The organism is Aurantimonas sp. 22II-16-19i (genome assembly GCF_002088275.1).
In the GTDB taxonomy this organism is placed as follows: Bacteria; Pseudomonadota; Alphaproteobacteria; order Rhizobiales; family Rhizobiaceae; genus Jiella.
Window position 1 is genome coordinate 1 of the sequence record NZ_AQQS01000032.1, and the last position, 55258, is coordinate 55258.

Annotated in this window: 52 protein-coding genes, 1 tRNA gene, 12 pseudogenes and 1 other annotated feature (1 of these 66 cut by a window edge); of the genes and pseudogenes, 31 read left to right on the forward strand and 34 right to left on the reverse strand. The window is 65.2% G+C overall.

Annotated elements, in window-relative coordinates; all coding sequences use genetic code 11:
* A pseudogene (locus ATO4_RS20620) lies at positions 1-579 on the reverse strand (heavy metal translocating P-type ATPase); the annotation flags it as partial.
* A 281-nt stretch (positions 580-860) separates the two neighbouring features.
* Here ATO4_RS20620 and ATO4_RS20625 point away from each other — a divergent pair.
* The 5 genes from ATO4_RS20625 to ATO4_RS27360 all read left to right on the forward strand — a co-directional run bounded on the left by ATO4_RS20625 (position 861) and on the right by ATO4_RS27360 (position 7035).
* Positions 861-1454 (forward strand): NAD(P)H-dependent oxidoreductase, encoded by a 594-nt coding sequence (locus ATO4_RS20625; protein ID WP_083593665.1) that lies wholly within the window; start codon positions 861-863, stop codon positions 1452-1454.
* A 261-nt stretch (positions 1455-1715) separates the two neighbouring features.
* A complete protein-coding gene (locus ATO4_RS20630) occupies positions 1716-2762 on the forward strand; it encodes an HlyD family efflux transporter periplasmic adaptor subunit (protein WP_245308861.1) in 1047 nt (348 codons plus the stop codon).
* On the forward strand, positions 2759-5485 hold the full coding sequence (gene rbbA, locus ATO4_RS20635; RefSeq protein WP_083593667.1) for a ribosome-associated ATPase/putative transporter RbbA: 2727 nt from the start codon (positions 2759-2761) through the stop codon (positions 5483-5485). The genes ATO4_RS20630 and rbbA overlap by 4 nt, the downstream gene beginning before the upstream one ends.
* A gap of 2 nt (positions 5486-5487) precedes the next feature.
* Positions 5488-6615 carry an ABC transporter permease gene (locus ATO4_RS20640; protein WP_083593668.1) on the forward strand — a complete coding sequence of 376 codons (1128 nt, stop codon included), beginning with the start codon at positions 5488-5490 and terminating at the stop codon, positions 6613-6615.
* A 54-nt stretch (positions 6616-6669) separates the two neighbouring features.
* Positions 6670-7035 carry a hypothetical protein gene (locus tag ATO4_RS27360; protein WP_139802587.1) on the forward strand — a complete coding sequence of 122 codons (366 nt, stop codon included), beginning with the start codon at positions 6670-6672 and terminating at the stop codon, positions 7033-7035.
* A gap of 31 nt (positions 7036-7066) precedes the next feature.
* Here the strand turns inward: ATO4_RS27360 and ATO4_RS20645 are convergent, their stop codons facing one another.
* The 3 genes from ATO4_RS20645 to ATO4_RS20655 all read right to left on the reverse strand — a co-directional run bounded on the left by ATO4_RS20645 (position 7067) and on the right by ATO4_RS20655 (position 9386).
* Positions 7067-7606: a hypothetical protein gene (locus tag ATO4_RS20645; protein WP_083593670.1), complete on the reverse strand. Its 540-nt coding sequence runs from the start codon at positions 7604-7606 to the stop codon at positions 7067-7069.
* 87 nt (positions 7607-7693) lie between these two features.
* A complete protein-coding gene (locus tag ATO4_RS20650; RefSeq protein ID WP_083593672.1) occupies positions 7694-8143 on the reverse strand; it encodes a DUF2267 domain-containing protein in 450 nt (149 codons plus the stop codon).
* Positions 8144-8330: 187 nt separating this feature from the next.
* The gene (locus tag ATO4_RS20655) at positions 8331-9386 is read right to left on the reverse strand and encodes an HWE histidine kinase domain-containing protein (RefSeq protein ID WP_083593673.1); all 1056 of its coding nucleotides are present in this window, start codon (positions 9384-9386) and stop codon (positions 8331-8333) included.
* Between the two features lie 206 nt (positions 9387-9592).
* On the opposite strand from ATO4_RS20655, the gene ATO4_RS20660 reads away from it, so the two are divergent.
* Positions 9593-10645: an ABC transporter transmembrane domain-containing protein gene (locus tag ATO4_RS20660; RefSeq protein ID WP_083593675.1), complete on the forward strand. Its 1053-nt coding sequence runs from the start codon at positions 9593-9595 to the stop codon at positions 10643-10645.
* Between the two features lie 204 nt (positions 10646-10849).
* On the opposite strand, the gene ATO4_RS20665 is transcribed toward ATO4_RS20660, so the two are convergent.
* Positions 10850-11428 (reverse strand): thioredoxin family protein, encoded by a 579-nt coding sequence (locus ATO4_RS20665; protein WP_083593677.1) that lies wholly within the window; start codon positions 11426-11428, stop codon positions 10850-10852.
* Between the two features lie 26 nt (positions 11429-11454).
* Entirely contained in the window at positions 11455-12189 is a 735-nt protein-coding gene (locus tag ATO4_RS20670) for a cytochrome c biogenesis protein CcdA (RefSeq protein ID WP_083593679.1), read from the reverse strand.
* Positions 12190-12275: 86 nt separating this feature from the next.
* Between ATO4_RS20670 and ATO4_RS20675 the strand changes: the two genes are divergently transcribed.
* The 7 genes from ATO4_RS20675 to ATO4_RS20700 all read left to right on the forward strand — a co-directional run bounded on the left by ATO4_RS20675 (position 12276) and on the right by ATO4_RS20700 (position 15815).
* Positions 12276-12725: a transcriptional regulator gene (locus ATO4_RS20675; protein ID WP_083593680.1), complete on the forward strand. Its 450-nt coding sequence runs from the start codon at positions 12276-12278 to the stop codon at positions 12723-12725.
* Positions 12722-13099 (forward strand): metalloregulator ArsR/SmtB family transcription factor, encoded by a 378-nt coding sequence (locus tag ATO4_RS20680; protein WP_139802588.1) that lies wholly within the window; start codon positions 12722-12724, stop codon positions 13097-13099. Before ATO4_RS20675 ends, ATO4_RS20680 begins: the two co-directional genes overlap by 4 nt.
* A gap of 110 nt (positions 13100-13209) precedes the next feature.
* The gene (locus ATO4_RS20685; protein ID WP_083593682.1) at positions 13210-14307 is read left to right on the forward strand and encodes a YeeE/YedE family protein; all 1098 of its coding nucleotides are present in this window, start codon (positions 13210-13212) and stop codon (positions 14305-14307) included.
* A 30-nt stretch (positions 14308-14337) separates the two neighbouring features.
* Positions 14338-14622 carry a pyocin activator PrtN family protein gene (locus ATO4_RS20690; RefSeq protein ID WP_245308862.1) on the forward strand — a complete coding sequence of 95 codons (285 nt, stop codon included), beginning with the start codon at positions 14338-14340 and terminating at the stop codon, positions 14620-14622.
* Between the two features lie 245 nt (positions 14623-14867).
* Positions 14868-15230, forward strand: a complete 363-nt coding sequence (locus ATO4_RS20695) for a hypothetical protein (protein ID WP_083593683.1) — start codon at positions 14868-14870, stop codon at positions 15228-15230.
* Positions 15231-15336: 106 nt separating this feature from the next.
* Complete coding sequence (locus ATO4_RS27365) at positions 15337-15747, forward strand: hypothetical protein (RefSeq protein ID WP_139802589.1); 411 nt, start codon at positions 15337-15339, stop codon at positions 15745-15747.
* Positions 15737-15815 (forward strand) — tRNA-Val (locus ATO4_RS20700). Before ATO4_RS27365 ends, ATO4_RS20700 begins: the two co-directional genes overlap by 11 nt.
* Before the next feature lie 75 nt (positions 15816-15890).
* Here ATO4_RS20700 and ATO4_RS27850 read toward each other — a convergent pair.
* On the reverse strand, positions 15891-16046 hold the full coding sequence (locus tag ATO4_RS27850; protein ID WP_176223087.1) for a hypothetical protein: 156 nt from the start codon (positions 16044-16046) through the stop codon (positions 15891-15893).
* A 307-nt stretch (positions 16047-16353) separates the two neighbouring features.
* Between ATO4_RS27850 and ATO4_RS28815 the strand changes: the two are divergent.
* Positions 16354-17163: pseudogene (locus tag ATO4_RS28815) on the forward strand (PfkB family carbohydrate kinase).
* A gap of 60 nt (positions 17164-17223) precedes the next feature.
* On the opposite strand, the gene ATO4_RS20720 reads toward ATO4_RS28815, so the two are convergent.
* From ATO4_RS20720 to ATO4_RS27855, 3 genes are all read right to left on the reverse strand, one after another.
* Positions 17224-17574, reverse strand: a complete 351-nt coding sequence (locus ATO4_RS20720; protein WP_083593687.1) for a cytochrome c — start codon at positions 17572-17574, stop codon at positions 17224-17226.
* Positions 17575-17663: 89 nt separating this feature from the next.
* On the reverse strand, positions 17664-17912 hold the full coding sequence (locus tag ATO4_RS20725) for a hypothetical protein (RefSeq protein ID WP_176223088.1): 249 nt from the start codon (positions 17910-17912) through the stop codon (positions 17664-17666).
* 9 nt (positions 17913-17921) lie between these two features.
* Entirely contained in the window at positions 17922-18089 is a 168-nt protein-coding gene (locus tag ATO4_RS27855) for a Spy/CpxP family protein refolding chaperone (RefSeq protein WP_176223089.1), read from the reverse strand.
* A 487-nt stretch (positions 18090-18576) separates the two neighbouring features.
* Between ATO4_RS27855 and ATO4_RS20735 the strand changes: the two genes are divergently transcribed.
* The 4 genes from ATO4_RS20735 to ATO4_RS27865 all read left to right on the forward strand — a co-directional run bounded on the left by ATO4_RS20735 (position 18577) and on the right by ATO4_RS27865 (position 21302).
* Complete coding sequence (locus ATO4_RS20735; RefSeq protein ID WP_083593690.1) at positions 18577-19830, forward strand: MgtC/SapB family protein; 1254 nt, start codon at positions 18577-18579, stop codon at positions 19828-19830.
* Between the two features lie 460 nt (positions 19831-20290).
* On the forward strand, positions 20291-20458 hold the full coding sequence (locus ATO4_RS27860; protein ID WP_176223090.1) for a hypothetical protein: 168 nt from the start codon (positions 20291-20293) through the stop codon (positions 20456-20458).
* 141 nt (positions 20459-20599) lie between these two features.
* Positions 20600-21058, forward strand: coding sequence for a universal stress protein (locus ATO4_RS20745; protein WP_083593692.1), 459 nt, complete (start codon positions 20600-20602; stop codon positions 21056-21058).
* 73 nt (positions 21059-21131) lie between these two features.
* Positions 21132-21302: a hypothetical protein gene (locus ATO4_RS27865; RefSeq protein WP_176223091.1), complete on the forward strand. Its 171-nt coding sequence runs from the start codon at positions 21132-21134 to the stop codon at positions 21300-21302.
* A 49-nt stretch (positions 21303-21351) separates the two neighbouring features.
* Here the strand turns inward: ATO4_RS27865 and ATO4_RS28500 are convergent.
* Together ATO4_RS28500 and ATO4_RS28505 are read right to left on the reverse strand one after the other, a co-directional pair.
* Positions 21352-21583, reverse strand: a pseudogene (locus tag ATO4_RS28500) (molybdopterin-binding protein); the annotation flags it as partial.
* A 166-nt stretch (positions 21584-21749) separates the two neighbouring features.
* A pseudogene (locus tag ATO4_RS28505) lies at positions 21750-22046 on the reverse strand (GTP 3',8-cyclase MoaA); the annotation flags it as partial.
* On the opposite strand from ATO4_RS28505, the gene ATO4_RS20755 reads away from it, so the two are divergent.
* Positions 21987-22661 (forward strand): helix-turn-helix domain-containing protein, encoded by a 675-nt coding sequence (locus tag ATO4_RS20755; RefSeq protein WP_245308867.1) that lies wholly within the window; start codon positions 21987-21989, stop codon positions 22659-22661. The pseudogene ATO4_RS28505 and the gene ATO4_RS20755 sit on opposite strands and share 60 nt — an antisense overlap.
* Positions 22662-22742: 81 nt before the next feature.
* On the opposite strand, the gene hmpA is transcribed toward ATO4_RS20755, so the two are convergent.
* A complete protein-coding gene (gene hmpA, locus ATO4_RS20760) occupies positions 22743-23954 on the reverse strand; it encodes an NO-inducible flavohemoprotein (RefSeq protein WP_083593695.1) in 1212 nt (403 codons plus the stop codon).
* 40 nt (positions 23955-23994) lie between these two features.
* Entirely contained in the window at positions 23995-24420 is a 426-nt protein-coding gene (locus ATO4_RS20765) for a group III truncated hemoglobin (protein ID WP_083593696.1), read from the reverse strand.
* Between the two features lie 114 nt (positions 24421-24534).
* On the opposite strand from ATO4_RS20765, the gene ATO4_RS20770 reads away from it, so the two are divergent.
* Positions 24535-25008, forward strand: a complete 474-nt coding sequence (locus ATO4_RS20770; RefSeq protein WP_083593697.1) for an Rrf2 family transcriptional regulator — start codon at positions 24535-24537, stop codon at positions 25006-25008.
* A 134-nt stretch (positions 25009-25142) separates the two neighbouring features.
* Here the strand turns inward: ATO4_RS20770 and ATO4_RS20775 are convergent, their stop codons facing one another.
* The gene (locus tag ATO4_RS20775; protein ID WP_176223092.1) at positions 25143-25421 is read right to left on the reverse strand and encodes a hypothetical protein; all 279 of its coding nucleotides are present in this window, start codon (positions 25419-25421) and stop codon (positions 25143-25145) included.
* A 271-nt stretch (positions 25422-25692) separates the two neighbouring features.
* Here ATO4_RS20775 and ATO4_RS28510 point away from each other — a divergent pair.
* Both ATO4_RS28510 and ATO4_RS27375 read left to right on the forward strand, forming a co-directional pair.
* Positions 25693-25887, forward strand: a pseudogene (locus ATO4_RS28510) (DUF2958 domain-containing protein); the annotation flags it as partial.
* Positions 25888-26178: 291 nt separating this feature from the next.
* A complete protein-coding gene (locus ATO4_RS27375; protein ID WP_139802592.1) occupies positions 26179-26382 on the forward strand; it encodes a hypothetical protein in 204 nt (67 codons plus the stop codon).
* Between the two features lie 122 nt (positions 26383-26504).
* Here the strand turns inward: ATO4_RS27375 and ATO4_RS20785 are convergent, their stop codons facing one another.
* The 6 genes and pseudogenes from ATO4_RS20785 to ATO4_RS20810 all read right to left on the reverse strand — a co-directional run bounded on the left by ATO4_RS20785 (position 26505) and on the right by ATO4_RS20810 (position 31523).
* On the reverse strand, positions 26505-27299 hold the full coding sequence (locus ATO4_RS20785) for an HWE histidine kinase domain-containing protein (RefSeq protein ID WP_245308864.1): 795 nt from the start codon (positions 27297-27299) through the stop codon (positions 26505-26507).
* Positions 27300-27563: 264 nt separating this feature from the next.
* Entirely contained in the window at positions 27564-27977 is a 414-nt protein-coding gene (locus ATO4_RS20795) for a PAS domain-containing protein (protein ID WP_245308868.1), read from the reverse strand.
* A gap of 21 nt (positions 27978-27998) precedes the next feature.
* Positions 27999-28678, reverse strand: a pseudogene (locus tag ATO4_RS28515) (IS3 family transposase); the annotation flags it as partial.
* Positions 28262-28385, reverse strand: a sequence feature (AL1L pseudoknot). It overlaps the preceding pseudogene by 124 nt.
* 200 nt (positions 28679-28878) lie before the next feature.
* Positions 28879-29105, reverse strand: a pseudogene (locus ATO4_RS28520) (hypothetical protein); the annotation flags it as partial.
* 221 nt (positions 29106-29326) lie between these two features.
* Positions 29327-30478 (reverse strand): AAA family ATPase, encoded by a 1152-nt coding sequence (locus tag ATO4_RS20805; protein WP_083593700.1) that lies wholly within the window; start codon positions 30476-30478, stop codon positions 29327-29329.
* Between the two features lie 181 nt (positions 30479-30659).
* Positions 30660-31523, reverse strand: coding sequence for an alpha/beta hydrolase (locus ATO4_RS20810; protein WP_083593701.1), 864 nt, complete (start codon positions 31521-31523; stop codon positions 30660-30662).
* A 106-nt stretch (positions 31524-31629) separates the two neighbouring features.
* On the opposite strand from ATO4_RS20810, the gene ATO4_RS20815 reads away from it, so the two are divergent.
* The 3 genes from ATO4_RS20815 to ATO4_RS20825 all read left to right on the forward strand — a co-directional run bounded on the left by ATO4_RS20815 (position 31630) and on the right by ATO4_RS20825 (position 36488).
* Entirely contained in the window at positions 31630-32505 is an 876-nt protein-coding gene (locus ATO4_RS20815) for a LysR family transcriptional regulator (RefSeq protein ID WP_083593702.1), read from the forward strand.
* A 279-nt stretch (positions 32506-32784) separates the two neighbouring features.
* A complete protein-coding gene (locus ATO4_RS20820) occupies positions 32785-34614 on the forward strand; it encodes a CHASE4 domain-containing protein (RefSeq protein WP_083593703.1) in 1830 nt (609 codons plus the stop codon).
* Positions 34611-36488, forward strand: a complete 1878-nt coding sequence (locus ATO4_RS20825; RefSeq protein WP_083593704.1) for an EAL domain-containing protein — start codon at positions 34611-34613, stop codon at positions 36486-36488. The genes ATO4_RS20820 and ATO4_RS20825 overlap by 4 nt, the downstream gene beginning before the upstream one ends.
* Positions 36489-37199: 711 nt before the next feature.
* On the opposite strand, the pseudogene ATO4_RS20830 reads toward ATO4_RS20825, so the two are convergent.
* A pseudogene (locus ATO4_RS20830) lies at positions 37200-39008 on the reverse strand (heavy metal translocating P-type ATPase); the annotation flags it as partial.
* 104 nt (positions 39009-39112) lie between these two features.
* Between ATO4_RS20830 and ATO4_RS20835 the strand changes: the two are divergent.
* Positions 39113-40376, forward strand: a pseudogene (locus tag ATO4_RS20835) (IS256 family transposase).
* Here the strand turns inward: ATO4_RS20835 and ATO4_RS20840 are convergent.
* Entirely contained in the window at positions 40357-40734 is a 378-nt protein-coding gene (locus ATO4_RS20840) for a heavy metal-associated domain-containing protein (RefSeq protein ID WP_083593706.1), read from the reverse strand. The pseudogene ATO4_RS20835 and the gene ATO4_RS20840 overlap by 20 nt on opposite strands.
* A 68-nt stretch (positions 40735-40802) precedes the next feature.
* On the opposite strand from ATO4_RS20840, the gene ATO4_RS20845 reads away from it, so the two are divergent.
* Complete coding sequence (locus ATO4_RS20845) at positions 40803-41225, forward strand: helix-turn-helix domain-containing protein (RefSeq protein WP_083593707.1); 423 nt, start codon at positions 40803-40805, stop codon at positions 41223-41225.
* Positions 41226-41516: 291 nt separating this feature from the next.
* Positions 41517-42731: an acyltransferase gene (locus ATO4_RS20850; protein ID WP_083593708.1), complete on the forward strand. Its 1215-nt coding sequence runs from the start codon at positions 41517-41519 to the stop codon at positions 42729-42731.
* A 251-nt stretch (positions 42732-42982) separates the two neighbouring features.
* On the opposite strand, the gene ATO4_RS20855 is transcribed toward ATO4_RS20850, so the two are convergent.
* The 3 genes from ATO4_RS20855 to ATO4_RS20865 all read right to left on the reverse strand — a co-directional run bounded on the left by ATO4_RS20855 (position 42983) and on the right by ATO4_RS20865 (position 45965).
* Positions 42983-44365 carry an MFS transporter gene (locus ATO4_RS20855; RefSeq protein ID WP_083593709.1) on the reverse strand — a complete coding sequence of 461 codons (1383 nt, stop codon included), beginning with the start codon at positions 44363-44365 and terminating at the stop codon, positions 42983-42985.
* Positions 44366-44464: 99 nt separating this feature from the next.
* Positions 44465-45187, reverse strand: coding sequence for a hypothetical protein (locus tag ATO4_RS20860; protein WP_348626477.1), 723 nt, complete (start codon positions 45185-45187; stop codon positions 44465-44467).
* 43 nt (positions 45188-45230) lie between these two features.
* Positions 45231-45965 carry a HupE/UreJ family protein gene (locus tag ATO4_RS20865; protein ID WP_083593711.1) on the reverse strand — a complete coding sequence of 245 codons (735 nt, stop codon included), beginning with the start codon at positions 45963-45965 and terminating at the stop codon, positions 45231-45233.
* A gap of 134 nt (positions 45966-46099) precedes the next feature.
* On the opposite strand from ATO4_RS20865, the gene ATO4_RS20870 reads away from it, so the two are divergent.
* Positions 46100-46531: a hypothetical protein gene (locus ATO4_RS20870; protein WP_139802593.1), complete on the forward strand. Its 432-nt coding sequence runs from the start codon at positions 46100-46102 to the stop codon at positions 46529-46531.
* A 48-nt stretch (positions 46532-46579) separates the two neighbouring features.
* Here the strand turns inward: ATO4_RS20870 and ATO4_RS20875 are convergent, their stop codons facing one another.
* Entirely contained in the window at positions 46580-46855 is a 276-nt protein-coding gene (locus ATO4_RS20875; protein ID WP_083593713.1) for a hypothetical protein, read from the reverse strand.
* Positions 46852-47527 (reverse strand): annotated as a pseudogene (locus ATO4_RS20880) (HAD-IC family P-type ATPase); the annotation flags it as partial. The gene ATO4_RS20875 and the pseudogene ATO4_RS20880, both read right to left, overlap by 4 nt.
* A gap of 62 nt (positions 47528-47589) precedes the next feature.
* Here ATO4_RS20880 and ATO4_RS20885 point away from each other — a divergent pair.
* Positions 47590-48842, forward strand: a pseudogene (locus ATO4_RS20885) (IS256 family transposase).
* A gap of 2 nt (positions 48843-48844) precedes the next feature.
* The gene (locus ATO4_RS20890; RefSeq protein ID WP_083593714.1) at positions 48845-49216 is read left to right on the forward strand and encodes a MerR family DNA-binding protein; all 372 of its coding nucleotides are present in this window, start codon (positions 48845-48847) and stop codon (positions 49214-49216) included.
* Positions 49217-49397: 181 nt separating this feature from the next.
* Here the strand turns inward: ATO4_RS20890 and ATO4_RS20895 are convergent, their stop codons facing one another.
* The 6 genes and pseudogenes from ATO4_RS20895 to ATO4_RS20920 form a co-directional block, all read right to left on the reverse strand.
* Positions 49398-50009: a class I SAM-dependent methyltransferase gene (locus ATO4_RS20895; RefSeq protein WP_083593715.1), complete on the reverse strand. Its 612-nt coding sequence runs from the start codon at positions 50007-50009 to the stop codon at positions 49398-49400.
* Between the two features lie 10 nt (positions 50010-50019).
* Positions 50020-52353: a heavy metal translocating P-type ATPase gene (locus ATO4_RS20900; protein WP_083593716.1), complete on the reverse strand. Its 2334-nt coding sequence runs from the start codon at positions 52351-52353 to the stop codon at positions 50020-50022.
* A gap of 67 nt (positions 52354-52420) precedes the next feature.
* A complete protein-coding gene (locus ATO4_RS20905) occupies positions 52421-53728 on the reverse strand; it encodes an APC family permease (RefSeq protein ID WP_083593717.1) in 1308 nt (435 codons plus the stop codon).
* A 194-nt stretch (positions 53729-53922) separates the two neighbouring features.
* Positions 53923-54447 carry a hypothetical protein gene (locus tag ATO4_RS20910; RefSeq protein WP_245308865.1) on the reverse strand — a complete coding sequence of 175 codons (525 nt, stop codon included), beginning with the start codon at positions 54445-54447 and terminating at the stop codon, positions 53923-53925.
* Positions 54447-54833, reverse strand: coding sequence for a DUF302 domain-containing protein (locus ATO4_RS20915; RefSeq protein ID WP_083593719.1), 387 nt, complete (start codon positions 54831-54833; stop codon positions 54447-54449). Before ATO4_RS20915 ends, ATO4_RS20910 begins: the two co-directional genes overlap by 1 nt.
* Positions 54834-54988: 155 nt before the next feature.
* Positions 54989-55258 (reverse strand): annotated as a pseudogene (locus ATO4_RS20920) (L,D-transpeptidase); its annotated part runs 213 nt beyond the window's last position; the annotation flags it as partial.

Genomic DNA, 55258 nt, shown 5'->3' on the forward strand with positions numbered 1-55258 from the left:
GCCGCCATGCCGGGTCACCGGCAGCGACTCGCCGGTCAGCGGCGCCTCGTCGAGGATCGCGGTGTCGCAGGCGGTCCCGTCCACCGGAACGACGTCGCCCAGTCGGACGAGGAGCCGGTCGCCGACGGCGATCTCGGTGATCGCCACGGTTTCCAGGGCGTTGCCCCGATACCGCAGGGCGCTGTGCGGCTGTCGGTCGAGCAGGGCCCTGGTGTCGCGGCTGGCGCGGCCGGAGGCGAAGGCCTCCAGCGCCTGCCCGCCCGCATACATCAGCGCGACCACGGCCGCCGCCAGCGTCTCGCCGACCGCCAGTGCCGAGGCCATGGCGAGCGCCGCGACGAGATCCAGTCCCCAATCGCCGCGCCGCAGGCCGCTGGCGATTTCCGCCGCGAGCACCACGAGAACCGGCACCACGCCGGCCCACCAGGCGATCGATGCGAGGTCGGGGCGCCCGGCCAGCCAGAGGATGCCGCCGGACGCAAAGCCGAGACTCGCCGCGGCGATCGGCAGAGCGTCGGCGAGGCCGAAGAGAGGTTGCCCTTTCCGTCGGCGGGAATCGGCGTGCCGAAGCGCTACCATGCAGGGTCCACCTTGCCGTTTGGAACGATCCGTCCGAAAGCGGCCGATCCGTCGCCCACCGATCGCCGGTCACGCCTGAATGCCGCCGATCGAAGCTGCGGGGAGCCTCGCGCCCCGTGCAAGGACTGCAAGCTCGTTGCTTCTGCTTGGCGCGCAGCGAGTCGAACTTTCCAGCTTCGACACGAGCGTACCGGGATTTGCGGTGTCTCGCCTTGATCCCCGTCAAGGCGAGACCATCCCGTTCGGCCGATGCTGGTGGAGAAACAGGAGGGTTCCGGACGATGAAACGCCGCATCCTGATCATCATCGGCCATCCCGATCCCGCCCCCGAACGGCTCTGCCGCGCGCTGGCGCAGGCCTATCGTGAAGGCGCGGAACTGGCGGGACATTCCGTCCGGGTGATCGACATCGCCGGGTTGGATGTGCCGGTGCTGCGAACGCAGGAGGATTTCCTCCACCAGGACGTTCCCGGCGCTCTGAAGTCCGCCGTGGACGCGATCGTCGAAGCCGATCATCTGGTCATCCTCTTCCCGCTCTGGCTGGGCACGATGCCCGCCCTCCTCAAGGCATTTTTCGAACAGATCATGCGGCCCGGCGTCGCCTTCTTCCATGCCGGAGGAAAGGCCGCCGGATTTCCGAAGGGAGCGCTCGGCGGCCGTTCGGCGCGGCTCGTCGTCACGATGGGCATGCCGGCGATGATCTACCGGTTGTGGTTCCGCGATCACGGCGTCGCATGTCTGCGCCGGAACATTCTCAACTTCGTCGGAATCCGCCCGGTGCGAGAGACCCTGTTCGGCATGGTCGACGCAGCGGACGCAGGGCAGCGGGAGACGTGGCTGAAGGACATGCGGCGGCTCGGGCAGCGTGCCGCCTGATCCTGCCCGCGCCACGTCGCCGCCCCGGGCCGGCCTTGACGCATCTGCCCGTCCTCCCGCTCGCCCGGCAGCATTTCTCGGCGCCGTCTGCGGCGGAGCCTTGCACGTCTTCCGTCCCGCCGTCGCCTTGACCCGCATCAAGGCGCCGCTGGCGCGAGCCCTGCATGTTGTGCCGATCCCGACGAGGAGGGGCCTGCGCGATCGGCGAGGTCATCCCTTCTCAGCTGGGTCTTCGAACTTGAGAGAAAGGCCGGAACGTCCATGAAATGGCAACATCGCATGATGCTCTGGGCGTTTGTCGGCCTCATGACGATCGACCCGCTGATGCGCGCGATCGACGCGGCGCCCTGGCTGGTCAGGCCGGCGACTGCCGAGTCGAGGCTGGAGACCCTGCTCGACCGGCTGCGCGGCAAGAAGCTGCCCGTCACGATCGCCAGTTCGAACGGCCGTATCGAGGCGCAGGAGGTCGACGTCGCCGCCAAATATTCCGGGCGCATTGCGGAGATGCCGGTCGAAGAGGGCGACACGGTCGAGGCCGGCCAGGTGATCGCCCGGCTCGACGACCGGGAATACCGCGCCCAGCTCCTGGGTGCGCAGGCCGAGGTGTTGCGGGCCGAAAGCGCCCTGGCCGAGGCCGAGGCACTGATCGCCCAGCGCGACAGCGAGACGGCGGTCGCCGAGGCGAGCTACAACCGCATCGTCGAACTCTTTCATTCCGGCCACACCAGCGCCCAGACCCTCGACGAGCGGCGCGGCGCGCTCAAGACGGCCCAGGCGGCGCAGCGCGCCGCGATCGCTGCCAAGGCGCAGGCCCGCTCGAGCATCGCCGCGGCCGAGGCCGAAGTCTCGCGGCTCAACGCCGTGGTCGGCGACATGGTGATCACCGCGCCGCGCCGCGGCCGTGTCCAGTACAAGCTCGCCCGCGCCGGCGAGGTGGTTGCGGCCGGCGCCCGGATCGCGACGCTGCTCGATCTCACCGACGTTTCGATGTCGCTCTATCTGCCCGCCACCGCGGCCGGCCGGGTCGCGGTCGGCGACGAGGCGCGGATCATCCTCGATCCCGCGCCCGACTACGTCATTCCCGCCCGTGTCACCTTCGTCTCGGCCGACGCCCAGTTCACGCCGAAAGCGGTCGAGACCGAGGAGGAGCGCGAGAAGCTGGTCTTCCGGGTGAAGATCCAGATCCCGCGCGAGCTGCTCGCGCGCTTCGAGCGGCAGGTGAAGGGCGGCGTGCGGGGTGTCGGCTACGTGCGCACCGATCCCGCCGCCGCCTGGCCGGAGCAGCTCCAGGTGAAGCTGCCGCAATGACGGGCGGCGTGGTCATCGAACTCTCCGGCGTGACGCATCGCTACGGGCAAAGCCTTGCGCTCGACCGTCTCGATCTCGCCATCCCGTCCGGCGTGATGGCCGGGCTGATCGGGCCGGACGGCGTCGGCAAGTCGACGCTGCTGGCGCTGGCGGGCGGCGTGCGCAGCATCCAGACCGGCCGGGTGACGACGCTCGGCGGCGACATGGCCGATGCCGGGCAGCGCCGTCTTTCGGCGCCGCGCATCGCCTACATGCCGCAAGGGCTCGGCCGCAATCTCTATCCGACCCTCAGCGTGAGGGAGAATCTCGACTTCTTCGGCCGGCTGTTCGGCCATTCCGCCGCCGAGCGGCAGCGGCGGATCACCGAGCTTCTCGCCGCCACCGGCCTGTCGCCCTTCGTCGACCGGCCGGCCGGCAAGCTCTCCGGCGGCATGAAGCAGAAGCTGGCGCTTTGCTGCGCGCTGATCCACGACCCGGACCTTCTGATCCTCGACGAGCCGACGACCGGCGTCGACCCCTTGTCGCGGCGGCAGTTCTGGGATCTGATCGACACGATCCGCGCCCGCCGTCCCGGCATGAGCGTCGTCGTCGCCACCGCCTATATGGACGAGGCCGGGCGTTTCGACTGGCTGGCGGCGATGCATGCCGGCCGGGTCATCGCCACCGGAACGCCGGCCGAGATCCGCGCCAAGGCCGGAAGAGCCTGCCTCGAAGCCGCCTTCATCTCGCTTTTGCCGGAAGACCTTCGCGCCGGCCACGTGCCGGTCGTCGTCCCGCCGCGCCCGACCGCCGGCGATGGCATCCCGGCGATCGAGGCGGACGGGCTGACCTGCCGGTTCGGCGACTTCACCGCCGTCGACCATGTCAGCTTCCGCATCGAGCGCGGCGAGATCTTCGGCTTCATCGGCTCCAACGGCTGCGGCAAGACGACGACGATGAAGATGCTGACCGGTCTGTTGCAGCCGACCGAGGGCTCGTCGCGGCTGTTCGGCCGGCCGATGGACGCCCGCGACATGGAGACCCGCCGCCATGTCGGCTACATGTCGCAGAGCTTCTCGCTCTATGAGGAGCTGACCGTTCGGCAGAATCTCGATCTCCACGCGCGGCTGTTCCATGTGCCCTCGGCCGAGGTCGGCGACCGCATCGAGGTGATGCTGGAGCGTTACGGCCTCGTCGACGATGCCGACCGCAAGCCCGACGGCCTGCCGCTCGGCATCCGCCAGCGGCTGCAGCTTGCCGTCGCGTCCATCCACCGTCCGGCCGTGCTGATCCTCGACGAGCCGACCTCCGGCGTCGATCCGATCGCCCGCGACAGCTTCTGGCGCAGCCTCGTCCAGCTGTCGCGCGAAGACGGTGTGACGATCTTCATCTCGACCCACTTCATGAACGAGGCCGAGCGCTGCGACCGCATCTCGCTGATGCATGCGGGCCGGGTGCTGGCGGTCGGCGAGCCGCAGGAGCTGGTGGCAGAGCGTCGCGCGGCGTCGCTGGAAGACGCCTTCATCGGCTATATCGCCGAGGCGACCGGCCCTGCAGCGGCGGCCGATGCCGCAGCCACGCCGGCGGCTGCCGAACCGCCCCGGCCAACGACACCGCCGCGACGCTTCTCGCCCCAGCGCCTGTGGGCCTACACGCTGCGCGAATCGCTGGAGCTGACGCGCGATCGCATCCGCCTGTTCTTCGCCCTCGCCGGGCCGATCATTCTGTTGATCACCTTCGGCTACGGCATCTCCTTCGACGTCGAGGACCTGCGCTTTGCCGCCTTCGATCAGGACCAGACCCCCGAAAGCCGCGAGGTCGTCGAGCAGTTCTCGAGTTCGCGCTACTTCGAGGAACGACCGGCGATCAGCTCCGCCGCGGAGATGGCGGCGCGGCTGAAGGCCGGCGAGCTCGGCTTCGTCGTGGAGATCCCCGATGGCTACGGACGCGATCTGGTTTCCGGGCATCGGCCGCAACTCTCCGTCACGCTCGACGGCGCCATGCCGTTTCGCGCCGAGAGCGCGCGCGGCTACGTCCTCGGCGTGGCCAACGCCTATGCCGCAACCGTTGCGGCGAGAAGCGGCGAACCGCTTGCGGAGGCCTACTCGCTGCTGCCGCGGCTGCGCTACAATCAGGCGTTTCGCAGCGTCAATGCCACAGTGCCGAGCGTCATCATGCTGATGCTGGTCCTGATCCCGGCGATCATGGCGGCCGTCGGTGTCGTGCGCGAGAAGGAGACCGGATCGATCGCCAATCTGCGGGCGACGCCGATCACCAAGGTGGAGTTTCTCCTCGGCAAGCAGCTTCCCTATGTCGCGATCAGCCTCGTCAGCGCGGCGACCCTGGTGCTGATCGCGCTTTTCCTGTTTCAGGTGCCGTTCCGGGGGTCGTTGACGCTGCTTTCGGCGGCGACCGTCCTCTACGTCGCGGCGACCACCGGCTTCGGCCAGTTCCTGTCCTGCTTCACCCGCACCCAGGTCGCCGCCATCTTCGCCACCGCCATCCTGTCGGTCATCCCGGCGGTGAACTTTTCCGGCCTGATCGTCCCGGTCTCCTCGCTCGAGGGATTCGGGCGATATGTCGGCCTCGCCTTCCCTTCGGCCTGGTATCAACCGATCACCAGCGGCGCCTTCACCAAGGGCCTCGGCTGGGCCGATCTGTGGCCCAACCTCCTGGCGCTCGCGGGCTTTGCCCTCGCCTTTCTCCTGCTGTCGCAAATTGCGCTGAAGAAGCAGGAGCGCTGACGATGCGGCACGCTATCGCCAACGTCCTCCGGCTGATCGGCAAGGAACTCCACAGCATCCGCGCCGATCCGGTGATGCTGATCCTCCTCGTCTATTCCTTCACCGTGGCGATCTACCTCGTCTCCAACGACGCATCGACCGAGGTGCGCCACGTCGCCGTCGCCATCGTCGACGAGGACCGCTCGCAGCTCTCGCGCCGTCTCGCCGACGCCATCCGACCGCCGGAATTCCAGCCGCCCGAGGCCATCACCGCGGATGCGGTCGAGGCCGCGTTGAACGCCGACCGGTTCATCTTCGTCCTGCATGTTCCGCCGCGTTTCGAAGCCGATCTCCTGGCCGGACGCAGGCCCGAACTCCTCCTCGAAATCGATGCGACGGCCATGGCCCAGGCCGGCAACGGCGCCACTGACCTGCAGAGCGTCGTCTCGGGCGAGATCGCCGACTTCTTGAGCGGCGAGGCGGCAAAGGCGCAGGGCCCGGTCGATCTCGTGGTTCGCGCCTGGTTCAACCCCAATCTGGAGACGGTCTGGTTCGGCGCAGTGATGCAGGTGATGAACAACATCACCATGCTGACGCTCATCCTCGCCGGCGCCGCGCTGATCCGCGAGCGCGAGCACGGGACGGTGGAGCATCTCCTGGTCATGCCGGTGACGCCCAGCCAGATCGTCCTGTCGAAGATCCTGGCCAACGGGCTGGTGATCGTCGTCGCTGCGGCGCTGTCCCTCGTCTTCCTGGTCCACATTGCGCTCGGCGTGCCCATCGCCGGCTCGATGTCGCTGTTTCTCGCCGGCACCGCGCTTTATACGGTGACGGTGGCCTCGCTCGGCATCCTGCTCGCCACCTTCTCCACATCCATGGGGCAGTTCGGCCTGCTGGTGATCCCGGTCATGGTGGTGCTGAACCTCCTGTCGGGCGGCATGACGCCGCTCGAGAGCATGCCGGGCTGGCTGCGCCTGACGATGCAGGTGATCGGACCCTCGCCGCATTTCGTCGCCTTCACCCAGGGCGTGCTCTATCGCGGCGCCGGCCTCGGCACCGTCTGGCCGGACCTCCTCGCCTTCATGGCACAGGGCGCGGTGTTCTACGTCCTGTCGCTGCTGCGCTTCCGGAGCGTCCTGGCGCGGATCTGATGAGGGGGATCCCGACAGGCTGCCCCTCGCCGACGTCGCGGCGATCCTGCGCCGATGGAAGCGGAACATGACCCGGGCGCCGGCCTTCATCCTGCCACCCCACTCCCGCAGGCCGGCGGCAACGCGGATCTCGCCGGCGTTGATCAGGATCAAGGATGCCGGGGCGAGGATCCGACAGTCTGGCCGCATCTGCCAACCGAGCGAGATCAAGCCATGCTGAAATTCAAGCGACCGCGCATCATGATGCGTCGCCTTGCAGGCCCGCAAGCGAGCTCGACGCCTCACCGTTGGAGTCACGGGTCCGAAAGCGAACCGCAGCTTTCAGAAGTGCTCGACGATCCGATCATCCAGGTTCTGATGAGCCGCGACCAGGTTCTGCGCGAGGACATCGAGGCGATCGCGCGGCTCCAGTCCGGCTGACGGGCATGCGGCCGACAGGCCAGCGGGCGGGTCAGCGCAGGCTGGCGATATAGGCGACGAGATCGCCGATCTCGCGCCGCGTCAGGCCGGGATCGGCCATCAGCGGATGCGGATCGGCGAGAATGGCTTCAAGCGGCTGGAGGTCGCTACCCGCCTCTTCGGCGATGGCCCTGAAGGTCAAGACGTCGGCGCTTGCCGACGTCTGTTGCGGCGAGACGACATGGCAGGCGGCGCTAAGCGATCCGCCGGTCGCTCGCCGGGTCCCCGTTCGTTTCGGCATCGGCTGCCCCGGGTACAACGAGGCCGCAAAGCAGCGTGAGAGCGACCCCTCCAGCGCCAGATGGTTCAGATGCTCGGCGAGCGCGGCCGCAAAGCCGTCTTCGGCGCTCCGGCCGGAATCCGGCTCGGCGGAACCCTGCCGGTGCCTCGCCCCCGAGCCGGGGTTCTTGGCGACGATGTCGGGGTCATCGCAGGCGACGAGGTCGACATGCGGCTCGGCGCCCCTGTTGCGGAAGAGTGTCAACGTCGCGCCACCGGCCACAGCGACGATGGTGCCATTGGGCAGAATCATGGGTAACCGGTCTTCGTTCGGCACGCTGTCATGCCGTGCGCCCGATGACGCCACACCGGCCACCACTGCGTATTGCGCAAGATGAAATCAGCAGCTCGCAGCGGCCGGATGGGCCGGCCACACGCCCTGGAGCGCCTTCCTCAAGGCGCCGCGCATCTCGCGCGTCTCGCCGGAAGCGATGTGCTCGTCGATCAGCTTGAGAACCGCCGCGACCTCCTCGTCCGGAAAATCGGGAAGATCCTCGGGGCATTCTGCCTGCACCCTGGCGAAGAAATCCTCCCGGGCCCGGTCGACCACCGGGAGCGCTGCAGGATCCCACCCTTCGAACAGGATGCCCCGGACGACGAGCGGCAACTGAGCGGAAAAGTCCGCGAGTTCGTCGGGCGACAGCCAGTCGCGAAGAGTGTGCAGCACTGCCCGCAGCAGATGGTAGCCGCGCTTGTCGTTCTCCCAGTCGAGGTCATCGCACAGCGTGTTCACCCAATGCTGCGCTTCTTCGGCATGGTGCGTGAAGGTGTGAAGGGTCCTGTGGCTCATGGCACAGCCTCGTCCGTGTGAATGCCCGCCAAGTTGCACCGCGTTTCGATGCCCCGCCTTGAGCAGGATCAATCCGCACGGCGAATGCGGGCGCGATTTCTCGGAAAGGTGACGAAATTCCGGTCGGTGTTCCGCCGAGCGAGGCATGTCGGCATCGCATCAGCCACAGCCGGAGGAGGCCGGCGTCTCATCCATCTGCGACCGGCATGTCGATCCGGCAGCGCAGCCCGGCCGGATCGAAGTCCATCGCCACGTCCGCACCCCGCAGTCTCAGCATCCGCTCGATCAGGGTGGACCCGAAGCCGCGGTGAACCGGCGGCGACACGGGCGGGCCGCCATGTTCCGACCAGTCGAGGATCACCCGCTCCTTCGCCGCCGACGAGACAGGACGCCATTTGAGCTCGATCCGGCCCTCGGGCCGGCGAAGCGCACCGTATTTCACCGCATTCGTTCCAAGCTCGTGGATCACCAGACCAAGCGCGATGCCGGCGCCGGGATCGAGCCTGATCGCCGGCCCCGAGGCCATGACTGCCGCGCAACTGGGATAACCGTAAGCGAGGAGTTCGGCGTGGACGAGTTCGGCGACGGTCGTGCCGGTCCATTTGCTGTCGACCAGCAGCCGATGCGCCTCGCAGAGCGCACCGATCCGCTCGAGGAGCGAGCGCTTGTATTCCTTGACGGAATGCTCCCGTTCGCCGCTCATCGAAACGATCGCGTTCACCAGTGCCAGGAGATTCTTCATCCGGTGGTTCAGCTCCGCCGTGATCAGTCGCGCCTGCTCCTCGGCATTTCGCCGTTCGGTCACGTCGCGAAGGACGACGGTCAAGATCGCAACGCCATCGACCAGCGAGCGCGACAACGTGGCCTCCAGCGGAAATTCCTCGCCGTTTGCGCGCCGGCCGAAGACCGGGCGCCGGTTTCCCATCAGACGCGCCTGCGTCGAGGGATTCTCAGCGAACCGCCGCACCGCTTCGGCATGCCGCGCTTCCACGCGATGCGGGACGAGCATTTCGATCGGCCGACCGAACACGTCCTGCGCCGCGACGCCGAAGATCTCTTCCGCGGCGCGATTGAATGACAGGATGCGGCCGCTCGCATCCGTCGTGATGACCCCGTCCCCGACGATCTTCAGGATGTCGTCGGCGGTGGGAACGAAGGTCGTCGCGGGACCGGCTGGCCCGCGCCCGGCGATTGGCGTGGCAGAGCCGGGATCGTCGGCTTCGTCGCGATCGGGTTTCACCATGGCGCGCCGATCTCCCCTCGAGCCATCTGCGTTTCCGCGAGGTTAGAGACACCTGCCAATGATCGCCCCGCCTTGATCCGCGTCAAAGCAGGACCGTGCGGAGCGTGTGCGATGTCCAGGATCGCGTCCGCCGCTCCGTGCCGCGGCCGTTTCAAGCGACGACGCGAGGCGACTTTGCGGGAACGCGGGGTGATGGGACGGCGTGAATGACCGCGATGGGCATCGAAGACGACGGACAACCGGCAGCCGGCGACGGGAACCGGCGGACAGGCTGCGGCGGGACGATCCCTCCCACCCTCTGGGGCCTCGTCCGGCGATGCGGCTTCGCCGAACAGCTCTGGCTGGTCGTGCTGTCGATCGTCGTCTTCGTGCTCAGCCTCGCACCGCTGGAACTGCAGCGCCGGATCGTCAACGGTGCGACAGATGGCGACAGCCTGGTGCAGATCCTTCAGCTCGCCGGCCTCTACGCCGCCACTGCCATCACGCTGGGTCTCCTGAAGCTCGCCATGAACGTCTATCGCGGACGGGTCAGCGAGAATGCCGTGCGCTGGCTGCGCGCGGCGATCCTGCGGGCCGTCGGGCATTCCGGTTCGCATCACGCCCGGCCCATCGCCGCCGGCGTCGAGGTTTCTCTCGTCCTCAACGAGGTCGAACCGATCGGCAGCTTCGTCGGCGTCAGCCTGTCCGAGCCGCTGCTCAAGGGCGGCATCCTCGTCTCCACCTTCGCCTATCTCGCCTATCTCGAGCCGATGATGGCACTTGTGGCGCTGGCGATCCTCTCGCCACAATTCGTCTTCGTCCCGATCATGCAGAAGGCGATCAACGAGCGGGTCGGCAGGCGCATTGCGACGCTTCGCATGCTCAGCGCCGAGATCGTCGATGAACCGCGGGATGTCGATGCGGCCGAAGCGATCTACGACCGGCAGATCAACGGCGTGTTCGCGCTGAACATGGGCGTCTTCAAGCTGAAATACTCGATGAATTTCCTGATGAACCTCATGCATCACCTGGGCGTCGCCTCGGTCCTGGCACTCGGCGGCTATTACGTCGTCATTGGTACCACCGAAGTCGGTACCATCCTGGCCTTCATCTCCGGTCTTTCGCAGATCAATGCCCCCTGGGGGGACGTCGTCGACTGGTACCGCGAACTCAAGGTCACCCAGACGAAATACGCGATGATCACGCTCGTCCTGTCGGTCGTGAACGATCCGTTGCCGCCAGAGCCCCCGCCCCCCTCCGCCATCGTGGCGAGCGGCTGAGGCTTGCGAGTTGCCGCCGTCTCGATACGGACCCTGGGTCCGGGATCGGGCCTGCCCGATGGGCGCGTCGTCATTCCGAGTTCGGCCTGCCATCGCCGCCATATTTCCATCCTCGGCGGGATACCGGCACGCATCCCGATGGACGGCCGGCGCCTACCAAAACCGTCACCGAACTCGATCGGGAGGACTCCGCTTCCGCCCGCCTCACTCGACGCCCGGATCGCCCGCTTCGGCCAGCTTGCGGGCGTGGTATTTCTGGAAGTGCTCGTCGCTCTCGTAGCCCTTCTCGAACACCCATTCGAACATGTGGAGAAAGGTCATCTTGCCGAAGGCTCCCGGCATGGTCGAAACGGCGGCCTGCGACGCCGTTTCGCCCTCGGGCGCGACGTCCGGCATGAACAGGATGGTCGGGGTGAAGACGACGCCCCAGCGCCGCGCGGCGGTCTTTTCCGTCAGCGTCTCGCCGTCGAGATCGACCACCTCCTCGTCGCCGAAGAGATTGTACTGGACGACCTTGAAGTGGTCGCGGACATAGTCGCGGACCGCCGGATCGGCGAGGAGTTCCTCGTGCATCTTCTTGCAGTAGATGCAGCCGCGCTGCTCGAAGACGATGGCGAGGCGCTTGCCCTCGTCCCTCGCCGTTTCGATGTCGTCGCCGACATCCTTGAAGGTGACCGCGAACCAGTCCTCCTTGTGCAGCCCGTCGTCGCCGATCTCGGCCGCGAGCGCGCCCGGCGCCGCCAGCAGCGCCAGGCCTGCGAGAAATGCCAGTCGCTTGAACATCGTCCCATTCCTCCGTTCGTCAGGGTTCAGCCGATCGTCGCAAAGATCGGAAAGGTTTCGAGCAGCCAGTAGGAGATCGTCGCCATCTGGCCGGTGACGAAGAGCAGGCCGGTGACGACCAGCGCCCCGCCCATGATCTTCTCCACCAGCGCCATGTGGCGGCGGAACTTCGCGGCGAAGTCGAGAAAGCGGGTCGCAAAGAGCGCCGCCAGGACGAAGGGCACGCCCATGCCGAGGGAATAGGTGGCGAGCAGCCCACCGCCCCTGAGCGCGGTATCCTGGGAAGCTGCCACGAAGAGGATCGCCGCCAGAACCGGACCGACGCAGGGCGTCCAGCCGAAGGCGAAGGCGAGCCCCATGAAATAGGCGCCGAGCGGCCCCGCCGGCTTCTTCGCGACGTTCACCCGAGCCTCGCGATAGAGCAGAGCCAGCCTGAAGACGCCGAGGAAATGCAGACCCATCGCGATGATAAGGACGCCGGCGACCACCGAGAGCACGTCAAACCACTGCGCGATCGCCTGGCCGACGACGCTCGCCGTCGCGCCCAGCGCGACGAAGACGGTCGAAAAGCCGAGGACGAAGGCGACCGACGCGATCAGGATGCGCCGCGCCAGCGCCGGGTCTTGCCCCTCCGCCCTGATCTGGTCGAAGCTCAACCCCGCCAGAAAGGCGAGATAGGGCGGAACGATCGGCAGGACGCAGGGCGAGACGAAGGACAGAACGCCGGCGAGCAACGCCGCGCCGAAGCCGACATCGAGCATTTCGGACGTTTCCCACGGCGAGCATGAATGTGGCCCGCATGCATCTCGCCAACGGCACTGCGGATCTTATAGATAGAAGAATGCATATGTTTTCATCTATTGGCAAGCTGCCGATCCGGCGAGGCCGGCAGACACCCCTGCCGGCCGCAATCCTCGCCCTCCTGGCCATTCTGGCGGGCTCCGCGACGACGCAGTCCGCGACAGCCGCCGAGCTGTTGATGCTCGAGCGGCCGGGTTGTCCCTGGTGCAAGCGCTTCGACGCAGAGATCGCGCCGGCCTATGCGAAGACGGACGAAGGCCGGCGCGCGCCGCTCCGACGCATCGACGTCACCCGGCCATGGCCGGCGGATCTTGCGGCGATCGCCCGGGAGCGGCTGACGCCGACCTTCGTTCTCGTCGCGGAGGGGGTGGAAGTCGGCCGCCTGCGCGGCTATCCGGGAGACGAGTTCTTCTGGGTGCTCCTCGCCGACATGCTGGCGAATCTCCCGCAGACCACCACATCCGGGGTGTCGGAAACACAAGGCCAGCCACGTTGACGTCGCAACCCGCCCCCCTCGCGCTCCCGAAATTCGACCCTTCCACCTCGCCGGAAGAGCGGGCCGCCTTCTTCGAGCAAGCCAAGAAGGCGAGCGACCTGTTGAAGGCGATGTCGCACGAGACGCGCCTCGTCATCCTGTGCCTGTTGTCGGAAGGCGAGCGCTCGGTCGGCGAGATCGAGACGATCCTCGACATGCCCCAGGCGGCGGTATCGCAACAACTGGCGCGGCTGCGATTCGACCGGCTGGTGACGACCCGCCGCGAGGGCCGGACGATCTATTACAGCCTGACCAGCGACGAGGTGACGGGCCTCATCGGCACGCTCTACGACCTGTTTTGCGCCCCGGTGCGCGGGGCCGGCAGACGCGAATGAAGCCGGTGTTGCCGGATCTCGGGTGCACGCCGCGCTTGCAGCCTCGCTAGCAGAGGCATAGCCTCACCTTCGAGCGCCTCGCCCAAGAAGGCGCCGGGAGGCACCACGTCATGATCGTCGACAGCGGTTTCGCGCCGCTGGCCGCGGGCGTTTTCGCCGGGGCCGTGCTCGGCTTCGTCGCCCGCCGCCAGCACTTCTGCACCATGGCCGCGTTCGAGCGGCACTGGTACGCCGGCGACAGTTCCGGGCTCCGGACCTGGGGGACGGCGGTCCTGTCGGCAATCGTCCTCACCGAGATCCTCGTGCGCCTCGCCCTGTTCGACCCGGCCGACAGCTTCTATACGACCGTCTCCTTCGGCTGGACCGGCGCCATCCTCGGCGGCCTTGCCTTCGGCTTCGGCATGGCGCTCGTCGGCACCTGCGGCTTCGGCGCGCTGGTCCGCCTCGGCGGCGGCTCGCTGCGCGGCCTGATCGTGGTGCTCGTCCTCGGCCTGTCGGCGCTCGCAGCGCAACGCGGCGTCATCGGCCTCGGCCGGATCGCCATCGTCGACGACGCCGCCTTCGATCTCGCCCGACTCGGCGCGCCGGATCAGACGCTGCCGGGTCTGGTTCAGGGCCTGACCGGGCTCGACCTCAGACTGCCGGTCGTCGCCGCCGTCTGCCTCGCCCTCGCGCTGTGGATCGGCCGCGACGCCGTCTTCCGCCGCGATGTCGGCCGCATCGCGACCGGCATTGTCGTCGGCGCGGTGATCGCCTTCGGCTGGGCGGCGACGTCGGCGATCGCCGAGGCGTCGTTCCAGCCGGTGCGGATCGAGAGCGCCTCCTTCGTCGTTCCGCCCGGCGAACTCATCCTCCACGCCATCACCTATACCGGTGCCCTGCCCTCCTATGGCGTCGGCGTGACGCTCGGCGTCGTCCTCGGCGCGGCCATCGCTGCCATGCTGCGCCGCGAGGTGCGCTGGGAGGCCTGCGACGACGCCCGCGAATTGTCGCGCCACCTTCTTGGCGCCGTCCTGATGGGCGTCGGCGGCGTCTTTTCCCTCGGCTGCACCATCGGCCAGGGCATTTCGGCAGCCTCGCTGCTGACGATCTCCGCTCCCGTCGTGTTCGTGTCGATCGCCATCGGGGCGCGCCTCGGCCTTGCCTACATCCTGGAAGGCTCGATCCGCCATGCCTTCACGCCGGCCGAGCGCTTCCCGGCCGAGTAGATCAGATGCCGACGGAGACGGCTCGCCGAGATGAAGACCCTCTTCATGTTGCTGACGCAACATGACGGCAGAGCAATCATTCCGCTGGAAACCGTCCGCGATGATTACTTCTGGCATCTCACGCTGGACAGGTTCGCGAGGAAGCTGGCAAGGGGCGAGATGGCGATCCCGCTTGTTCGCCTTGAGACACGCCAAAAAAGCCGCGCGAGGCGTTCACGTAGCGGATTTGGCCACGTGGATCGACCAGCCCAGAGCTGCCGGGATCAGGGAAGCGCAGCAACTGCCGGAACGGCGTGGCCGCAGGCATCTGCATGACGAAAACAGCGCCAGACGGCGCCATCACTCCCCCTGAACTGGCGCCTTCTTGCCTCTCCCCCGTCATTTCGCAATCCGAGGTCCGTGAATGGCGCGATGCAGCGGTCGGCCGAGGACAACGGCCTTGCAACGCCTCGTGTCCGTCCCATTTGATCACTCAACCGGAGGAAATTATATGCGTCCAAGAAGCCTTGGCATCGTCGCGATACTGGGGCTTGCGCCTCTCGTGATCTCGAGCTGCGTCGATGAAGGGCGTCGCTACGGGGGCGGGTATAGCCCGTCCGGCCCAGTTGTTGTCGAGCGCGACATTCGTCGGCCAGATCGGAATTTTGGCGATCGTGACTTCCGAGACCGCGGCCGCGACGACTTCCGTCGAGATCAACGCGCAGACAGAGACGGTCGTGACCATCGGCGTGACGGCAGAGGCAGACCTGATCGTCGGGATCATTCCGGCCGCGACGGCCTCGATGGCAACCAAGTGCGCGACCGAGACGATAGTCGCGATCGTGGGAGTGTTGCGGCATTCTGTCGGGAGAACCCGCGGGATGCGCGGTGTGACCGCGAGCGCAGCGGAGATGGTCGCAGATCCTGATAAGCGCAGCCACTAAGGGCAACCAGGCGGTGGGCGTCTTGACGACTGGTGCTCAGCGTTGCCGCTGAGGAGCTTCGGCATCGTCTGGACGGCAGTTCGACCTGGGCGGGAGCCGTCTGGCAGTGGCCGAGGAAGGCCAGGACGGAGCCGAGCAATTCGGGCGTCCCATTTCGCCGCACGGCCGGCAGCTCTTCGCGAGAGCCGAGGAGCAGACGCGCGAGATTCGACGCCGCATCGCGCCGGTCCCAGTTGACCTTCGCGACGACGATGACGTGTGGTCGGCGTTCGGCGACGATGGCTTTGAGCTTCGCGATCTCACCGGCGTTCGCGGCGTCGATCGACCATGCGGAGGGCGGGTGGGCAGCTCGGTAGTCTGGCGTGTCGTCCTTGCCCTCCTCCACGAAGTCGATGTGGTCGACTATCGGCGCGATCCGGCGGTTGCCGACCGCAACGCAGGTAACGAGCGGTCATGGGGCGCAATTCGATCTTGCGGTCGGATCACGAAAACCCTAGGAAACCAGTGGGGCGGTTAGCTCAGTTGGTAGAGCGCCTCGTTTACACCGAGAGTATGTTCCAACAAACCCCCGGATTTCCCGCCCTCAAACCCCTGAAAATCATGAACTTTTCGTAAGGTTCCGGAATTGGCCGTGGGCCGTCAACCGGAACGTCAACCGGATCACGCCGAGCGTTTGGTCTTCCCGGCGCCGGCCATGAAGAGATCGCCGACGAGCTTGTGCGCGTCGGGGTGGTGGTGACCGTAGACCTCGAGGAGAATTATCCTCGACATGCCGAGGAAGGAGGCGATGTCGTCGACGTTGCCGCCGGACCACATCAGCCAGGTCGCGCATCTGCGCCGCTGATCGGCGGAGACAGGGGCATGAGAAGATGCCGTTGGCCTCCTGCATCTCGCGCACATAGATGACGTTGACTCACTCGTGGCGCGTCGGACCTTGGACCGCGGCGGCGTGCTGTTCGGCGTCAAGGACGACGTCCCGGCGCTGATGAGGCCGCCGCGGTCGCAGTGAGGCAAATAACGCCTGCGATGCAGCCCTGGCGAAAGGAACTCTCTGCCCGCTCGAGCGATTCAACGAGCATGTCCATCGAGAGCCGTCCCTGCATCCTGTCCCTCGGCAGCATAAATGCCGACTTCCAGGTTCGTGCCGAAGAACCTCTCGCGGCGGGAAAAACCCCTGCGTGCGCGAGACTTTCTCGGTCTCGGCGGGGGCAAGGCCGCCAGTGTGGCGTTTCTCGCCCGCCGGTTCGGCGCTCCGGCGACGCTGATCGGTCGGGTCGGAGACGACGATCTCGCGAAACAGGCCCTTCAGCCGCTGCGCGAGAGCGGAGTGGACATATCCGAGGTGACCGCCGCGGCCGGAACGCCGACAGCCCTGTCCATGATCACCGTGCCGCCGAGCGGCGAGAAGAGCATCGTCCTTGCCGGCAACGCCAACGACGCCTGAGTGCGACGAGGCCGAGGAAAGGCTCGCTCGAACGATCAAGGACGCACCGGACGGCTCGATCCTCGTCGGGATTTCGAGATCGCTACCGCAATCGCCGAGGCGGCCTTCGCCATGGCCCGCCGCTGCGGCCTTCGGTGCGTGCTTGATCCCTCCTTCGCCGACAGGATCGATCTGAGATGTCTGCCGGGCCTTTACGCCGTCACACTCAACCCCGAGGAGGCCAGGCGTCTCGCCGGCACCGGCAGCGATGGGATCGAAGGCGCGCGAAAGGCCGCGCAGGCCTTGGCCGATCAAGGCATCGCAGTCATGTGCATAAAGCTCTCCGACGGCAGCTGTCTGCTGCGTCACGAGGGTTAGGAGATCCACATGCCCTCCCCGCCGACGAAGGTCGTCGACACCACGGGCGCGGGCGACGCCTTCACCGGCGCCTTGGCGGTGGCTATCCTCGAAGGTCGCAGCCCTCTCGATGCGGCACGCTTTGCCGCCTGACGGGTCGCGTTTGATGCGCATCAACTCCCGCGGCGAGAGAACCCCCGGCAGTCCGTTCGGCTACTCCATCACCGATGCGATGTAGGCGATGATATCGTCGATCATGCGCTGCTCCGCCTGGAAGACCGGCATTCCAGGATGTCCGGTGTCGATCGTCCCGATGAAGGTTTCCTCGAGCGCGTCGATCGGAAAGCGCTCCGACAGGGTGCGGAACGGCGGGGCTTTCAGGTTCGGGCTCCTACCCGCCGTCCCCACCGCATGGCAGCGCGAGCAGTTGGCGACCGCCAGAGCCCGCCCCCGTCGAACGGCGTCCGAGGCATAGCCGCCGTCCTGGGCCCAAGCCGCCTCAACGGCGCATGCGGCGACGACGGCCGCAAGACTTGCGGAGATAGCGGCGCGGGGATTTCGCATGTCGACCCTAGTCCTCCTGGCATCCGCTCTCGGCACGAATGGGCCGAGGCGGAGATTGGCGATGCGCGTCCTTGCGCCTTGTCAGTCGATCATCGTCCGAACATCATGCCGGGGCCGAAGCCACCACCACCCGACCCCATTCCCATGCCCATCATGGGAAGCACGACGTCATCGGCGGCCGTCTTCTGGTCGTCGCTCAATGCGGCGTAGAGCTTGTCGACTGCGGATGAGAGGTTCTCGACCTCCCGCAGGCTCGCCTCGAGGTTACGCTGCCGATAGGACAGCCTCTCCGGCAGCGACATCGTTGCCAGCGACTCGTCACTGAACTTATCCATCATCTCGTGCATCTACGCGTTGTGCGCCTGGGCGGCCGAGCGAACGGCTTCTGCGAACGCGTTCCAGGCCGGCATCTGCGCATCGGTGATCTTCAACTCCGTGCGGATGAAGGCAAGCCGTCCGTCCACCCGATGAAGCATCGTATCTTGGCCGTAGCCGGAGCCCCATGCCTCGAGCATGCGCCCCATTCCCCAGCCCGGGCTGTGCGGGCGCCCGCCGGAGTGGTCCTGCGCGGCTGCAGGCGCCGCGGCAGCCGCTGTCAGAAGCAGTCCGGCTGCGAATCGTCTGCACCATCCAAAGTCGGCCATGGGCAATTCTCCGGGAGAGACAGAAGCACTTGAAATTATGGTCTGGCGCCACCTGACTGACGTTGATCTCCATCAACCTGCGGCGACGAGCCCTCGCATCCTCACCTGCACCAGCCGTCCCCACCTCCGACACCAGCAGACGCCTCGCCCTGTTCGACATGATGGGTAGACGAGGCGGCGGTCGCAATCGGCGAACTCCTCGTCGGGGTGCCGGGCCGTCCTTGATGCGGGTCAACAGGCCAAACCGTCCGGAGCCGATGATGCGCAGGCGCCGAAGCTTTGACGCAGCGCAAGGCCGATCTGCAGAAAAGGCGGCATCTCGGTCGGTCTCGCCCCCCGTTCTCCTAAGGCCGGCCGCATGAACGAACTCGATCTCTTGAGCCGACTGGCCGTGTCGCTGTCGATCGGGCTGCTGGTCGGCCTCGAACGCGGATGGCAGACCCGCGAGGAGGAGTCGCATCTTCGCGCCGCCGGCCTTCGCACCTTCGCGTTGACGGGACTTCTGGGCGGAACCTGCGGTGCCGTCTCCGCAGCGCTGTCCGCGCCGCTGGTAATCGGCCTCGGCTTTCTCGGTTTCGCCGTCGCCTTCGGCGCCTTCCATGCTCTGGAAGCCCGAGCAACGCGCAACTTTTCCGTCACCTCGGTGGTCGCCGGGTTGTTGACCTTCCTCCTCGGGACCTACGCGATCGTCGGGGTGATCGCCGTGGCGGCGGCCGGCGCCGTCGCCATGACGCTGCTCCTGGCGCTGCGCGACCCCCTGCACCGCTGGGTGCAGGCCCTCTCCTGGACGGAGATCCGAGCCGTCCTGACGCTTCTCGCGATGACCTTCCTCCTGCTGCCGATCCTGCCCGACCGGACGATCGATCCGTGGGACGTGCTCAACCCGGCGCGGATCTGGATGCTGACAATCTTCATCGCGGCGCTCTCCTTCGGCGGCTACGTCGCGATCAGGGCGTTCGGGGCCCGTCTCGGCATCCTCATCGCGTCAATCACAGGCGCCATGGCCTCGTCCACGGCAACCACGCTGACCCTTGCCCGCCTCGGGCGCGACCGGCCGCAATCCGCCGGGCTGGTCTCCGCCGGAATTCTGATCGCCGGGGTGGTGATGGCGGTGCGGGTTGCCATCGTCGTCGGCGTCATCGATGCTGCGCTGCTGTTGTCCGTCGCGCCGGAGCTAGCGGTTCTTGCGGCGACCCTGGTCACCTTCGCGATCGTGCTCCTATTCCGGAACAGGGCGTCGGAGAAGACGGAAATCAGGCTCTCGAACCCCCTGCAGCTGGCCGCAGCCATCAAGATGGCGGCCTTCATTGCGCTGATCCTGATGGCGAGCGTCCTGATGCGCCAAGTGCTCGGCGATTCCGGCATCCTCGCTCTCGCCGCAGTATCAGGTTTGACAGATGTCGATGCGATCTCGATTTCCATGGCCGAGCTTGCGTCTCGCTCCGGGAGCCGCGACGTCGCCGGACAGGCCGTCCTCATCGCCGTCGGCGTCAATACCGCCGTCAAAGCGGCGATGGCGCTGGGGATCGGCCGGCCATCGGTCGGCATCCCCGTCGTCGTCGCCAGCGCCCTCGCGGTCGTCGCGATGGCGATCACCGCGGCCCTTCTCTGATGCCCTTCCGCCTGCGTGACTGTGCTCGGCTTCGCGCCGGTCCCGCATGATGCAGATCAAGGACGGCGCGGAGACAGGCGGCCGGACTGCCCGCTTCGACCGACCTCTCGGAGCCACCGTCTTGCTCGCAGACGCACATCCACCGGCAAACGCAGCCTGCGGATACGGAGCGAGCGAAGCGACCTGCGATGTGCCAGCCGAGCCCGGCGATGCGGTTGGCTGGCGTCTCTGCCGCCGAGTTCGACCACGTACTCGAGAAGGAACTGGCCGAGATCGAACGTCGCCGACGGGCCTATCTCGGCGGACGGTCCCGCGCCAGAGTGGGAGGCAAGACGGCAATCGTCGATGACGGGCTTGCGACGGGCGCCAGTGCCCGGGCGGCACTGCGCGCCGTCGGCCTTGGTGCGCCGAAGCGGCTGCTTCTCGCCGTGCCGGTCGCCGCAAGCGAACTCTGGAAGAGATGCGCGCCGAGGCCGACGTCATCGTCTGCCTGAAGACCCACGACCCGTACTACACGATCGGCGTCTATTACGACGACTTCCGGCAGGTGTCCGACCGGGAGGTAACGGAAATCCCGTCGCGCTTCCCGATCGGGTCCGACTCTGGACACTCGAACGGCCGCACGTGAATCGCGTAGCGGCGTACGCTGCGCGTGCTCATCACCTCGGGCCGCAAGTGGGCGCCCCACTTGCGAAAGATCAATGCGGTGAAGGGCCGCCGCGGCGATGCTTTCCAAAAGCTACGACAGCGGACTGCCAGGAGACGCTCAATGATCAATCCCCGCCTCATTCTGCACCCGACCGACGGCTCGCCAGATGCGCGGCGAGCCCTGGAGTTCGCCGCCGATCTTGCCGGGACCAAGGACGCCAGGCTCCTGATCCTGCACGTCCAGGCACACCGCGGCGGCGGCCAGATCCCTCCCGAACTCAAGGAGTACACCCGCATCGAGCACATCCGGGTCACCGAGGCCGATATCCTGCACGAAGCCGCGGAAGCGGTCGTCGAGACAGCAAAGCAGTCGGCCGAGGCGCTCGGCGCCACCCATGTCGCCACCGAGGTCCGGGAGGGCGATCCGGTGCGGGCGATCATCGAGGCGGCCGAAGAGACCGGCGCCGACCTGATCGTCCTCGGCAGCCGCGGCCTCGGCGACGCCCAGGGCCTGCTGCTCGGCAGCGTGTCCCACAAGGTCGCGCACGTGGCTCCCTGCACCTGCATCATCGTGCGCTGAGAACGGACGGTGCCCATGGATCGGCAAGATGCCGGGGGCGCCCCGCCAGCGGCATCGGCGACGGATCGGCACCATGGCCGCGGTTGCGCGGAAGACGACCCGGCAAGCGAAGGCGGCGCCGCTCGCCGAGAAGCTGCGCTTTCTCGCCAGGCCGGAGAGCTATCCGCATAATCCGCCGACGGTGGAGGTCATGGAGACCCATATGTCGGTCGCCTTTCTGGCTGGCGACCGGTCTACGAGCTGAAGAAGCCCGTCTCGTTTCCGTTTGTCGATTTCCGCACGCTTGCGACACGCGGACCTGTTCCACCCGTCGTAAGAACGAGATCGGCGCGATGCTCGTCGCACAGCGAGATCAAAAGCATCCCGCACCGGCTCGACGCCATCGGGCACAACCAATTTAAGCAGATTCTACTCTGACGTGATCGTGCGTCGAAGCCAAGCCGCGATCGCTTCGCCGCTCAGATCCGCGTACTCGCCACGACTCGCGCGGTCCGATATGGTGAGGATGCCGTTCGTAGCCGTCATCGTTAGTAACCATCGTCCTTGGCTTACCGCGGATCGGATCGGGCCGCGTCAAGCGGTACCGGCGGTGGCATGAGACTGCGGTCCAGCACGCGGAACCACGACCACCGGTCGTGCCTGGCGAAGATCCGGGTGCCGTACACCCAGCATGGGGGAAGAGATGTCGGTCTCAGCCGCCCAGAACTGACATGTGGCGAGCGAGCGCTGGCATGCCGCCGCATCCGATCAGAAAGTCGTGCCCCTTCGGTTTGCCACTTATTCCCGCATCGATCGCCGCATGCAGGTGTTCATCGGCTTCCGAGCCGCGCAGCGCGGGCTTAAGATCGGTGCGGTCCTCCTGGCCGAGGCAGGTGTAGAGAACGCCGGTCGCGCTGACTCGCACGCGGTTGCAGGTTTCGCAGAACGTGTGTGTCATCGGCGTGATGATACCAATGCGCCCGCCCGTTTCCGCGACGCGGGCGTAGCGGCCAGCTACCTACAACGCTTTCCGCCAGGTGTCGTGCTGATCCGGGAGAACGATACGGCGGATTTCCTCCACATTGTCACCGAGGGCGCGGTCGAAATGTTCGCCACCTCCGGCGGCCGCGAGACCACGATCAGCTTTGAACGACCGGCCAGCGCCTTCATTCTCGCGGCAGTCCTGAAGGACCAGGTCTATCTACAGTCGGCGCGCACGGTGGAAGCTTCGCGGATCCTCATGATCCCGGCGGCGAGCATCCGCCTCGCAATGGAGCAGGATTCGGCCTTCATGGCGGCGGTTGTCGCCGAGCTCGCGACCGCCTATCGCACGGCAGTAAAGGATCTGAAGAACCAGAAGCTGCGCACCGGCGCTGAACGGCTCGCCAACTGGCTGCTGCGGCTCGACCGCGAGCAGTCCGGGGACGGACATGTCGAACTCCAGGTGGAGAAGCGGCAGCTCGCCGCTCGCCTCGGCATGACGCCGGAGAACCTGTCGCGCGCCTTCGCGGCACTGAAGCGGCATGGTGCCAATGTGCGCGGATTGCGCGTCGAGGTCGTTGATCGCGAGGGCCTCGTGGCCTTCGCGCAACCGGATCCGCTGGTCGATGATGAGCGGTCCTGAGCGGCCCGGAACTGCCACAAGCCGCCGTGAAGGCAGAATGGCGGACTTTTGGCCGATACGCCGGAAATCCGCCGGAGATCGTCAGGCGGCGAGAAGCTCGTCCGCCGGACCAAAGAACTCGTAGTGGATGCGGTCCTGCGCCACGCCCGCGAGAGCGAGCCCATTGACGAAGGTTCGTAGGAAGCCTTTAGGGCCGCAAAGGTAGTAGTCGGCATCTGCCACCGGCGTATGCGCCTTCAGCCAATCGACCGAGATCAACCCCTCCTCGTCGAAGTCCCGGCCCTTCACGTCCTCGGGCCGCGGCTCGAGATAGAAGGTGGTCGCGTCGACGGAAGCCGTGGAGGTCGCCAACTCGCGCACCCGGTCGCGCATCGCATGCGATGCGCCGTTGAGGGCACCGTGGACGTAGTGGACCGGCACTTCCGTCCCCTTCGACGCGAGGGTTTCCAGCATGCTGATCATCGGCGTCAGGCCAACCCCGCCGCTGACGAGAACGACCGGCCGGGTGGGCTGCTCTGCCAGGTAGAACTCCCCGGCAGGCGGCGAGACCTTCACGACCGTTCCGACCTGCGCGTGATCGTGGAGCCAGTTCGACGCCGCGCCCTCCGCTTCGCGCTTCACCGAGATGCGGTAGGTCTCGACGTTCGGCGCGGCGGAGATGCTGTAGTTGCGCTTCTGCGGATGCCGGCCCGGCAGGTCGAGCCAGAAGGTCAGGTACTGGCCGGGCCTGTGGGCGACGACGCGGCCGCCGTCGACCGGCCTGAGCACGAAGGAGGTGATGACGTCGCTCTCGGGGATCTTCGCCTCGATCCGGAAGTCGCGCCAGCCGCTCCAGCCGCCGTCGGAAGCGGCGAGCGCCTGGTAGACCGCGGCTTCGCGCGCGATGAGGATGTCGGCAAGGAACCAGTAGGCTTCGCCCCAGGCGACCAGCACCTCCTCGTTCGCCGCGTCCCCGAGCACGTCCCCGATCGCGCCGAGCAGGGCTTCGGCGACATAGGGATAATGCTCGGGAAGGATCTGCAGGCCGACATGCTTCTGCGCAATGCGCTCCACTGCGGCACCAAGCACGCCGAGATTGTCGATGTTCTGGGCATAGGCGAGAACCGCGCCGGCGAGCGCCCGCGGCTGCGAACCGGAGTCGCCGTGATGCGACTGGTTGAACAGGTCCCGGACCATCGGGTTCTGGAACATGCGGGCATACATCGCCGTGGTGATCTCCAGCCCGTGCGTCTCGAGGGCGGGAACCGTAGCCTTGACGGTTGCGATGGTCTGCTCGCTGAGTTGTGACGGCATTCTCGATTCTCCTTGGATGGTCTCTGTCCGTTGGGAAGGATCAGGCCGACGGGACGGCCGGTCGCGGCTGCAGGGCAGCAAGTTCGGGCCGGAAGAACAGTCCCGCCTTCAGGCTCTCGGCGATCCGGTCGGCCTTGAACTGGAGGAGAGCCGCCGTCTCCGGCGGGAAGCGGCTGGCGGTGGTCTCACGCCAAATCACCAGCCATCGGTCGAACATGGAGGAATCGATCGCGTCCGCATGGCGCAGATGGGCGGCAAAGGGGTTGCCCTTGTAGCGCCCAGATCCCAGCACGACCGACGACCAGAACGCCGTCAGCCGCTCCAGATGCGCCGGCCAGTCGCCGACCGCGCCGGCAAACAGCGGCCCGAGGGCCTCGTCCTCGCGGACGCGGGCGTAAAACGCCGAAACGAGGCGGAACAGCGCCTCCTCGGTGACGATTGCCGACGGCTCGATTGCTCTCTGCATGCTGCCCTCTCATTAAACATGCATTTCCAATGCATGTTATCCTGCGAGTAGCGCACCTGGACAAAAGATGCAAGAAGAATACATGTTTGGTAGCGAAACAAAGGCGCGGACCCGATGCGACTGACCCGCTACACCGATTACTCCCTCCGCGTGCTGATCTATCTCTCGGCCAGGTCCGAGGGGCTGTGCTCGATCGCCGAGATCGCCGAAGCTTACGGCATCTCGCATAACCACCTGACCAAGGTCGTGCACGAGCTCGGCAAGGCTGGCTATGTGACGACGGTGCGCGGGCGCGCGGGCGGCATAAGGCTGGGGAGACCGGCAGACGAGATCCGCATCGGCGAGATCGTCCGGGCGACGGAGGACGGATTTGACCTCGCCGATTGTCGGAACTGCGTGATCGCCCCGGCCTGCGGGATGACCGGCGTCCTCAACGAAGCAGTCGCGGCATTCCTGTCGGTGCTGGACCGCTACACCTTCGCTGACCTGCCAAAACGGGAGATCGATATCCTCTCCCTTTTCCCATTGGCCGACGCGCCCGCGACGGTCGAGAGGGTCGCGACGCAGAGAGCTGGGGCGTCGCGATGAAGTCGGTTGATCTCCGCCTCCCGGCTCGCTTCGACTGCTGCGGCCTTGCCCGAGAAAACCCCGGACATGCCTTCCATCGCCGTCCTACAGACCTCCAGGCGTTGATCATCGTAACCATCCGGCCTGGCTTGCGATTACCCATAAGTCCGGCAGTGCTGGAAATCGGCACCGATCTGGATGTCGATGAGCCGCCGCCATCCGCGCCAGAGGACGGTGTTTCCGGGCGGGGGATCGGAGTTTCTGGCAAGATAGCCACCGAGGCGGGCGGGTTTTGTCATGTAGAGTTGGAGTGTGTTCGGCGCTGCGCCGCGGTTTCCGCAGTCGGGCACGAGGCGGTCGAGGATGACGGTTTCCAATGGTGTCAGGGCCGCCGACGGATCGGCATCGGGCTCAGCGCGAGCGATCATGGTCATCCATAATACCCGCAATACCCGCCAGCTGACGATGCAGAAGAGCGCCAGAAGGTTGGCGAGTACGCATCCGGCGTGGACCGCGGGAGGCTGATTTTCTTCTTTTCGATCGATTTTCCGGCGAAACCATCCGGCCTGGACCGCGGCGGCGGGTCCTGAGTATCGGCTAGTGGTGAAGCTGAGACGGATAGTACCCGCTTGCGGTGCCGAGGGGCTGGAGAATGCGGCATTTCCGGCGGACTCATCTGTCACGGCATGACCATTAGACCCCGCGAACCCCGACATCGCCTTCGGCCTCTGCGACCTTGGCATGCAGTGCCCGGAGCTGGGCTCGGTGCGGATCTCGGAAATCGCCAGCGTGCGCGGCAGGCTCGGCCTGCCGGTGGAGCGCGAACGGCACTTGACGGCCGACAAGCCGCTGTCGGCCTACGCCGAAGCGGCGCGCCGGGCCGGTGCGATCCGAACGTGACCGGAGGCCGCGCAAGCGGCCTCAACAGGGAAATGATCCTCGAACGGCCAAGCCACCCACCTGGGCTTCCCGCCGCTTCCTCACGTCAATGCTCCGGCCCTGCCCCGAGCGGTGGTGACTGACTGCAGTCCGCTGGTTTGCCCTGCGGGCGCGGTCGGGCCACTCTGACCTGACCTAAACCGATGTCCGCTGTTTTTGACCATTGGCTGGTTGCCGCGAGAATACTTATCGGCACCTGTTCCTAGCCGGCTAAAGAAAGCGCCTTATGTAGGTGGCTGGGAGGCCGTTACGATGAAAACTTACGCTCCATCAGATCGTTCTCTCGAAGTCGGCAGGATCATGGAACTGCGGCGCGGGCCACAGTCCGGGATGATTGCCGTCATCGAGGCCATACAAGGTGACGCGGGCGACCCGTTCTATGTTGGAAAGGTCGTATCGTCTGAAAAGCAGGTCATCTGGTATTGGAAGTCCGTTATTCCTGCCACGGTCAACTGACGGTCATCTCGAACACGTCGACCGTCAGTTTCGCCTGAAAAATCACTGCCGTCGTCCTTGCTCACCGGGGGACACGATAAGCGATCGACGCGCTGCGAACATCTCGGCGTAGATCGTCATGGTCATGGCGCATCTACGACCGCGAAGCGATCCTGGGGCAGATCGATCGTGCAGCGGACCTTATCGCTTTCCAGCACATAAGTTGTTTCGGCGCCCATCGCGTGAGGCAGAGCGCGCTCGATCAGTTTCCGGCCATAGCCACCGGTCGTCGGCGACATCGCCTCCCTGGCGGAATTGACCCCTTCCTCGAGCCATTCAAGGCGCAACCGCTCGCCTGCCGCTCCTTCCTCCTTCCGCCAGGTCACGGAAAGGCGTCCCTCGGCTTCCGCGAGCGCCCCATACTTGCGGGCGTTGGTGGCGAGTTCATGGATGGCCAGGGCGAATGTCTGAACGTCCCGATTGCGCAGGAGCACTCTCGGCCCACTCAGCGACACGTTCCCCGAATAGGTGGCGACGCCGAGGGCGTCGAGCTCTGTCCGGATCAGGACCTCAAGAGTGATCGGATCTTCTTCGGCGCGGGACAGCAGCCCTTGGACACGAGACAGCGCGGCCAGCCGGTCGCCGAATCTCTCGCGAAAGGTCGCCATATCCCTTGTTGAGCCTGCGGTCTGCTGGGCGATCGAACGCACCACGCCAATGAGGTTGCGGGTGCGGTGCTGAAGCTCAGCGACCATGACCTTCTGGGTCTCCTCCAACCGGCGACGTTCGGTCATGTCGATCATCGCGCCCACCATACGGAACGGCGCGCCGTCGTTGTCATAGAAGAAGCGCCCGTGCGCCGAAAGCCAACGCACCGTTCCATCCGGGTGGAGAGACCGGAACTCGTGCACATATTCGGCGCGCATCTTGTGCGGCACGGAGGACTGCCTCGGTCTCCGCGCGATCATCAGGATGGAGGCGGGCTGCCCAGGTCTCGTAACTCGGCGCCACCTCGCTGATCTGATAGCCCTGAATGCGGAAATGCTCATCGGACCAGTAGATGTCGCCGGTCCGCAGGTCCCAATCCCAAAGACCCCATCGGGCGACCTGAGCGGCGATGCGAAGCCTCTCCTCGCTCACCTCCAGCCTTTCGTGGCGCTGCTTCATCTCCGTGATGTCGTGGCCGATGCCGCCGATTGACGTTATCTCGCCGGCGGCGTTGACGATCGGAAAATCAGTGCTCCGGATCCATGTATTTCGCCATCCACCGGCCGCCGAATGCGGTATTCGAACGTGGCTCGTTCTCCTGCGCGCACCCGCCGGATGTTGTCGTCGGCGCGCTCGCGGTCCTCCATCACCACCAGGCCGAGCCAGCTCCTGTAGTTGTCGCCGAGCAGCGCTTCATCCCGCCGCAGGCCGTAGATGGTCTCAAAGGCCGGCGTCAGGTAGGTCCATTGAAAGTTCTCGGCATCGCGAATCCACAAGACGTCGTGCGAGGCTTCACCGAATAGCCGCAGCCGTTCTTCGCCTTCGCGGATCTGCGCCTGCGCGATCTGGTCCTGAAGGCGCAATACTTCGGCCTCAGAGCGCTTGCGATCGTCGATGTCGATGTTCATCCCGACCCACTTCTCGACCTTGGCCTTGTCGCTGATCGTGGTCTTCACGGTCTTACCGCGAGCGACGCCCTTCAGGCCCATGGCTTTCATCAGCCTGGCGACCGTGCAACGAGCGACGTCGATGCCCTCGCGCTTCAATTGGCTCCAGACCTTGCGAACGCCATAGACGCCGAAGTTCGCCTCGAAGACGCGGCGGATCTCGCCGCAGAGGTCGCCATCGCGCTGTTGCCGAGCGAGCCTTCGAGACGCATCTCGCTGGCGGGCGGCATGTTCTGGTACGGAGATGGGGCGATCTGCAGAACCCGGCAGATCGGCTCTCCTGAGCGAAGTCGAAGGGGCCATAGACATCACGATGATCGTCTTCATGGCTTGAACCGGCGGTCGAGCTCCGCCGCCGCAAAATACGCCGATGCCTTTCGCAGGATCTCATTGGCCTGGCGAAGTTCTCGGTTCTCCCGTTCAAGAGGCTTGATCCGGTCGCGCTCCTCGCCCGTCTGCCAGGCGCGCATCCCGCTCGGCCTGTTGCACCCGTGTGCGCAATATCTCGCCCGACCCTTCGACTTCGCTCAGGAGCCCATATTCGCCGCAATGGAGGAAATCGCCTCCCACTGCGACGCGTGATTGGCTCGATGCTCTCGAACCATTCGGACAGCCCGCTCACGGACCTCCGGCGAGTATCTCTTCGATGTCGGTTTCGCCATGATGACCCCATTCTCTCAGGAAATGAGGTCTCCGGGAAACCCGGTGCGTGTGTGGATGCCCCCTGTTTGGCAAGCGTAATCTTCGGTCTTTCGGCGGCGGGGTCTTCGATCGGACGTGTGTCAGGCCTCTCGATGTGGCCTTGATGACGCCACGGGCCGGTATGCTGTTCGGAAAGCGGGTTCACATCGGTTCAGAAAGCTGCATAGGCCATCGCGATCGTGTCGGCCGTCGCCGGAAGCTGCCGGCCGGCGAGCATCTCGACGCCGCCGGGACTGGAGAGCCACTCGGGATCGATGCCGAGATGACGGGCAAGTCCGCATTCACCCGAATGAGCCTCGGCGCCCCGACGGAGGCCGGCGCAACGCGTGCATAGAAGCGCTCCGGCAGACGTGCGTAGGAATTGTCGAATGGAAGGCGATGGGTCAAAGCTTGAACTTGCCTCTGCAAATGGTCCGGCTCAGATCGTCTTTGATCGACACAACATCATCCGAGCCGGGTTGGTTCGCGATCGGGCTTTCGGATCGATTGTGCACGCAAACCAACACTGGGCGTCTTGATGCTCGAATATGTGGCGAGCCTGCCGCTTGTCATCGCGCCTCCTCGCTGAACGAGCTGCTCTTCCCCTTCGCTGAGTTTCGACCGGAGGTTCAGCGCTTCGGCCACTGCCAACGCGGAGCATCGACGCCCGGCGCGCCGGTTTCCCCGAAGGATTTCTCGAGGTGTATCTCGGTCGCATCGCCCTCGTTGCGGATCGCGCGGATCAGCGGTTCGCTATGGCTGACGAGAACGACCTGCCCGTGGCCGGACGCCTGGACCACGAGCCGCGCCAGAGCCGGCATCAGCGAGGGGTGGAGGCTTCCTTCCGGCTCGTTCAACACCATCAGTTCCGGCGGGCGCGGTGACAGGAGGGCTGCGACGAGCAACAGGTAGCGCAGCGTCCCGTCCGAAAGCTCGGCGGCGCCCAGCGGACGCAGCAGCCCCTTCTGGCTGAGCCGGAAGCCGCCGAGATCGTCGGCATCGGTCTGGAGCCGGGAGCCAGGGAAGGCGTGTTCGATCGCCTCGTTCAGGGCCTCCCGATCCCCGATCGCGCGGATCGTTGCGAGCGCGGCGGCGAGGTCGGCGCCATCGCCCGCCAGCACCGGCGTGTAGGTCATGACCTGTCCGCGGCGTGCCGGGGCGTCCGGATCGGTGCGCAAAGCGTCGTAGAAGCGCCAGTCGCGCATGCGTTCGCGCATCGCGAGGAGTTCGGCCCCATCCTCGGGATCGGCACAATGCGTCACCATCGAGTCGAATGGCGACAGGCCCAGCGTCGCCTCCCGCCATTCATGGGTCCGCGTCGTTCGCAACCGCACCAGCGAAGCCCGACGCTCGGCAAAGACCGAGGCCCTGCTCAGCGTCTGGCCGGTCCACATGGCCTCCGTCTTGATCGCCGGGTCGAGCGGGAACGGATTGTCCGGGCTCGGCAGTCCGAGATCGACGGCATAGCCGCACGCGGCATCGGAGAACCCAAGCTTCAAGCTGACAGGCCCCTTGCGCCGCGTCCCCTGGATGGGCTGGGCTCCGGATCGCATGTCCCGACTGATCGTCTCCGGCCCCGCCCAGAGTGTCGACTGCAGGCCGCCTTCCCGTGCCAGCGTCTGGATCAGGCGGCCCTGCGCCACCTCCGCCAGAAGCCGGAGCGACCGGTAGAGGCTGGTCTTGCCGCTGCCGTTCGCCCCGGTCACGACCGTCAGGCTCCCGAGGGGTACAACGAGGTCGCGAAGAGAGCGATAGCCGGAAACGGCGAGCGTCGTGATCATTCCCTCGTCCCACGAATGTGTCGGCGGATTCGTTCAGCACTGATCCCATGGCCGATTTGTGCGGCCGCGCTGGGATACGGCGGACGCGACGTCTACCCTACCATGCCGTCCAGCTGGAACCGGCCCCTCTGGAAACGACGGATTTCGGACCCGAGGACCAGCTTTCGCCCCTTCGCAAGGCCTAGGAAGTGGCAGTGGATCTTCGCTCCACGAGCCGCAGAATCAGCTCCGCAATGGCCTCAGGCTGATCCTCCGGCGCGAAATGGCCGCAGTCGTTCAGGATCGTAAGCTGCGAATTGGGGATCGCCTCATGCAGTCTGAGCGCCCAGTCCGGCGTCTGCCACGCATCTTCCGCGCCCCAGATCAGTTGCACGGGCAAGCGCCCCAGCACGGACAACCGATCGGCGATTTCAAGAGTATGGACAGGATCGTAATGCCGGACCTGGTGCTGGAACAGGCTGCCCTGTCCGATCGGGCCACTGATGTAGTCGAGATAGGTTTCCAGCGGCCCTTCGGCGAAATGCTTCTTGTCGTGCACGGCGCCCAGCAGCCATTGGCGGAAATGCGCACGATGGGCCGCGTCGGGCGCCTTGATCAAGGCTTCGAGACCCTGCTCCATCTGCTGCCGCGTGCGGGGCGAGGGATAGCTGTCGTAGCTCACGACATCGATCAGCGTGAGCGACTTCAGCCGGTCCGAATGGAAGACGCCAAACCTTTGCGCGATCCCGCCGCCAATGTCGTGCGCCACGAGATGGAAGCGCTCCAGTTTCCAGTGAGCCAACATCTTCTCGAGAACCGCGACCTGCGCGGAGATCGAGGTGTCCACCCCCGGGGCCTGCGGTCGCTCGGACAAGCCGAAGCCGAGCAGGTCGAAGACATGAACCCGGTAGCCAGCCTCGACGAGACGTGGCGCGACCTTCCGCCAGATCAGCGAAGATGAGGGCGTGCCGTGCAGGAGAACGACAGGCTCGCCCGCGCCATGGGCGCCGCCTGCGATGCGGCAGCCGCCGACCAGAACATTTTCAGTGATGAGGTCGTTGTGCATGTCGCTTCTCCGGTTCTGTCTCCTCCGCACCCTTTGACGGCTTCAACTGCATTCGTAAAATGCAATGAAAGACGGAAATGATCGAAAGGAGTCATACGCGGAGCGCATGAAAGCGAAGCTGGACATCGGCGCCTTGCGGGCACTCTGCGCGATCGCGGATCGCGGCGGCGTTTCCCGTGCGGCAGCCTCGCTCGCCCTGTCCCAGTCTGCGGTTTCCCACAAGATCAAACGTCTTGAAGAAAGCCTCGGCTGCGCCGTGCTCGATCGGCGCGCGGGTCATCCGCTGCTGACCCGCGAGGGAGAGAAGCTGCTACGGTTTGCCCGGCGCATCCTGGCGCTTCACGACGATGCCGTGAGCACGCTGAGCACCGAGCCGCTCAGCGGCCACATCCGGCTTGGGGTGACCGAGGACGCGACGAGCGGCGGCCTGTCGTCGGTTCTCGCCCGGTTTACCCGCCTGCAACCGGCGGTCCGGGTGCAGATCGGCGTGGCGCAGAGCCGGATCATCGGCGATCGGCTCGCTAGCGGCGAGCTCGATGTCGGCGTTCTTCAAGTTTTCGCCGAGGAACGCCGAGCGGACGATGTGACGCTGGCGAGCGATGCGCTGCACTGGGTGAAGTCGCCAGATCTCGCGATGGAGACGGGAAGGCCAATTCCGCTCCTGACGTTCGACCAGGATTGCTTCTACCGAGACTGGGCGCTGCACGCCGAACCACCGCCGCCCTCCGGCTTCCAGATCGTCATCGAATGCGCGAGCATCGCCGGGATTCTCTCCGCGGTCAAGGCCGGACTCGGCGTCACCCTCCTCAACGCACGCCACCTTCAGCCGGACATGGAGATCGTCACGGACGGCTTTCCGACACCGCCCGACATCGCCTATGTCCTACGCGCCGGCCGCAGCGCGCACACGTCCTCGGTCAAGGCGCTCGTGCGGACCTTGACGAGCGACGCCGATTGGCATCGTCCGCTGTCACCGCGTTGACGCGGCTCCCCGATCCCGCATGGCCGGGAGAGAACGAGTGCTTTTCCCGTGCTCGGCGGCACAGGCGAATGTCGCTTGCAACACGGATGCAATTGCGAGCGAATGCCCGATCTCATCCTCTTAGCCGCTCCTGAGAGTTTCTCCGTCAACCATTCCGGCCTCTCAGCCCAGCCCTCCTTTACATAATATCGCGCGCCACAAGCATCCGAAAGGCGATTTCAGGATGTATGACACGCTTTTTTAAAGGAAAATTCGTAAGTTTGGCCAGGAGATTTCCCGATGCGCATAGTTACCAAAGTCAATCTTGCCCTCGCTGGTGTCGTCGCGATCTCGGCTGCGTTGAACTTCGTCGTCTTGGCAACAACGGTCCTGCCGAGCTTCCAGGCTCTCGAGACGGAAGCCGCCGAGCGGAACCAGAGTCGCGCCCTGGAGGCGATCAAGCTCCAACAGGCGCAAGTCGCCAACTCCGCTCGCGACTACGCCTTCTGGGATGACAGCTACGAGTTCGTTCACGGCAATCGAACTGACTACGAGGCAAAGAACGTCAGCGCGGAATCTTTGGCGGCGCTAGGCGTCAACTATTTCCTCGCGATCGATGAATCGGGAGCAATCAAGCTCGACAAGGGGTTTGACTTCTCCGGAGACGAGCCGGCCACGGTTCAATTGTTTTCGACGGATGCACTGGCGGACGCCCATCCCCTCCGTCGCCCCTTCCCGGAGATCGACGCGAGATCGGGTCTCATGAAGACCGCGCAAGGTCTAGTCGCCGTCGGATACGCGCCCATCACCACCTCGGATCGGGGGGCAGCCCCTTCCGGGGTCCTGCTGTTTGGCAGGCTCATCGATGTGGAAGCGCTGCGGCAGGCGACCGAAGTGAACTTCATGGTGGAGCCTTTCGAAAAGGCATCCCCGCCCGTTGAGGGGATGGTCCAGTCGGCTGACGTGATCCGAACTCACACGGTACTGACGGGCATAGATGGTGCTCCACTCGCGGTGGTGACCAGTACGACGAAGCGGTTGATCTCCGCTGCGGGTCAGCGGGCGATCTATACGGCAATGGGGCTTCTCGCCCTCGGCGGCGTCCTGTTGATCGGGACCCTAGCCTTCGCGTTGCGGCGCATCGCCGTCAAGCGCCTGGCTGCCTTGCGAAACCACATCGTCCGCATCGCCTCGACGGGAAGCCTCGAGACGATTCCGGAAGATGGACGCGGCGACGAACTGAGCGAGACCATCTCGTCGTTCAACCTGATGGCGGCGCAACTCGCTGAGCTCCGGGACAAGCTACGGCGGCAGGATTATCGCCACGGCGCGGCCGATCAGGCAGCCGGTATCCTCCACAACGTGCGCAACGCGGTGAGCCCGCTCAGTGCCGTGACATGGGACCTAGCACGCGGCGATGACGTGCCATGGAAGCAGAACCTCGCCAAGGCGCTCGTCCAGCTCGAAGATCCGGCGCTCGCGCCTGAACGGGCCGAGAAGCTCCGCCAGTTCCTGGCCTTATCGACCCAAAAATTCCTGGACGAAGGCGAGAAGCGCAAGGCCGACTTGCAGATGCTTGCCGCAATGGTGCGGCACGTCGACGAGATCTTGAAGGGAGAGGATCTAGCCTCCCGGGGAGAGCGCGTCCGCGAGCAGATCAACTTGGCGGCGTCCCTCGCTGAGGTGTCGAAGATGATCGCCCGCAGACCGGGCATCGCTCTCATTGCGGACCTTCCACCGGATTCCTTGGTTCTGGGACACCGGATCGCGTTCGAGCAGGTCCTCGGGAACCTTCTCCTGAACGCCGCCGAAGCCATCGAGGCTTCGGGCCGATCATGCGGTACCATCTCCATTTCCCTGACCCCTACGCAGCATTCCAGTTCGCCCGCCTTCAATCTCGCGATCAGCGACGACGGTGACGGCATCGCCACGGATTGCCTGGAGCGCATCTTCGAGAAAGGCTACTCGACCCGGCGCGAGCGGTCTGGCGGCCTCGGCCTGCACTGGTCTGCCAATGCGGTGAACGCCATGAACGGGCGCATTTTCGCCGAAAGCGCCGGGAAAGGACATGGAGCCACCGTGCATGTCGTGCTTCCGGCCGCCGTCGACCAACTGAGAGAAGCCGCATGACCCCCTCCTCGAAAGCTCGCCGCCTCCTCGTGGCAGACGACGACGCCAACGTTCTCGATGCCTATCGACGCGTGCTTGGAGAATTGGTGGGACGAGATGGCTCAACTTCGTCGGACCTCGACGACCTGTCTGCGGAACTGTTCGGAGACGACCCTGCGCCATCAGACGCACCCGCCTTGCTGGAGGAGGTGATCTACTGTCGGCAAGGAGAGGACGCAGTTCGCCAGGTGGAGGATGCACGGGCGTCGAGCAAGGCCTTCGCTATCGTCTTCCTCGACATGCGCATGCCGCCGGGCATCGATGGCCTGGAGACGGCGCGGAGGATCCGGGCCATCGATCCGGACGTCAACATCGTCATCGTAACGGGCTATTCGGATCACAAGCCCTCTGAGATCGCCGCAGCCATAGGGCGGCCGGAAAGGCTGTTCTATCTTCTCAAGCCATTTGATGGCGCTGAGCTTCAGCAGCTCGCCACGGCCCTTGCGAGCCGCTGGACGCTGGACACCGGCATCGCCGATGAACTCGCCAAACGCGTCGCCCAGCTGGAACGGATGTATGCCGAGCTCAAGGCCAGCGAAGCTCGGGCGCAAGAGCTCGCGCGGCTCGACGCGCTGACGGGGCTATCCAATCGCTCCGGACTGAGCGAGCGCTTCCAGGCGGAAGTACAAGCTGCAACGGCACAAGGTCGGCAGTTGTCGGTGCTCTACCTCGATCTCGACCGCTTCAAGGACGTCAACGACTCGCTTGGTCACGCGATCGGAGACGGGGTGATCCGCGGGTTTGCAGAACGGGTCTCGCAGGCGATCGGCAAGGACGGCTTCGCGGCGCGCCTGGGCGGGGACGAATTCGCCGTCGTCTGCTTCGACCGGCCGCGCGTCGCCGAGCTCAGCGAGCGCCTCCTGCAAGCCTGCGCGCTTCCTTACGTGCTCGACGGCGATACCGTTCGGATGAGCGTCTCCATCGGCATCGCCCACTGCGATTTGGGGCAGCCGGACCTCGTCGAGGCGATGCGTCAGGCCGACATCGCTCTTTATGCGGCCAAGTCGGCGGGCAGAGGCGTGGCCATGGAGTTCGCTCCGTCCATGGAGCGGGACATTCTCGGCACGCAACGCCTCGCCCGGGATCTTGCCCGCGCCATCGCGACCGACGAACTGACCTTGCACTACCAGCCGCTGGTCTGCGCGAAGGGAAGCCCGATCTACGGCCTGGAGGCGCTGCTGCGATGGCAGCATCCGGAGCGGGGGATGATCCCACCGCTGGTCTTCATCGAGGTCGCGGAGAAGACGGACCTGATCCGAGACCTCGGCGACTGGGTCATCCGCCGCGCCTTCGCCGACTCCCGTCTGTGGCCGGATCTCGTCACCGCCATCAACCTTTCGCCCGCGCAGCTTCGCGCCCCCGGCTTTGTGGAGAGAGTGGCGACGCTGGCGCGGGAGATGAACATCGATCCGGGGATGTTCGAGCTGGAAGTGACGGAGATGGTGCTGATCGAAGACGTCGCGCAGGCGGCGGAAAAGCTGCGCCAGCTCAAGGACATCGGCTTCACCATCGCGCTCGACGACTTTGGCAGTGGCTACGCGAGCCTCGCCTATCTCAGCCAGATCCCGTTCGACAGGCTAAAGATCGACCGATCCTTCGTCGAGGATCTGCGTTCGAAATCCGGAGCAGACGGCGTGATACGGTCCATCGTTGGGCTGGGCGCCTCGATGGGCCTGTCAGTGACGGCAGAGGGCGTCGAGGACGTCCAGCAACACCGATTCCTGCAAGAGGTCGGCTGCACGCACATGCAAGGCTTCCTCTTCCACAGACCGTTGACCGTCGAGGCCGTCCTGACGCTCCGTGGTAGTCGTCCCGAAATCAGGCTGAGCGCCTAACCCGGAAGATCTACGTGTGTTTCGGCGCAATGATGGGACCCCAGTCAATGGTCAGTTTCGCTGATATTTCAGATCCATGTTTGAGGGACCACATGCCGATCGGCGCCCCCTTGCCGATTCACATCCGCGCCCACGACGCCCGCCGCTCCCTCCGCCGTCGCGCAATTGCCGAGGCCGGCCGGCTACTCCTGGAGATGCCGCCCGACCACGCCTGGCAGGCCGCCCGCGAACGAGGCGATGCGGAGCTGGCGGACAGAAAGCTGTGGGCCCCTGGTCCGCCGCGAGATCTCCCGCCAGTCGGGCTATCCTGGACCTCTCGACGGCGACCCGGTATCTTCAGGACTGACACCGAATAATCGCAAGCGACACGGTGAAAGGAACGTAATTTCATTATCGTTCGCTTTCCTGACCCCATACAATGGCTGATTTTGAAGGGTCCGATAAGCCGATGTTATCGGACCCTTGACCTATTCTCGGACCCAATCCTGCAACGCCATTGTTGATCTCGTTTGGCGACTCTCCAGCATGCTCCTTTCTTGACGCAACGAGCCCCCGACGAAGTTTCCCGCTCCCGGCAGGAGCGCGAGCAAGAAAACCTACCAGAAACTGCTCATGTCACGACCTCCAGGCCCTCGTTTCGCCAAATGTGCGATAGTAGATATGTAGATGAAGGAACCGAGCACCTTCCGGAGACTTGACCCTTGGCTTCGCTCATGACGGCCTCCAGCCGAGTAGCCGCATGGCATTGGCGGTCACGAGGACGGTCGCGCCCGTGTCGGCGAGGATCGCGGACCAAAGGCCGGTGATCCCGACGATGGTGGTGACGAGGAACACAGCTTTCAGCCCCAGCGCGATGGCGATGTTCGTCCGGATGTTCCCCATGACGCTCTTCGACAGCGCGATCATGTCCGGGATGTCCTTCACCCGCCCGCGCAGCACGGCGGCATCGGCCGTCTCCAGCGCGACATCGGTCCCGCCGCCCATGGCGATGCCGATGTCGGCTGCCGCCAGAGCCGGCGCGTCGTTGATGCCGTCGCCGATCTTGGCGACCTTGAAGCCCTCCGCCTGAAGCTCGCGGACGATGCGTTGCTTGTCCTGCGGTAGGAGTTCCGCACGCGCCTCGATCTCAAGACCCGCCGCTACGGCTTCGGCCGTGCGCTTGTTGTCGCCGGTCAGCAGGATGGTCCGGATGCCGGAGGCGCGGAGGCTCGCAAGCCCCGCCATCGCGTCGGGCCGGGCTTCGTCGCGCATGGCGAGGTAGCCCGCGATCGAACCGGCGACCACCACGATGGACACCGTTTTGCCCTCGGCGTTCAGCGTCGCGATCGCCTTCTCCTGATCGGTGGAAAGCGCCGTGCGCCGGGAGGCGGCCCGCGGAGCGCCAAGGAACACCCGTTCTCCGCCGATGCTACCCTCGACGCCCTCCCCGGGAACGGCATTCGCGTCGAACGATGGCGGCGTCGGCACCTTGTCCGTCTTCGCCCGATCGAGGATCGCCATGGCCAGCGGGTGGCTCGAGCCCTTCTCGAGGGCCGCTGCCAAGGAAAGAACCTGTTGCGCCGAGCGGCTTCCCGGGATGATGTCGGTGACGACGGGCCTGCCCGCCGTCAGGGTTCCCGTCTTGTCGAACGCAATGGCGGTGATCGTGCCGAGGCTTTCCAAGACCGCGCCGCCCTTCATCATGAGCCCGCGGCGGGCACCGGCGGAAAGGCCAGCGGCGATGGCGGCGGGCGTTGAGATCACCAGCGCACACGGGCAGCCGATCAGCAGGATGGCAAGGCCCTTGTAGATCCATTCGCCCCAGTCGCCACCGAAGGCAAGCGGCGGGACGACGGCGACGAGGGCACCGACGACAAGCACGGCCGGGGTGTAGACCTTCGAGAAGCGGTCGATGAAGCGCTCGGTCGGCGACTTGGACTCCTGGGCTTCCTCCACGAGTTGGACGACGCGGGCGATCGTGTTGTCGGACGCTGCGGCCGTCACTCGCACCCGGAGGACCGAGCCCGCGTTGACCGTGCCGGCGAAGACAGGATCTCCGACAGTTTTCCGCTTCGGGACGCTCTCGCCGGTGACAGGCGCTTCGTCGACCTCGCCGGACCCTTCCATGACGGTACCGTCTGCCGGGACACGATCGCCGGGGCGGACGAGGATGGTCGACCCGACGGCAAGGCTGTCGGCCGGAACCTCCGTCGTCTGGCCGTCCCTCTCCAGGAAAGCCGTCTTCGGCACGAGAGCGGCAAGACCCTGAATGCTCGTTCGGGCGCGCCCCGTCGCGACGCCCTCGAGCATCTCGCCGACGAGGAACAGGAGGGCGACCATCGCGGCCTCCTCCTCGGCGCCGATGAAGACGGCCCCGATCGCGGCGATGCTCATTAGCGTCTCGATCGAGAACGGCGTGCCGAAGCGGGCGGCGGTGATCGCTCGCCAGGTGACCGGTATTAGACCGATCGCGAGCGCGGCGAGGAAAGCGGGACGCTCCAGCGATGGAACGAGGTTGCCGAGGACGTAGGCCGCCAGGAGCGCGACACAGCAGGCGGCCGTCAGCCGAGCCTTCGGCGTCCGCCACCGGGACTGTCGGGAATTCCGTGTGAGGGCGGGCATAATGGGACCGAAGGAGATCACCCATGGCCCGCCGCAAAGAACCCAGCATCCCTGACGCGCTGCTCGACCAGCTTTTGTCGGGCGCCGATCCCAAGAGCGCCTTCAATCCCGGAGGCCTGCTCGACGGGCTGAAGAAGGCGCTCACCGAGCGGGCGCTGAATGCCGAGATGGACCACCATCTTTCCGGCGAGAACGGCGCTGGAAACGGCCGCAACGGCTATGGCAAGAAGACGGTGACGACGGAGAGCGGCAAGTTCGAGCTCGCCGTCCCGCGGGATCGCCAGTCGAGCTTCGATCCGCAGCTCATCGCCAAATACCAGCGCCGCTTCCCAGGCTTCGACGAGAGTGAGGAGGAAAAGAAAGCGATCCAGTGAATCGTTTTCCCGACGAACCGTCTCGATGTATGCCCGCGGCATGAGCAACCGTGAGATTGTCGGGCATCTCCATGATCTTTATGGCGTCGACGTCTCGCCCGACCTGATCTCGGCCGTGACGGATGCCGTTCTGGACGAGGTCGCCGCCTGGCAGGCCCGGCCGCTCGAGCCGGTCTATCCCATTGTCTTCTTTGACGCGATCCGCGTGAAGATCCGAGATGAGGGCTTCGTTCGCAACAAGGCTGTCCATATCGCGCTCGGCGTGCGCGCCGACGGCACCAAGGAGGTTCTCGGCCTCTGGCTGGAGCAGAACGAAGGCGCCAAGTTCTGGCTCAAGGTCATGAACGAGATGAAGAACAGGGGCGTCGAGGATGTCCTCCTGGCAATCGCCGATGGACTGAAGGGCTTTCCCGAGGCCATCACCGCGGTCTTCCCTGAGACGACGGTCCAGACCTGCATCGTCCATCTGCTGCGCCACAGCCTCGACTTCACCTCCTACAAGGACCGCAAGGCCGTCGCGGCCGCGTTGAAGGACATCTACCGAGCCACCGACACCGAGGCGGCCGAAAAGGCCCTGACGGCGTTCGAGGAGGGCGAATGGGGCCGGAAATACAAGGCAATCGGGCAAAGCTGGCGCCGGGTCTGGGCCGAGGTCATCCCGTTCTTCGCCTTCCCCGAGGACGTTCGCAAAATCGTCTACACCACGAATGCCATAGAGGCCCTGAACTCCAAGCTGCGCCGGGCGGTGCGAGCCCGCGGCCACTTTCCGTCCGACGACGCGGCGATGAAGCTGCTCTTTCTCGTCTTGAACCGGGCCGAGAAGGCGTGGAAGATGGCGCCGCGTGAGTGGGCGATGGCCAAGGCACAGTTCGCCATAATCTACGGCGAGCGCTTCACACGGGCCATGGCCTGACAATGTTCAACCGCCCGCCCCACACGGAATTCCCGACAGTCCCCCGCCACCAGGGAAGCCGGGCCTGGCTCGTATTGACCTGCTTGTGGCCCGCATGATCGTCGCTTTTGGCGTAATTGTCCTCGGCGGCCCTGTCCTCCGCCGCTTCAGCACCGTATCCAAGGTTGCGGACCTGCCGGACGACAGACGTCCCGTCGAAGCGATAGACATGGCTGACCCTCACCGTCCCCGCGGATACGGAGACGGCAACGTCCTCCACACCTGGGAGCCGACGGATGGCGGTGTCGACCTTGTTCCCGCAGGCCGCACAGTCCATCCCCGTGACCCGGAAGCGGCTCTCGTTCGTCACGGCACTCATGACGCTCTCCTTGCATCGTTGTCGACGCAGGTCTACGTCCTCTAGTGGCTAGAGGAGCAAGCGGTAAAATGACGAAGGGCGTTTCGATTGGAGAGGCATCGCGCGCGAGCGGGATCAAGGTGCCGACGATCCGGTACTACGAGCAGATCGGACTCCTGCCGACACCGCCCCGGACGGAGGGGAACCGCCGCCTCTATGACGCCGCGGACCTGCGCCGCCTGCGCTTCATCCGTCATGCTCGCGAGCTTGGCTTCGAGATCGAGCCGATCCGCGAGCTCCTCGCTCTGGCCGGGGAGCCAAACCGCCCCTGCGAGAGCGCCGACCGGATCGCGACGGCCCATCTCGCCGACATCGACCACAAGATCGCCCGGCTGACGGCACTCCGGGCGGAGGTCGCGCGGATGGCGAAATGCTCCAACCACTCGGTTGCCGATTGCCGCGTCATCGAGGTCCTCGGCGACCATGGCGAGTGCCTGCATGAAACGCACTGACGATCGCCGCGCAAGACCACTTCAAGCTGACGGTTCTCGCCCCATCGCGCTCGTCCGCATCGGCGACCATTGCTTCCTGAAGCTGGACCATACCGACAACTTTCGTTATCGGCGAACTCTCCCGTAGGCGAAATCGTCTCCGCAATCGGTATTGCGGAAGCTTCGCGCGGGCAGGATTTCAATTTTACTAAAAATTTAGCTTAACCAAAGGGTCCGAATTCAGAGCGTTCCATCAATCAATTATTTCGGTAGATTGTTGGCTTCAGCCTCCAAGAGAATGGAACGCCGTACATGACCGTGCTTGCCATCAGTAACGCGTCTGATTCAGGTCATTCTCAGGCGCATTCGCAAGCAAATGCCCTGATGAGCGGGACCCGGATGGCCGGTCCGGATATCCTGCGCTCTTTGGCAATCCTTCTGGTGATGCTCGTTCATCTGCCGTTGAACGCGACGCCCGGCATACTGGTGGGCGTTCGCGAGTATGGCTGGCTCGGAGTCGATATTTTCTTTGTCCTTAGTGGCTATCTGATTGGAACGCAACTATTCAAAGAGATAGCGCGTAGCGGCACATTTGATTTCAAATCATTTTATCTGCGCCGCGCGTTCCGCATCTTCCCAGCCTTCTTCGTTGTGCTGGCTCTTTATGCCTTGTTCCCGGTGCTGCGCGACAACCCGACGATGCAGCCGCTCTGGAAGTTTGCGACCTTCACCGTAAATCTCGGGTTCGATCCGAGAGAGGGCAACGCCTTTTCCCAGGCGTGGACGCTTGCTGTCGAAGAGCAGTTCTATCTCGTTCTGCCTTTGCTGGTGCTCCTTCTCTATAAGCGCGTCAGTACAGGATGGATTCTAGCCCTCGCGGGAATGCTTACGCTCGGAGGGATCGTGCTGCGTTATGCGATATGGGATGTGCAGATTGGTACCCTCGTCGCAGAAGGTCAGTTCCGCCCCGCATTCGCAACATTCCTTCGCGATGTCTACTATCCAACATACACGCGCCTCGACGGCCTGCTGTTCGGTGTCGTCCTTGCGGCGGCGCGCTTTTTCAAACCCGAGTTTTGCAGACAGTATCTACCGCCGAGGGTAACACTCCCTTCTGGACTGGCTTTCGTGATCGCCGCGTTGATCTGTTTCGTCATAAGGGGGCCCCTCGCAGGACAAGGGATATTCCCGGTGTTTCAAGCACAACTCGGCGCGGTGGCCGGCTTTCCGTTGGTTTCTATCGGCATCGCCCTCTTGTTTTGCGCCATGCTTGATCTTGAGGGCATTCTGAAACGTTGGTCCGTGCCGGGTGCGGCCCTTGTAGCCGCGCTGTCTTACAGCCTCTACCTCACGCACAAGTCCGTCTTTCACGTCATGCGCCTGCTAGTCGGAGAAGAAAACCTGCAAGGTGGCGTAGGCTTTGCCGCTTACCTAGTCGCGAGCTTTGCCGTCGCGGCTGTCCTCTGGTTCTGTGTGGAGCTAACGTTCCTGCGTCTGCGTGATCGACTGTTGTCCCCAACCAAATGATTGGCCGCTTCGCCATTTTGTCGCTGAGAGTCTGATTTTCGCGACAGACCGGTCGCCCCGGAAATCCCCGGCGAACCGCGCGCAAGTCCAGTTCGCGACGGATCCATGGTTTTTCCGACGGTCGTGCCGCGACGGCGACCTTTGCTTGCCCTCGCGCCGACGAGGAGGGCGAAGAGCAACTCCTCGGATGGCCGGGAAAGATGGTGGCGGCGAGGGAGGCCATCCAGAACGTCCCGGCTAAGGCCGGAAGATCAGCCACCTGCGGTGCCGGTCGGCCATGTCGCGTGATGGTCGTCGATCACCAGCGCGTGCCGATGGCGGATCGGCTGGTGGCGATGCGGATGGCAATGTGGCTCCGGGCCTTCCCAGCCTTCGTGATCGTGCCGGTGGTGATCGTCGTGGACGTGTGGGGCGTCGTGCGCGAATGCCTGGTGGACATGCTCGACCTCGACGGGATCGTTCGCGGGCCAGAAACTCAGCGCCGCTGCGACGCCCGTGGCGGCCGCCGCAGCCATGACCAGGAAGGTCGGGCCGAGCCCGATCGTGGCCCCGAGCCACCCGGCGGCCGGATAGGTGACGAGCCAGCAGGCGTGCGAAAGGGCGAACTGCGCGGCGAAGACGGCTGGCCGGCTGTCGGCGTCGGAGGAGCGGCGGAGGAGCAGTCCCCCGGGTGTGCCGATCGCCGAAGCGGCAGCGCCGAGCAAAGCCCAGAGGGCGAGGCTGCTCGTCCATCCAAGGTCGAGGCTGGCGGCGACGAGGAGGCCCGCCATGGCGCTCGCGCCCGTTAGCATGACGGTGCGGGTGGGAACCCTGTCGAGAAGCCGCGAGAGCGCTATGGCGACGGCCATGGACCCGAGGCCGTAGGCGGCGAACAGGAATGCGACGTCGTCGTTGGTACCGCCCAGGTCGGCGCGCACCAGAACGACGGTGTTCACGATTACCATCGACCCGCCCGAAGAGGCCGCGAATGACAGCGCCAGGAGACCCCGCAGGCGCGGTGTCGCGAGGTAGACGCGGATGCCCCTGGTCAGCTTGTCGACGAACCGCCCGCCGGCTGCCGCCTTCGCGACCGGAAGCGCAACCGAGACGACCAATGCCGCGGACGCGAGGAAGCCGAAGACCGTGCCGAGAAACAGCCAGTGGAAGGAGATCACGGTGAGCAAGAGCGCCGCCAGAAGCGGACTGAAGAGCGACTCGAGGTCGTAGGCAAGCCGCGAAAGCGATAGGGCGTCCGTGTACTCGCGCTCGTCGGGCAGGATGTCCGGGATCGTGCCTTGAAAGGTCGGGGTGAACAGGGCCGACATCGACTGGAAGGCGAAGACGAGCGCGTAGACCTGCCAGATCTCGGTGACGAAGGGCAGCACGAGCACGAAGGCCGCCCGGGCGAGATTGAGGCCGACGAGGAGCGTCCGCCGCGGCAGGAAGCCCGTCAGGACCCCGGCGAACTGTGAGACGCCGACATAGGCGATCATCTTGATCGCGAGTGCCGTCCCGAGCACCGCGCCGGCATCGGCGCCGGCAAGCTCGTAGGCGAGCAGCCCAAGCGCCACGGTGGTCAGTCCGGTCCCGATCAACGAGAGGACCTGCGCCGCAAAGAGGTGGCGATAGGTACGGTGGCGCAGGACGGTCAGCATCGTTGTGTTACCTCGACCCCGGCGTTGCGGCTGCCCGGTCGGAAAAAGATGCCGACCGACGGCACGAGACCATCGGTCGGCGGGGATGGGAAGGCCTCGTCAGACCTTCCGCTCGAACGCAGTGTAGGTGCCGCTCGTGCGGACCGTCACGGCGACCGGCGCGTCGCCGCGGTTACGCCAGAACCATCCGTGGTTGCCCGTGAAGGCGGCCTGGATGGTCCCCTCGTCGGAAGAGACCGCACGGCCCTTCTCGTAGGAGACGTTCTGTCCGCCGCCGTCGCCATGCGTGTCGTAGTTGACGGCGCCGCCTTCCGAGACGACCCAGGCGAACGAGGCGATCTCGCCTTCCTGCATGGTCAGCTTGATCTCCGCGCCCTCCCCGGGGGCGAGCGTGATGGTCATTTCGTCCTGACGCATCTCCTGCGCGACAGCGGCCGAGACGAAGAGACTGCCGATCGCGCCGAAGATGCTGGACTGCCGCTCCGGAGCGGGCGGTGCCGGTGGTGCGGGAGGGGCCAGCGGGGCGACGGGCGGCGGCACCACGCCGACGGCGGCAGGCGGAAGCGGCGCCGCGTTGGCACCGGTCGCCGGGGCAGCACGGGCGGCCGCGTCCATGGCGGCGTCGGCCTCGGCTTCGGCTGCGAGCTGCATCTTGATCTCGCCCATCTCGGTGAGGTTCAGGGCCGATCCGACCCCGGTGGGGTCGATGCCGTATTCGGCGGGGAGCACAACCGCGACCAGGATCGCAGTCGCGGAGACCGCCGCGATGACGGTCGAGCGCACCAGCTTCCGCGTCGTGGGAAGCTCGGCGCGGGTGGGCATGTCGGTATTGTACATGTGTCGGTATCCTGGAATTGAGAGGCCGTCAGGCGACGAGATAGCCAGCGACCTGGTAGCCGAAGAGCACGAAGCCGGCGGCCATCATGACGACGTTGGCGGTGTAGGCGTGGCGGAAGAAGCTGGGGGTCCTGCGCCAGAAGCCCATGACGATGAGGATCGCGCCGAGGGCGAGGAGCTGGCCGATCTCGACGCCGACATTGAAGGCGAGGAGATTCGGAACCAGGCCGTCCGGCGAGATGTCGTATTCCAGGATCTTGGTTGACAGACCGAAGCCATGGAAGAAGCCGAAGATCAGGGTCGCGGCCTTCGTGTTCGGCTGGAAGCCGAACCACCGCTGGAACGCCCCCATGTAGTCGAGCGCCTTGTAGACGACCGACAGGCCGATGATCGCGTCGATGATGTAGCTGTTGATCCCGACGTTGAAATAGACGCCGAGGAGCATCGTCGTGGAGTGACCGATCGCGAAGAGGGTCACGTAGATGCCGATGTCCTTCATCCGGTAGAGGAAGAAGATCACGCCGAGCAGGAACAGGATGTGGTCGTAGCCCGTCGCCATGTGTTTGGCGCCGAGATACATGAAGGCGATGAGATTCACCCCCGTGATCTCCTGGATGTAGCCCTGGTCGCCGGCGGCGACGCCGTGCGCGAGGGCTGTCGTGCCCCATGCCATCGCCAGGAGAAGGGCGAGCAGAGGGGTGCGAAGCATCGTCCGGATCGCGTAGCGCGACCGGTGGCGACCTTCGACGGAAGGGTCCTGCATGTCTGGTTCCGATTGTCCGAAAGGTGCCATGCCGTCGCAGCGACGGCGTCTGATCACGCCGTATCGGACGGTCTCGGGGGTCGTTCCAGAGCGGAAGGCTCGCCGCCCACGCCCTGGTCCTGGCGGGACAGAGCATGCTGCGCGGCACCGGGCGGCAGGGGCGCATCGAACCGGAGCAATGTCCCGGGCTTGTCGTGGGAATGGTCGAACGGGTTGTGCCTGTGCTCGTGATCGCCGTGCCCCATCGGATCAGGCAGGGGTTCGTCGTCGTGCGAATGACCGTGATCATCGAGCGCGGCATGCTGCGCGAAGATCGGGTCGTGCGAGGTCGACGGACCCTGAGGCGACGTGAACATGGCGAAAGCGACTGCCAGGGCGATCACCAGATGTCCGAAAAGGGTTCGGCTGAGCTTCGGCATGCGGTCGGCGGTTGGTTCCCTCGTGCGGATGCCGCGATCCTGATCCCCGATCCCGGCGCGAAACTTGTCGGCGTGGAAGATGGCGCAGTCATGGTGGCGAAAGGAATCACCTTCGCATCCGAGCGGACCAACGCAGCGGCGACTTAACTTCAAGGGCCGCTCCGGCTGAACGCGTGCATAGAGATCGCGATCTCTTCACGAGGCCCCGGCCGAAGCATCGCCTCCAATGATCCACTCGTGGAAGCTCGGTGTAGCCGCCGACCCGATGAGGGGCTGCGGCCTGGTCTCCACGTCGTGCTCTTCCCTGAAGGCGTCGGTCTGCTCGCGGGTTTCCAGATGTTGATCGTCGACCCTGCAGCCCTGGGCCTCGATCAGCCAACTCGACTTGATGCCATAGGGGCAGACATGCCCGGACATCAGCATCCGGTAGAGGGCGGCGGTGCCTTGCGGCGTGGGAGCGGACTGGTTCATGCAAGCTCTCCCGGCTGTCGTCCGCCATCGCTCATCGGGGCCCGGAAGCGTCTGAGCCGCAGCGCGTTGCCGAGGACGAAGACGCTGGACATCGCCATCGCGCTGGCGGCGAGCACCGGCGACAGCAGCAGACCGAAAGCGGGATAGAGCACGCCGGCAGCGACCGGGATCAGGGCCGTGTTATAGGCGAAGGCCCAGAAGAGGTTCTGCCGGATGTTGCGGATCGTCGCCTGCGACAGCGCGACCGCATTGGGAACACCCCCTGAGGCTGCCCGACATCAGCACGACGTCTGCCGCCTCGATGGCGATGTCGGTCCCCGTTCCGATGGCGATGCCGACATCGGCTTCGGCCAGCGCCGGCGCATCGTTGATGCCGTCGCCGACGAAGGCGAGCCGGCCGTGCCGGCGCTTCAGGTCCCTGACCGCGGCCACCTTGCCGTCCGGCAGGACCTCGGCCACCACCTCGTCGATGCCCAGCCGCCGCCCGATCGCATCGGCGGTCCGGCGGTTGTCGCCGGTGATCACCACCACCGTCAGGCCGAGATCGTGCAGCGCGGCGATCGCCGTCGGCGTGGTTGCCTTGATCGGGTCGGCGACGGCGATTATCGCGGCCAGCCGCCCGTCGATAGCGGCATAAAGCGGCGACTTCCCCTCCCCGCCCAGGCGCTCGGCGACGGGGGACTGTCAGGAATTCCGTGTGAGGGCGGGCATAATGGGACCGAAGGAGATCACCCATGGCCCGCCGCAAAGAACCCAGCATCCCTGACGCGCTGCTCGACCAGCTTTTGTCGGGCGCCGATCCCAAGACCGCCTTTGATCCCGGTGGCTTGCTCGATGGGCTGAAGAAGGCGCTCGCCGAACGGGCGCTGAATGCCGAGATGGATCATCATCTTGCCGGCGAGAACGGCGCTGGAAACGGCTGCAATGGCTACGGCAAGAAGACAGTGACGAGCGACAGCGGCAAATTCGAGCTTGCCGTCCCGCGGGATCGCCAGTCGAGCTTCGACCCGCAGCTCATCGCCAAATACCAGCGCCGTTTTCCAGGCTTCGACGAGAAGGTCGTCTCGATGTACGCCCGCATGAGCAACCGTGAGATTGTCGGGCATCTCCATGATCTTTATGGCGTCGACGTCTCGCCAGACCTGATCTCGGCCGTGACGGATGCCGTTCTGGACGAGGTCACCGCCTGTCAGGCCCGGCCGCTCGAGCCGGTCTATCCCGTTGTCTTCTTTGATGCCCTCAGGGTGAAGATCCGAGACGAAGGGTTTGTCCGCAACAAGGCTGTCCACATCGCCCTCGGGGTTCGGGCCGACGGCACCAAGGAGGTTCTCGGCCTCTGGCTGGAGCAGAACGAAGGCGCTAAGTTCTGGCTCAAGGTCATGAACGAGATGAAGAACCGGGGCGTCGAGGATGTGCTGCTCGCCCCTTCGACGCCGCCTGCGGCGTCGCTCAGGACAGGCTTGTCGATGGCCTGAAGGGCTTTCCCGAGGCCATCACCGCGGTCTTTCCTGAGACGACGGTCCAGACCTGCATCGTACATCTGCTGCGCCACAGCCTCGACTTCACCTCCTACAAGGACCGCAAGGCTGTTGCGGCCGCGGTGAAGGAAATCTACCGGGCCACCGACGCCGGCGCGGCCGAGAAGGCGTTGGCAGCCTTCGAGGAGGGCGAATGGGGCCGGAAATACAAAGCCATCGGCCAGAGCTGGCGTCGGGCCTGGGCCGAGGTCGTCCCGTTCTTCGCCTTCCCCGAGGAAGTTCGCAAAATCGTCTACACGACAAACGCTATCGAAGCACTGAACTCCAAGCTTCGCCGGGCCGTCCGCGCCCGCGGCCACTTTCCGAGCGACGACGCCGCAATGAAGCTGCTCTTCCTGGTCTTGAACCGGGCCGAGAAGGAGTGGAAGATGGCGCCACGTGAGTGGGCGATGGCCAAAGCGCAGTTCGCCATTCTCTACGGCGAGCGCTTCACACGGGCCATGGCGTGACAATGTTCAAAAGCCCGCCCACACACGGAATTCCCGACAGTCCCCTCCTCCTGACTGCCGATCGGGCGTCGAACGGCTACCGCAACTATTCCGTCGAAGACGTCTACCGGCTCCGCTTCGTCCAGCGATCCCGCAGCCTCGGATTCTCGGTCAAAGAGTGCAGGCAACTGCTTTCTCTCCACACGGACCGCGGCCGCGCCAGCGCGGATGTGAAGGCGATCGCAACCGAGAAGCTCGGAGAGATAGACCGCAAGATCGCCGAACTGACCGGTCTCCGACAGATGCTCGGACACCTGGTGGGGAGCTGCCATGGCGACGTCCACCCGGATTGCCCGATCATCGACGGCCTGTCGGGATTGGCTCGCGACCATTAGGCTACGACCGAAGCGAGCGGACGAGGATGCGCGCTCGCGTCGGGGATGCCGACCTTTTCCAGCGCCCGACGAGCGTAGGACCGAGGCATATTCCATCGCGTCGTCTTGTCCCGGACTTTCGTGACCTGCGAGCCCGGAGATCGGACGCGGAGGCGGTCGATTCTCAGCCCCCCGACACCCGTCAGAACTTCAGGAAGAGCCCGAAATGGAAACGCTGCACGCTGCCCCATGGCGTGCGGTGCTCGTAGTTCACCGACTTGACCAACTGATAACCCGCGCCCAACCGCTCGGACAACAAGGCCGCATCGTAGCGAGCAACCGGCAAACCGCTGCACGATGTCGGGCCGTCCGGCGCGAACGTTCCAATGATCGCGTGTCCACCGAGTAGCAAGGCCCCATCCATGACCCGTAGATAGTCGTCTTGATCAACGGTCTCGGTCAGGAAATGAAAGGCCGCCCGATCATGCCAGATCCCGAAGCGCTGGTTCGGCTTCCAGTCGAGCACATTCTCCACGACCCAGTCGACGGGCGCTTCCCCGGGTAGCCGCGCACGAGTCCTCGCCAGCGCGGTTTCCGACAGGTCGAGCACGGTGATCCGGCGGTATCCCCGTTCCAGAAGGCAATCCACGAGCCGGGATGAACCCGCGCCCACATCGACGATAGCCGCATCCTTTTCTGCCCCTGTCGCGCCGATCAGGTCGAGCGAGACCCGTGGGCGGTCCTCGAACCAGCTCGTCTCGGCCTCTTCCTTGACCCGATAGACGCCTTCCCAGCGGTTCGGAATTTCTTCCATCGTCAGCCCCTCACAACTCGATCCGTCGCAGCCGCAAGGCGTTGGTGATGACCGAAACGGACGACAGGCTCATCGCAGCCGCTGCGATCATAGGCGAGAGCAAAAGGCCGGTAACCGGATAAAGCAGACCTGCCGCGATGGGCACGCCAAGGGCGTTGTAGGCGAAGGCGAAGAACAGGTTCTGCTTGATGTTGCGCAAGGTGGCGCGGGCGAGCTTTCGTGCCCGTACGATGCCCATCAGGTCGCCGCCCAGCAGGGTTATCCCTGCGCTCTCCATAGCCACGTCGGCTCCGGTGCCCATGGCGATCCCGACATCGGCTGCCGCCAACGCGGGCGCGTCGTTGACGCCGTCGCCCGCCATCGCGATCTTGTGGCCGTCCCGGCGCAACCGGTCGATCAGATCCTTCTTGGCCTCGGGCAAGATTCCGGCGCGCACCTCGTCGATGCCGAGCCTGCCTGCCACCGCCTGCGCCGTGCGTTCGTTGTCGCCTGTAGCCATGATGACGCGAAGCCCCTGCGCGTGCAGTTCCCTGATCGCCTGCGCCGTCGAATCCTTGATCGGGTCGGCCACGGCCACGATACCGGCCAGCGCGCCATCGACGGAAATGAACATCGCCGTCTTGCCTTCGGCGCGAAGGGCATCGGCACTGGTCTCGGCCTGCGCGGTCTCCAGCCCCATGTCACGCATCATCGCTCCATTGCCGAGCGCCACCGCACGTCCGTCGACCCAGCCGCGCACGCCTTTGCCGGTGACCGCTTCGAAGTCCGCGGCCTCCCGACGCGGGCCACGGTGCGCTTCCGCTCCCTCGACGATGGCCTCTGCCAGCGGGTGTTCCGAGCCGCGCTCGAGAGCCGCGGCCAGCGACAACAGGTCGGTATCAGTGACGTTCCCAAGTGCCACGATATCCGTAAGCTTCGGCTTTCCCATCGTCAGTGTGCCGGTCTTGTCCACGATCAGGGTGTCGACAGCCGCCATGCGCTCGAGCGCTTCGGCGTCCTTGATCAGCACGCCCGCCTGTGCCCCCCGCCCCGCCGCCGTGGTGATCGATATCGGCGTCGCCAGTCCCAGGGCACAGGGACAGGCGATGATCAGGACGGACACAGACGAGGCGATGGCGAAGACCAGCGCCGGTTCCGGGCCGACCGCAAGCCAGACGAAGAAGGCGACGATCGCGATCGCCACCACGGTCGGCACGAACACCGCCGAGACTCGGTCGGCCAAACCCTGGATCGGGGCGCGTGATCGACGGGCGTTCGACACCATCGCCACGATCTGCGCCAGTACCGTGTCGGACCCGACCTTGCCGGCCTCGATCACCAACGAGCCGTTCTTGTTGATCGTGGCCCCCGTCACATCGTCACCGGGACCTTTTTCCACCGGCATCGACTCGCCGGTCAGCATGCTCTCGTCGAGAGACGACCGGCCCTCGATCACCGTCCCGTCCACCGGCACGGCGTCGCCCGGGCGCACGCGCAGCCGGTCGCCTTCCATGATATTGTCCAGCGGCGCATCGTACTCCGATCCGTCCGGCAGGATGCGCCGTGCGGTCTTCGGCGCCAGATCAAGAAGCGCCCGGATCGCGTCGCCGGTTCTTTCGCGTGCGCGCAGCTCGAGAACCTGGCCGACGAAGACCAGCGCCACGATCACCACCGCTGCCTCGAAATAGGTACCGACGCCGTGGCCCATCCGGTACTGCTCGGGAAACACGCCCGGCATGAAGGTCGCAACCAGGGAATAGAGGTAGGCAGCCCCCACCCCCAGGCTGATCAACGTCCACATGTTCGGCGACCGGTTCGCCACCGAATCCCAGCCGCGCCGGAAGAACGGCAGTGCCGCCCAGAGGATGATCGGCGTCGCCAACACGAACTCCAGATTGCTGGCCGTCTGGTGGCCGATCCATTCGCGAACCGGCAGGGCCACCAGTTCGCCCATCGTCAGGATGATGAGCGGCACTGCCGCCGCCGCCGAGATCCACATTCGGCGAGTGAAGTCGGTCAGCTCCTCGCTCGGCTCGTCCGAGGGCAGCATCGGCTCGAGCGCCATGCCGCAGATCGGGCAGGCACCGGGCGCATCTCGCACGATCTCCGGGTGCATTGGGCAGGTGTACTGGACGTTGGCCGGAGCAGCCTTCTTCTGTCCAGTGGCGCGGCCCGAAGCATAGAACCATGGATCCGCCTTGAACTTCGTCTGGCATTTCTCCGAGCAGAAATGGAAGGTCACCCCCTGGAATTCGGCGTGACGCCCGTCCGGCTTGACCGCGACCGTCATCCCGCAGACCGGATCCGTCGCCGCCTCGGTTCCCGCCGGGATATCGGACGCCGCGTGGTGATGATCGTGGTTCATTGCCAGCCAACCTTTCACTGTGTCGCTTCAGCTTGAGGCTTCCAGCGACTGGATGCTCAAGTCTTTTTCAATGCTGTTCGTGAGCGACTTCCCTGACCGGGTTGCGTGCCAGGGAAATTCCCACGAACAGGAACACCAGCGCCATGCCGACGATGCCGGTCACGACGATCAGCGGATCGGACTGCCACTTCATCCCGGTGAAGGCGGCCAGCACCGACGCATCGAGGACGACGGCCGTCAGCAGCACCCAACCCTTCGCGCCGATGTCCTCCCTCAGATGCCGGAAAACACCGAAGTGGATGATCATGTCCATCACCAGATAGAAGAATGCCCCGAGCGAGGCGATGCGACTGAGGTCGAAGAACACCGTGAGAAATGCTGCGATCACGACGGTGTAGACGAGCGTGTGGTCCTTGATCCTGCCCGGCATCCCGAAATGGCTGTGGGGGATCATCTTCATGTCGCTCAGCATCGCCAGCATCCGCGAGACCGCGAAAACGCTGGCGACCAGGCCCGACGCCGTGGCCACCAGCGCGAGCGCCACCGTCAGGTAGAAGCCGGTCTGACCGAGAGCGGGCTGGGCTGCCTCGGCCAGCGCGTAGTCCTTCGCCGCCACGATGCGGTCGAGCGGCAGGCTGGAGCCGACCGCGAAGGCGACCAGCAGATAGACGACGACGCAGACGGCGATGGACCAGACGATGGCGCGGCCTACGTTGCGGTGCGGCTCGGTGATCTCGGCGCCGCTGTTGGTGATGGTCGTGAAGCCTTTGAAGGCGAGGATCGACAGCGCTACAGACGCCACGAAACCACCTACTCCCAACTCTCCGCCCGTGGCTTCGAACGAGATGCCGCTTGCCCAGAGACCAGCCGCCCCGAACGACGCGATGCCACCCACCTTGAGCACCGCCATGACGATGGACCAAAGCCCGACCGAACGGGTGCCAGAAGCGTTCAGGAGATACGCGAAAAAGATCAACCCGACGCCGAGAATCGGCACGAGGACGCTGTCCGGCTCGCCGCCGAACGCCTGAAGCGCGTATGTTCCGAACGTACGCGCGACGAGACTCTCGCTGATGACCATCGACAGCGCCATCAGCAGTGCGGCGCCCGCAGCGACCGTCCTCGGGCCGTAGGCCTTCTTGAGAATCATCCCAATGCCGCCCGCGGATGGAAACGCGTTCGACATCTTGACATAGGTATAGGCGCTAAAGGTCGTGACCACCGCACCCGCGATGAACGAGAGCGGAAAGAGCGGCCCCGCAAGCTCGGCGATCTGGCCCGTCAGCGCGAAGATGCCTGCGCCGATCATCACGCCGGTGCCCATGGCCACCGCGCCCGGCAAGGTGATGCTGTTCTTCACGTAATCGGTCGTCATCGGCTCTTCCTCGGGCTTTCGTCGCATCGCCGATCAGAGAAACGCCTCCCCTTCAAGCCGAGGCCAAGCACCGCCCTTCTGTTCAGGCAAGGGCTCTGCCGCCGTCTCGCCCCAAAGTGCGATGACCAAGGGGACGATGCCCGCTGACGCATCGGCCAGGCCGAGACGAGGCAGGAGACCGGACCAGCGAAGCATCATACATCTGCTTCGTCTACGGCTCGGGCTCCCAGAAGATGGCGCCGGGTCAGCCAGATCACGAGCGGCGGAATGACGAACCATTGCAGGAGCGGACTCAGCCCGGTGCCCAAGGGCGGCACGAGCGGCATCAGGTCCGAATAGGTCCAGCGCAGGCTTACATTCGTATAGTAGTACTCGAACCCTACGGTCAGGACGATACCGACAGCGAGGAAGATCGCGACTGGAAACCGAGTTGGCCGCAGGATCCAGTCCCGGCGGCGCGCCGCCAGGCAGGCAACCCAGAATGCCGTCAGCGCGAACCCGACATCGCCAAACGTTGCCGACATGCAGAGCTTGATAGCCTCCCAGTGGGGCATCTCGGCCATGCCGGCATATGTCGGAACCTGAACGAACTCCCATACGAAATGCAGGACGAACGAAAAGTAGGCGACGGGCAGTTCGGGTGCATCCCAAAGGCGAGCAGGGCGCGGGCAGTGTCCAGAAGAAGCATCGCGTGCGGCTTTCTGGCTATCGAGTCCCATCAGATCGCGTCCATCGCCTTCGCGAGGAGATTTCGGACATCTGCCGCAACGGCCGTCAGTTCGGCGTTCTCGATCCCCTGCATCGATATCACGGGATCGATGGCACTAACCTCCACTCCACCCACCACTTCACGCAGGATGACGTTGCACGGGAGCATCGCGCCAACGCGTGGCTCGATTCCGATCGCCTGATGCGCCATCTTGGGATTGCAGGCACCGAGGATGCGGTAGGCCGGCATCTCGACATCGAGCTTCTTCTTCATAGTCGCCTTGACGTCGATCTCGGTCAGAACGCCAAATCCATGTTCAGCCAAGGCCTCGCGGGTGCGGCTCTCGATGGCGTCGATATCCGCATCTGGAATCGTTCGGTTGATCGTATAGGTCATTGTCAGTGTCTCCCTTTGTTTCTGATGAATGATGTTCACGTAAGTCCCACCATCGCATCCGAGTGAACGGCGCGGCTCCAAACCGGAGAATCGCCCGTCATTGTTGTCGGGCAAGGGTCGAAGTAGTTGTCAGCTTCGCTACTGATCATCACACCTCACGCGGCCTGGATCGACATGTCCTGGATCACTCTAATCGGCGTGCCGTCGGGAACGCGCTCGTACAGATCGATGACGTCCTGGTTGAGCAGGCGAATGCAGCCCGAGGAGACAGCCTTGCCGATCGACGAGGCCTCTGGCGTGCCGTGCAGGCGATAGAGCGTGTCCCGTCCATCCTGGAAGATGTAGAGGGCCCGCGCGCCAAGAGGATTCTCGAGACCCGGTTCCATGCCGCCATTGGCGATGGAATACGGCTCTAGTTCCGGCTG

Coding starts and splice junctions, on each gene's coding strand:
- ATO4_RS20625 (WP_083593665.1), top strand. CDS start 861: ATGAAACGCCGCATCCTGATCATCATCGGCCATCCCGATCCCGCCCCC.
- ATO4_RS20630 (WP_245308861.1), top strand. CDS start 1,716: ATGAAATGGCAACATCGCATGATGCTCTGGGCGTTTGTCGGCCTCATG.
- rbbA (WP_083593667.1), top strand. CDS start 2,759: ATGACGGGCGGCGTGGTCATCGAACTCTCCGGCGTGACGCATCGCTAC.
- ATO4_RS20640 (WP_083593668.1), top strand. CDS start 5,488: ATGCGGCACGCTATCGCCAACGTCCTCCGGCTGATCGGCAAGGAACTC.
- ATO4_RS27360 (WP_139802587.1), top strand. CDS start 6,670: ATGGAAGCGGAACATGACCCGGGCGCCGGCCTTCATCCTGCCACCCCA.
- ATO4_RS20645 (WP_083593670.1), bottom strand. CDS start 7,606: ATGATTCTGCCCAATGGCACCATCGTCGCTGTGGCCGGTGGCGCGACG.
- ATO4_RS20650 (WP_083593672.1), bottom strand. CDS start 8,143: ATGAGCCACAGGACCCTTCACACCTTCACGCACCATGCCGAAGAAGCG.
- ATO4_RS20655 (WP_083593673.1), bottom strand. CDS start 9,386: ATGGTGAAACCCGATCGCGACGAAGCCGACGATCCCGGCTCTGCCACG.
- ATO4_RS20660 (WP_083593675.1), top strand. CDS start 9,593: ATGACCGCGATGGGCATCGAAGACGACGGACAACCGGCAGCCGGCGAC.
- ATO4_RS20665 (WP_083593677.1), bottom strand. CDS start 11,428: ATGTTCAAGCGACTGGCATTTCTCGCAGGCCTGGCGCTGCTGGCGGCG.
- ATO4_RS20670 (WP_083593679.1), bottom strand. CDS start 12,189: ATGCTCGATGTCGGCTTCGGCGCGGCGTTGCTCGCCGGCGTTCTGTCC.
- ATO4_RS20675 (WP_083593680.1), top strand. CDS start 12,276: ATGTTTTCATCTATTGGCAAGCTGCCGATCCGGCGAGGCCGGCAGACA.
- ATO4_RS20685 (WP_083593682.1), top strand. CDS start 13,210: ATGATCGTCGACAGCGGTTTCGCGCCGCTGGCCGCGGGCGTTTTCGCC.
- ATO4_RS20690 (WP_245308862.1), top strand. CDS start 14,338: ATGAAGACCCTCTTCATGTTGCTGACGCAACATGACGGCAGAGCAATC.
- ATO4_RS20695 (WP_083593683.1), top strand. CDS start 14,868: ATGAAGGGCGTCGCTACGGGGGCGGGTATAGCCCGTCCGGCCCAGTTG.
- ATO4_RS27850 (WP_176223087.1), bottom strand. CDS start 16,046: ATGTGGTCCGGCGGCAACGTCGACGACATCGCCTCCTTCCTCGGCATG.
- ATO4_RS20720 (WP_083593687.1), bottom strand. CDS start 17,574: ATGCGAAATCCCCGCGCCGCTATCTCCGCAAGTCTTGCGGCCGTCGTC.
- ATO4_RS20725 (WP_176223088.1), bottom strand. CDS start 17,912: ATGATGGATAAGTTCAGTGACGAGTCGCTGGCAACGATGTCGCTGCCG.
- ATO4_RS27855 (WP_176223089.1), bottom strand. CDS start 18,089: ATGCTCGAGGCATGGGGCTCCGGCTACGGCCAAGATACGATGCTTCAT.
- ATO4_RS20735 (WP_083593690.1), top strand. CDS start 18,577: ATGAACGAACTCGATCTCTTGAGCCGACTGGCCGTGTCGCTGTCGATC.
- ATO4_RS27860 (WP_176223090.1), top strand. CDS start 20,291: ATGCGCGCCGAGGCCGACGTCATCGTCTGCCTGAAGACCCACGACCCG.
- ATO4_RS20745 (WP_083593692.1), top strand. CDS start 20,600: ATGATCAATCCCCGCCTCATTCTGCACCCGACCGACGGCTCGCCAGAT.
- ATO4_RS27865 (WP_176223091.1), top strand. CDS start 21,132: ATGGCCGCGGTTGCGCGGAAGACGACCCGGCAAGCGAAGGCGGCGCCG.
- hmpA (WP_083593695.1), bottom strand. CDS start 23,954: ATGCCGTCACAACTCAGCGAGCAGACCATCGCAACCGTCAAGGCTACG.
- ATO4_RS20765 (WP_083593696.1), bottom strand. CDS start 24,420: ATGCAGAGAGCAATCGAGCCGTCGGCAATCGTCACCGAGGAGGCGCTG.
- ATO4_RS20770 (WP_083593697.1), top strand. CDS start 24,535: ATGCGACTGACCCGCTACACCGATTACTCCCTCCGCGTGCTGATCTAT.
- ATO4_RS20775 (WP_176223092.1), bottom strand. CDS start 25,421: ATGACCATGATCGCTCGCGCTGAGCCCGATGCCGATCCGTCGGCGGCC.
- ATO4_RS27375 (WP_139802592.1), top strand. CDS start 26,179: ATGAAAACTTACGCTCCATCAGATCGTTCTCTCGAAGTCGGCAGGATC.
- ATO4_RS20795 (WP_245308868.1), bottom strand. CDS start 27,977: ATGAACATCGACATCGACGATCGCAAGCGCTCTGAGGCCGAAGTATTG.
- ATO4_RS20805 (WP_083593700.1), bottom strand. CDS start 30,478: ATGATCACGACGCTCGCCGTTTCCGGCTATCGCTCTCTTCGCGACCTC.
- ATO4_RS20810 (WP_083593701.1), bottom strand. CDS start 31,523: ATGCACAACGACCTCATCACTGAAAATGTTCTGGTCGGCGGCTGCCGC.
- ATO4_RS20815 (WP_083593702.1), top strand. CDS start 31,630: ATGAAAGCGAAGCTGGACATCGGCGCCTTGCGGGCACTCTGCGCGATC.
- ATO4_RS20820 (WP_083593703.1), top strand. CDS start 32,785: ATGCGCATAGTTACCAAAGTCAATCTTGCCCTCGCTGGTGTCGTCGCG.
- ATO4_RS20825 (WP_083593704.1), top strand. CDS start 34,611: ATGACCCCCTCCTCGAAAGCTCGCCGCCTCCTCGTGGCAGACGACGAC.
- ATO4_RS20840 (WP_083593706.1), bottom strand. CDS start 40,734: ATGAGTGCCGTGACGAACGAGAGCCGCTTCCGGGTCACGGGGATGGAC.
- ATO4_RS20845 (WP_083593707.1), top strand. CDS start 40,803: ATGACGAAGGGCGTTTCGATTGGAGAGGCATCGCGCGCGAGCGGGATC.
- ATO4_RS20850 (WP_083593708.1), top strand. CDS start 41,517: ATGACCGTGCTTGCCATCAGTAACGCGTCTGATTCAGGTCATTCTCAG.
- ATO4_RS20855 (WP_083593709.1), bottom strand. CDS start 44,365: ATGCTGACCGTCCTGCGCCACCGTACCTATCGCCACCTCTTTGCGGCG.
- ATO4_RS20860 (WP_348626477.1), bottom strand. CDS start 45,187: ATGCCCACCCGCGCCGAGCTTCCCACGACGCGGAAGCTGGTGCGCTCG.
- ATO4_RS20865 (WP_083593711.1), bottom strand. CDS start 45,965: ATGCAGGACCCTTCCGTCGAAGGTCGCCACCGGTCGCGCTACGCGATC.
- ATO4_RS20870 (WP_139802593.1), top strand. CDS start 46,100: ATGCTGCGCGGCACCGGGCGGCAGGGGCGCATCGAACCGGAGCAATGT.
- ATO4_RS20875 (WP_083593713.1), bottom strand. CDS start 46,855: ATGAACCAGTCCGCTCCCACGCCGCAAGGCACCGCCGCCCTCTACCGG.
- ATO4_RS20890 (WP_083593714.1), top strand. CDS start 48,845: ATGTTCAAAAGCCCGCCCACACACGGAATTCCCGACAGTCCCCTCCTC.
- ATO4_RS20895 (WP_083593715.1), bottom strand. CDS start 50,009: ATGGAAGAAATTCCGAACCGCTGGGAAGGCGTCTATCGGGTCAAGGAA.
- ATO4_RS20900 (WP_083593716.1), bottom strand. CDS start 52,353: ATGAACCACGATCATCACCACGCGGCGTCCGATATCCCGGCGGGAACC.
- ATO4_RS20905 (WP_083593717.1), bottom strand. CDS start 53,728: ATGACGACCGATTACGTGAAGAACAGCATCACCTTGCCGGGCGCGGTG.
- ATO4_RS20910 (WP_245308865.1), bottom strand. CDS start 54,447: ATGGGACTCGATAGCCAGAAAGCCGCACGCGATGCTTCTTCTGGACAC.
- ATO4_RS20915 (WP_083593719.1), bottom strand. CDS start 54,833: ATGACCTATACGATCAACCGAACGATTCCAGATGCGGATATCGACGCC.